59 protein-coding genes and 1 pseudogene (2 of these 60 running past the window's edge) are annotated in these 55,282 nt (G+C 66.6%); 38 read left to right on the plus strand and 22 right to left on the minus strand.

The features are described 5' to 3' along the window. The 3 genes from HZY97_RS08800 to HZY97_RS08810 all read left to right on the plus strand — a co-directional run. A protein-coding gene (locus tag HZY97_RS08800; RefSeq protein WP_180142643.1) for a quinone-dependent dihydroorotate dehydrogenase crosses the window boundary here: on the plus strand, positions 1-741 show its 3' portion. It extends 234 nt beyond the left edge of the window; 741 of the gene's 975 nt are visible here — the last part of the coding sequence; its start codon lies off the left edge, out of view; it ends in the stop codon at positions 739-741. Between the two features lie 85 nt (positions 742-826). Then, a complete protein-coding gene (gene ggt, locus HZY97_RS08805; protein WP_180142645.1) occupies positions 827-2,542 on the plus strand; it encodes a gamma-glutamyltransferase in 1,716 nt (571 codons plus the stop codon). 40 nt (positions 2,543-2,582) lie between these two features. Beyond that, positions 2,583-4,364, plus strand: coding sequence for a long-chain fatty acid--CoA ligase (locus tag HZY97_RS08810; RefSeq protein WP_180142647.1), 1,782 nt, complete (start codon positions 2,583-2,585; stop codon positions 4,362-4,364). 172 nt (positions 4,365-4,536) lie between these two features. Here HZY97_RS08810 and HZY97_RS21120 read toward each other — a convergent pair whose 3' ends face one another. Beyond that, entirely contained in the window at positions 4,537-5,679 is a 1,143-nt protein-coding gene (locus tag HZY97_RS21120; RefSeq protein ID WP_373684333.1) for a M16 family metallopeptidase, read from the minus strand. Between the two features lie 522 nt (positions 5,680-6,201). Further along, positions 6,202-7,488 (minus strand): annotated as a pseudogene (locus HZY97_RS21125) (M16 family metallopeptidase); the annotation flags it as partial. A 215-nt stretch (positions 7,489-7,703) separates the two neighbouring features. Between HZY97_RS21125 and HZY97_RS08820 the strand changes: the two are divergent. From HZY97_RS08820 to HZY97_RS08870, 11 genes are all read left to right on the plus strand, one after another. Continuing rightward, positions 7,704-8,489, plus strand: coding sequence for an aspartyl/asparaginyl beta-hydroxylase domain-containing protein (locus HZY97_RS08820; RefSeq protein ID WP_180142651.1), 786 nt, complete (start codon positions 7,704-7,706; stop codon positions 8,487-8,489). A gap of 49 nt (positions 8,490-8,538) precedes the next feature. Beyond that, the gene (locus HZY97_RS08825; protein WP_257214964.1) at positions 8,539-8,805 is read left to right on the plus strand and encodes a hypothetical protein; all 267 of its coding nucleotides are present in this window, start codon (positions 8,539-8,541) and stop codon (positions 8,803-8,805) included. A gap of 73 nt (positions 8,806-8,878) precedes the next feature. Beyond that, entirely contained in the window at positions 8,879-9,451 is a 573-nt protein-coding gene (locus HZY97_RS08830; protein ID WP_180143174.1) for a NifU family protein, read from the plus strand. A 29-nt stretch (positions 9,452-9,480) separates the two neighbouring features. Continuing rightward, positions 9,481-10,074, plus strand: a complete 594-nt coding sequence (locus tag HZY97_RS08835) for a malonic semialdehyde reductase (RefSeq protein ID WP_180142653.1) — start codon at positions 9,481-9,483, stop codon at positions 10,072-10,074. 1 nt (position 10,075) lies between these two features. Then, a complete protein-coding gene (gene tsaB / locus HZY97_RS08840) occupies positions 10,076-10,705 on the plus strand; it encodes a tRNA (adenosine(37)-N6)-threonylcarbamoyltransferase complex dimerization subunit type 1 TsaB (protein ID WP_257214988.1) in 630 nt (209 codons plus the stop codon). Next, a complete protein-coding gene (locus tag HZY97_RS08845) occupies positions 10,702-11,178 on the plus strand; it encodes a GNAT family N-acetyltransferase (protein WP_180142656.1) in 477 nt (158 codons plus the stop codon). The genes tsaB and HZY97_RS08845 overlap by 4 nt, the downstream gene beginning before the upstream one ends. Positions 11,179-11,287: 109 nt before the next feature. Then, positions 11,288-11,701, plus strand: a complete 414-nt coding sequence (locus HZY97_RS08850; protein WP_180142658.1) for a MucR family transcriptional regulator — start codon at positions 11,288-11,290, stop codon at positions 11,699-11,701. A 104-nt stretch (positions 11,702-11,805) separates the two neighbouring features. Further along, a complete protein-coding gene (locus tag HZY97_RS08855; RefSeq protein ID WP_180142660.1) occupies positions 11,806-12,228 on the plus strand; it encodes a Fur family transcriptional regulator in 423 nt (140 codons plus the stop codon). Between the two features lie 103 nt (positions 12,229-12,331). Then, on the plus strand, positions 12,332-13,117 hold the full coding sequence (locus HZY97_RS08860; protein WP_180143175.1) for a 1-acyl-sn-glycerol-3-phosphate acyltransferase: 786 nt from the start codon (positions 12,332-12,334) through the stop codon (positions 13,115-13,117). Between the two features lie 125 nt (positions 13,118-13,242). Continuing rightward, positions 13,243-14,577 carry a tRNA (N6-isopentenyl adenosine(37)-C2)-methylthiotransferase MiaB gene (gene miaB / locus HZY97_RS08865; protein ID WP_180142662.1) on the plus strand — a complete coding sequence of 445 codons (1,335 nt, stop codon included), beginning with the start codon at positions 13,243-13,245 and terminating at the stop codon, positions 14,575-14,577. Between the two features lie 155 nt (positions 14,578-14,732). Next, complete coding sequence (locus HZY97_RS08870) at positions 14,733-15,596, plus strand: GGDEF domain-containing protein (RefSeq protein WP_180142664.1); 864 nt, start codon at positions 14,733-14,735, stop codon at positions 15,594-15,596. Position 15,597: 1 nt separating this feature from the next. Here the strand turns inward: HZY97_RS08870 and HZY97_RS08875 are convergent, their stop codons facing one another. Beyond that, positions 15,598-16,266, minus strand: coding sequence for a DUF6624 domain-containing protein (locus HZY97_RS08875; protein ID WP_180142666.1), 669 nt, complete (start codon positions 16,264-16,266; stop codon positions 15,598-15,600). A 224-nt stretch (positions 16,267-16,490) separates the two neighbouring features. On the opposite strand from HZY97_RS08875, the gene HZY97_RS08880 reads away from it, so the two are divergent. The 5 genes from HZY97_RS08880 (at position 16,491) to HZY97_RS08900 (ending at position 23,142) form a co-directional block, all read left to right on the plus strand. Then, positions 16,491-17,492, plus strand: a complete 1,002-nt coding sequence (locus tag HZY97_RS08880; protein ID WP_180142669.1) for a PhoH family protein — start codon at positions 16,491-16,493, stop codon at positions 17,490-17,492. After that, entirely contained in the window at positions 17,485-17,994 is a 510-nt protein-coding gene (gene ybeY, locus HZY97_RS08885; RefSeq protein ID WP_180142671.1) for an rRNA maturation RNase YbeY, read from the plus strand. Before HZY97_RS08880 ends, ybeY begins: the two co-directional genes overlap by 8 nt. A 9-nt stretch (positions 17,995-18,003) precedes the next feature. Continuing rightward, complete coding sequence (locus HZY97_RS08890; protein ID WP_180142673.1) at positions 18,004-18,915, plus strand: hemolysin family protein; 912 nt, start codon at positions 18,004-18,006, stop codon at positions 18,913-18,915. A 519-nt stretch (positions 18,916-19,434) separates the two neighbouring features. After that, positions 19,435-21,627 (plus strand): catalase/peroxidase HPI, encoded by a 2,193-nt coding sequence (katG, locus tag HZY97_RS08895; RefSeq protein ID WP_180142675.1) that lies wholly within the window; start codon positions 19,435-19,437, stop codon positions 21,625-21,627. A gap of 81 nt (positions 21,628-21,708) precedes the next feature. After that, positions 21,709-23,142, plus strand: a complete 1,434-nt coding sequence (locus HZY97_RS08900) for a sorbosone dehydrogenase family protein (RefSeq protein ID WP_180142677.1) — start codon at positions 21,709-21,711, stop codon at positions 23,140-23,142. 33 nt (positions 23,143-23,175) lie between these two features. Here the strand turns inward: HZY97_RS08900 and HZY97_RS08905 are convergent, their stop codons facing one another. Next, positions 23,176-24,153: an agmatine deiminase family protein gene (locus HZY97_RS08905; RefSeq protein ID WP_180142679.1), complete on the minus strand. Its 978-nt coding sequence runs from the start codon at positions 24,151-24,153 to the stop codon at positions 23,176-23,178. 19 nt (positions 24,154-24,172) lie between these two features. Continuing rightward, entirely contained in the window at positions 24,173-25,792 is a 1,620-nt protein-coding gene (locus HZY97_RS08910; RefSeq protein WP_180142681.1) for a M28 family metallopeptidase, read from the minus strand. A gap of 100 nt (positions 25,793-25,892) precedes the next feature. Between HZY97_RS08910 and HZY97_RS08915 the strand changes: the two genes are divergently transcribed. Further along, positions 25,893-27,212, plus strand: coding sequence for a hypothetical protein (locus HZY97_RS08915; protein ID WP_218942974.1), 1,320 nt, complete (start codon positions 25,893-25,895; stop codon positions 27,210-27,212). A 98-nt stretch (positions 27,213-27,310) separates the two neighbouring features. On the opposite strand, the gene HZY97_RS08920 is transcribed toward HZY97_RS08915, so the two are convergent. Then, positions 27,311-28,027, minus strand: a complete 717-nt coding sequence (locus HZY97_RS08920; protein WP_180142683.1) for a hypothetical protein — start codon at positions 28,025-28,027, stop codon at positions 27,311-27,313. Positions 28,028-28,520: 493 nt separating this feature from the next. Here HZY97_RS08920 and HZY97_RS08925 point away from each other — a divergent pair, with 493 nt between their 5' ends. Beyond that, positions 28,521-30,506: a S9 family peptidase gene (locus HZY97_RS08925; RefSeq protein ID WP_180142685.1), complete on the plus strand. Its 1,986-nt coding sequence runs from the start codon at positions 28,521-28,523 to the stop codon at positions 30,504-30,506. A gap of 133 nt (positions 30,507-30,639) precedes the next feature. Here HZY97_RS08925 and rpsD read toward each other — a convergent pair whose 3' ends face one another. Next, positions 30,640-31,254: a 30S ribosomal protein S4 gene (gene rpsD / locus HZY97_RS08930; RefSeq protein ID WP_180142687.1), complete on the minus strand. Its 615-nt coding sequence runs from the start codon at positions 31,252-31,254 to the stop codon at positions 30,640-30,642. 177 nt (positions 31,255-31,431) lie between these two features. Here rpsD and HZY97_RS08935 point away from each other — a divergent pair, with 177 nt between their 5' ends. Next, on the plus strand, positions 31,432-31,734 hold the full coding sequence (locus HZY97_RS08935) for a chorismate mutase (protein ID WP_180142689.1): 303 nt from the start codon (positions 31,432-31,434) through the stop codon (positions 31,732-31,734). A gap of 37 nt (positions 31,735-31,771) precedes the next feature. Here the strand turns inward: HZY97_RS08935 and HZY97_RS08940 are convergent, their stop codons facing one another. The 6 genes from HZY97_RS08940 to rpiB form a co-directional block, all read right to left on the minus strand. Then, complete coding sequence (locus HZY97_RS08940) at positions 31,772-32,053, minus strand: hypothetical protein (protein ID WP_180142691.1); 282 nt, start codon at positions 32,051-32,053, stop codon at positions 31,772-31,774. Positions 32,054-32,091: 38 nt separating this feature from the next. Then, positions 32,092-32,361: a hypothetical protein gene (locus HZY97_RS08945; protein ID WP_180142693.1), complete on the minus strand. Its 270-nt coding sequence runs from the start codon at positions 32,359-32,361 to the stop codon at positions 32,092-32,094. A 225-nt stretch (positions 32,362-32,586) separates the two neighbouring features. Beyond that, a complete protein-coding gene (locus tag HZY97_RS08950) occupies positions 32,587-33,312 on the minus strand; it encodes an RNA methyltransferase (RefSeq protein WP_180142695.1) in 726 nt (241 codons plus the stop codon). Continuing rightward, a complete protein-coding gene (nrdR, locus tag HZY97_RS08955; RefSeq protein WP_180142697.1) occupies positions 33,309-33,782 on the minus strand; it encodes a transcriptional regulator NrdR in 474 nt (157 codons plus the stop codon). Before nrdR ends, HZY97_RS08950 begins: the two co-directional genes overlap by 4 nt. Positions 33,783-33,785: 3 nt before the next feature. After that, positions 33,786-35,096, minus strand: coding sequence for a serine hydroxymethyltransferase (glyA, locus tag HZY97_RS08960; RefSeq protein WP_180142699.1), 1,311 nt, complete (start codon positions 35,094-35,096; stop codon positions 33,786-33,788). Then, positions 35,093-35,545, minus strand: coding sequence for a ribose 5-phosphate isomerase B (gene rpiB / locus HZY97_RS08965; RefSeq protein ID WP_180142701.1), 453 nt, complete (start codon positions 35,543-35,545; stop codon positions 35,093-35,095). The genes glyA and rpiB overlap by 4 nt, the downstream gene beginning before the upstream one ends. A 58-nt stretch (positions 35,546-35,603) precedes the next feature. On the opposite strand from rpiB, the gene HZY97_RS08970 reads away from it, so the two are divergent. After that, positions 35,604-35,855 (plus strand): hypothetical protein, encoded by a 252-nt coding sequence (locus tag HZY97_RS08970; RefSeq protein WP_180142703.1) that lies wholly within the window; start codon positions 35,604-35,606, stop codon positions 35,853-35,855. Beyond that, positions 35,855-36,325 (plus strand): hypothetical protein, encoded by a 471-nt coding sequence (locus HZY97_RS08975; protein WP_180142706.1) that lies wholly within the window; start codon positions 35,855-35,857, stop codon positions 36,323-36,325. Before HZY97_RS08970 ends, HZY97_RS08975 begins: the two co-directional genes overlap by 1 nt. 132 nt (positions 36,326-36,457) lie before the next feature. On the opposite strand, the gene HZY97_RS08980 is transcribed toward HZY97_RS08975, so the two are convergent. Then, on the minus strand, positions 36,458-37,282 hold the full coding sequence (locus HZY97_RS08980; RefSeq protein ID WP_180142708.1) for a LytTR family transcriptional regulator DNA-binding domain-containing protein: 825 nt from the start codon (positions 37,280-37,282) through the stop codon (positions 36,458-36,460). Between the two features lie 152 nt (positions 37,283-37,434). Here HZY97_RS08980 and HZY97_RS08985 point away from each other — a divergent pair, with 152 nt between their 5' ends. The 5 genes from HZY97_RS08985 to HZY97_RS09005 all read left to right on the plus strand — a co-directional run bounded on the left by HZY97_RS08985 (position 37,435) and on the right by HZY97_RS09005 (position 41,055). Continuing rightward, a complete protein-coding gene (locus HZY97_RS08985) occupies positions 37,435-37,989 on the plus strand; it encodes a DUF1579 domain-containing protein (protein WP_180142710.1) in 555 nt (184 codons plus the stop codon). A 148-nt stretch (positions 37,990-38,137) separates the two neighbouring features. After that, positions 38,138-39,382 (plus strand): DUF3419 family protein, encoded by a 1,245-nt coding sequence (locus HZY97_RS08990; RefSeq protein ID WP_180142712.1) that lies wholly within the window; start codon positions 38,138-38,140, stop codon positions 39,380-39,382. Next, on the plus strand, positions 39,379-40,035 hold the full coding sequence (locus tag HZY97_RS08995; protein WP_180142714.1) for a class I SAM-dependent methyltransferase: 657 nt from the start codon (positions 39,379-39,381) through the stop codon (positions 40,033-40,035). The genes HZY97_RS08990 and HZY97_RS08995 overlap by 4 nt, the downstream gene beginning before the upstream one ends. Before the next feature lie 2 nt (positions 40,036-40,037). Continuing rightward, the gene (locus HZY97_RS21070) at positions 40,038-40,451 is read left to right on the plus strand and encodes a response regulator transcription factor (protein WP_306670050.1); all 414 of its coding nucleotides are present in this window, start codon (positions 40,038-40,040) and stop codon (positions 40,449-40,451) included. 88 nt (positions 40,452-40,539) lie between these two features. After that, entirely contained in the window at positions 40,540-41,055 is a 516-nt protein-coding gene (locus HZY97_RS09005; RefSeq protein WP_180142716.1) for a DUF4199 domain-containing protein, read from the plus strand. Here the strand turns inward: HZY97_RS09005 and HZY97_RS09010 are convergent. Genes HZY97_RS09010 through hemA form a run of 3 tightly spaced genes read right to left on the minus strand, consistent with a single transcriptional unit; the run spans position 41,052 to position 43,250 of the window. Next, the gene (locus tag HZY97_RS09010; RefSeq protein WP_257214965.1) at positions 41,052-41,708 is read right to left on the minus strand and encodes a hypothetical protein; all 657 of its coding nucleotides are present in this window, start codon (positions 41,706-41,708) and stop codon (positions 41,052-41,054) included. The two genes, HZY97_RS09005 and HZY97_RS09010, sit on opposite strands and share 4 nt — an antisense overlap. Continuing rightward, entirely contained in the window at positions 41,675-42,004 is a 330-nt protein-coding gene (locus tag HZY97_RS09015; RefSeq protein ID WP_180142718.1) for a hypothetical protein, read from the minus strand. The genes HZY97_RS09010 and HZY97_RS09015 overlap by 34 nt, the downstream gene beginning before the upstream one ends. Positions 42,005-42,008: 4 nt before the next feature. After that, a complete protein-coding gene (hemA, locus tag HZY97_RS09020; protein ID WP_180142720.1) occupies positions 42,009-43,250 on the minus strand; it encodes a 5-aminolevulinate synthase in 1,242 nt (413 codons plus the stop codon). Between the two features lie 228 nt (positions 43,251-43,478). On the opposite strand from hemA, the gene HZY97_RS09025 reads away from it, so the two are divergent. Beyond that, positions 43,479-43,649, plus strand: coding sequence for a hypothetical protein (locus tag HZY97_RS09025; RefSeq protein WP_180142722.1), 171 nt, complete (start codon positions 43,479-43,481; stop codon positions 43,647-43,649). A 149-nt stretch (positions 43,650-43,798) separates the two neighbouring features. Here HZY97_RS09025 and murI read toward each other — a convergent pair whose 3' ends face one another. Next, on the minus strand, positions 43,799-44,596 hold the full coding sequence (gene murI, locus HZY97_RS09030; RefSeq protein ID WP_180142724.1) for a glutamate racemase: 798 nt from the start codon (positions 44,594-44,596) through the stop codon (positions 43,799-43,801). Between the two features lie 71 nt (positions 44,597-44,667). After that, complete coding sequence (locus HZY97_RS09035; RefSeq protein WP_180142725.1) at positions 44,668-45,399, minus strand: sigma factor-like helix-turn-helix DNA-binding protein; 732 nt, start codon at positions 45,397-45,399, stop codon at positions 44,668-44,670. Between the two features lie 105 nt (positions 45,400-45,504). Here HZY97_RS09035 and plsY point away from each other — a divergent pair, with 105 nt between their 5' ends. From plsY to yghU, 4 genes are all read left to right on the plus strand, one after another. After that, the gene (plsY, locus tag HZY97_RS09040; RefSeq protein ID WP_180142727.1) at positions 45,505-46,137 is read left to right on the plus strand and encodes a glycerol-3-phosphate 1-O-acyltransferase PlsY; all 633 of its coding nucleotides are present in this window, start codon (positions 45,505-45,507) and stop codon (positions 46,135-46,137) included. Continuing rightward, positions 46,130-47,215: a DNA-processing protein DprA gene (dprA, locus tag HZY97_RS09045; RefSeq protein ID WP_180142729.1), complete on the plus strand. Its 1,086-nt coding sequence runs from the start codon at positions 46,130-46,132 to the stop codon at positions 47,213-47,215. Before plsY ends, dprA begins: the two co-directional genes overlap by 8 nt. Beyond that, entirely contained in the window at positions 47,212-47,430 is a 219-nt protein-coding gene (locus tag HZY97_RS09050; RefSeq protein WP_180142731.1) for a hypothetical protein, read from the plus strand. Before dprA ends, HZY97_RS09050 begins: the two co-directional genes overlap by 4 nt. A 68-nt stretch (positions 47,431-47,498) precedes the next feature. After that, positions 47,499-48,392: a glutathione-dependent disulfide-bond oxidoreductase gene (yghU, locus tag HZY97_RS09055; RefSeq protein ID WP_180142733.1), complete on the plus strand. Its 894-nt coding sequence runs from the start codon at positions 47,499-47,501 to the stop codon at positions 48,390-48,392. Here yghU and HZY97_RS09060 read toward each other — a convergent pair. Continuing rightward, positions 48,389-49,897 (minus strand): DUF4403 family protein, encoded by a 1,509-nt coding sequence (locus HZY97_RS09060; protein ID WP_180142735.1) that lies wholly within the window; start codon positions 49,895-49,897, stop codon positions 48,389-48,391. The genes yghU and HZY97_RS09060 overlap by 4 nt on opposite strands. Positions 49,898-50,046: 149 nt before the next feature. On the opposite strand from HZY97_RS09060, the gene topA reads away from it, so the two are divergent. Beyond that, complete coding sequence (gene topA / locus HZY97_RS09065) at positions 50,047-52,614, plus strand: type I DNA topoisomerase (protein ID WP_180142737.1); 2,568 nt, start codon at positions 50,047-50,049, stop codon at positions 52,612-52,614. A gap of 104 nt (positions 52,615-52,718) precedes the next feature. Here topA and HZY97_RS09070 read toward each other — a convergent pair whose 3' ends face one another. Then, positions 52,719-53,015 carry a hypothetical protein gene (locus HZY97_RS09070; protein ID WP_180142739.1) on the minus strand — a complete coding sequence of 99 codons (297 nt, stop codon included), beginning with the start codon at positions 53,013-53,015 and terminating at the stop codon, positions 52,719-52,721. A gap of 106 nt (positions 53,016-53,121) precedes the next feature. Further along, complete coding sequence (gene panC / locus HZY97_RS09075) at positions 53,122-53,958, minus strand: pantoate--beta-alanine ligase (RefSeq protein WP_180142741.1); 837 nt, start codon at positions 53,956-53,958, stop codon at positions 53,122-53,124. 79 nt (positions 53,959-54,037) lie between these two features. On the opposite strand from panC, the gene HZY97_RS09080 reads away from it, so the two are divergent. The 3 genes in view from HZY97_RS09080 to pgmG are tightly spaced (at most 52 nt apart) and all read left to right on the plus strand, a layout consistent with a single transcriptional unit that may run on beyond the window. Beyond that, on the plus strand, positions 54,038-54,832 hold the full coding sequence (locus HZY97_RS09080) for a division plane positioning ATPase MipZ (protein WP_180142743.1): 795 nt from the start codon (positions 54,038-54,040) through the stop codon (positions 54,830-54,832). Then, a complete protein-coding gene (locus HZY97_RS09085) occupies positions 54,832-55,092 on the plus strand; it encodes a DnaJ domain-containing protein (RefSeq protein ID WP_180142745.1) in 261 nt (86 codons plus the stop codon). The genes HZY97_RS09080 and HZY97_RS09085 overlap by 1 nt, the downstream gene beginning before the upstream one ends. A gap of 52 nt (positions 55,093-55,144) precedes the next feature. Next, positions 55,145-55,282, plus strand: the start of a protein-coding gene (gene pgmG / locus HZY97_RS09090) for a phosphoglucomutase/phosphomannomutase PgmG (RefSeq protein WP_180142747.1). It continues 1,251 nt past the right edge of the window; the window shows 138 of its 1,389 coding nt (coding positions 1-138); the start codon lies at positions 55,145-55,147; its stop codon lies off the right edge, out of view.

Here is a 55,282-nt window from a genome sequence, read left to right on the forward strand (position 1 = left end):
GTCGAGGTCGGCACGCTCACCCCGCGCCCGCAGCCGGGCAACCCCAAGCCACGGCTGTTCCGGCTGGTCGAGGACGAAGCGGTGATCAACCGCATGGGCTTCAACAATGGCGGGATCGACGCCGCGCTCGCGCGCATCGCCAGGCTGGGTCCGCAAAAGGGCATGCTCGGCATCAATGTCGGCGCCAACAAGGACAGCGACGACCGCGTGGCGGATTATGCGACCGGCGTGGCCAAGGCGGCAGCGCATGCCGATTACATCACGATCAACGTCAGCTCGCCCAACACGCCGGGCCTTCGCGATCTCCAGTCGCGCCCCGCGCTCAACGAGCTGCTCGCCGCCAGCCACGCCGCGCGCGGCAAGACGCCGATCTTCCTGAAGGTCGCCCCCGATCTCGACCGCGCCGGCCTCGAAGGCGCGATCCGGGCGGCGCTCGACAACAGGATCGACGCACTGATCGTCTCGAACACCACCATCTCGCGCCCGCCGCTCCGCTCCGCCCATGCCGGTGAGGCCGGCGGGCTTTCGGGCAAGCCACTCACCGAACTGGCGCGGAGCAAGCTGGTCGAGGCGGTCGAGATCGCCGCCGGCGCGCTGCCGCTGATCTCGGCAGGCGGGATCGACAGCCCGGACGAGGCAAGGCGCCGCGTCGATGCCGGCGCGACTTTGGTCCAGGTCTATTCTGCCCTGGTCTACAAGGGCCCCGGCCTGCCCCGCGCGATCGCGAAGGCGCTGGCCTGAGACTCCCCGCCCATGCGGCCGCGGCATGGCCTCGCCAAATCCGCCGCGCTTGTTGACCGGCGCGCCTGCCGCTACGGCTTGGCACATGAAGAAGCTGATCCTGCTGTTCGCGTTCCTGTTCACGCCGGTCACGGCATTCGCACAGGGGGTGGTGAGCGCCGCGGACCCGCGTGCCGCTGCTGCGGGCACCGAAATCCTGCGCGAAGGCGGCAGCGCCACCGATGCCGCGATCGCGACGATGCTCGCGCTCAACGTGGTCGAGCCGCAGAGCGCCGGCATCGGCGGCGGCGCCTTCTTCCTCCAGTACGACACCAAGACCAACAAGATCCGCACCGTCGATGGCCGCGAGGCCGCACCGATGGCCGCGACCGATCACTGGTTCTACGCCGACGGCCAGCCGCTCGACCACCGCGCCGCGGTGCCCGGCGGCCGCAGCGTCGGCGTGCCCGGCACGCTGCGCGCGATGGCGCTCGCGCATAGCCGTGGCGGCAAGCTGCCCTGGGCCAGGCTGTTCGCACCCGCGATCAAGCTCGCCCGCGACGGCTTCACCGTCTCGCCGCGCCTCGCCAATGCGCTGCGCAGCTATGCCCCGCATGTCGATGCCGGCGTGAAGGCGATCTATTATAGCGCCGACGGCACTCCGCTCGCCGCGGGCGCACACGTGACCAACCCGGCCCAGGCCGCCTTGCTCGAGCGCGTCGCCAGGTTCGGCCCCGACAGCTTCTATGTCGGCCCGCAGGCCGAGAAGCTCGTGCAGACCGTCAACAACGCCGCGCGCAACCCCTCGAAGATGACGACGGGCGACCTCGCCTCCTATGCCGCCAAGGACCGCCCGGTGCTGTGCGGCAAATATCGCGGCTACAAGATCTGCTCGATGGGCCCACCCTCCTCGGGCGGCGTCACCGTGCTGATGATCCTCGCGCAGCTCGAGCGCTTCGACATGGCCAAGCTCGGCAAGGACAATCCCGTCGCCTGGCACCTCTTCGCCGAGAGCTCGCGCCTCGCTTATGCCGATCGTGACCTTTATGTCGGCGATCCGGACTATGTGCAGGTGCCGATCGCGGGCCTGCTCGACCGCAACTATCTCGCCAGCCGCTCCGCGCTGATCCATCCCGACAGCTCGATGCCGAAGATCGAGGCCGGCCTGCCTCCCGGTGCGCCCAAGCGGGTCAAGTCGCAGAGCCAGGAAGTCCATGGCACCACCTCGCTCTCGGTGGTCGACACCGCCGGCAACATCGCCCAGGTCACCACCACGATCGAGAGTCCGTTCGGCTCGGGGCTGTCGGTGGACGGCACGATGCTCAACAACGAGCTCACCGATTTCGACATCGTGCCCGAAAATGGGGGCTATCTCGCCGCCAACCGTGTCGAGGGCGGCAAGCGCCCGCGCAGCTCGATGGCGCCGACGATCGTCTATGGTCCGGACGGCAAGGTCCGCCTCGCGATCGGCGCCGCCGGCGGCTCGACGATCATCGCCCAGGTCTCGAAGGCGATCGTCGGCGTGATCGACTGGAAGCTTTCGGCGCAGGACGCCATCGCGCTCGGCCTGCTCTACGCGCCCAGCCAGATGGCCGTGGCCGAGAAGGGCACGCAGCTCGATGCGATGATCCCGGCGCTGCAGGGACTGGGCGAAAAGGTCCAGTCCGCGCCGCTCGGTTTGAAGATGAACGCCGTCGAGCGGGTCAAGGGCGTCTGGACCGGCGGCGCCGATCCGCGCAGCGAAGGCGTGGTAATGGACCAACAGGGGCGTACGACCGTTATTCAGCGCGTGGGCGCGCAGCCGAACCGGCCGTCGGAATAAGCGGGACGCTCCAAAGGAGCGCCCGGAACTAGGAGTGGGAATGCGCAAGCTCGAACGTTTCGACAATCTCGTGCAGATGTTCTTCGTGCGCGCCAGGGAGAAGGGCGACGCGCCGTTCCTGTGGCACAAGGAAGGCGGCAAGTGGCAGCCGACCAGCTGGGCCGAGGCCGCGCGCCAGGTGGCGAGCCTGTCCGCCGCGCTCACCGCGCTCGGGCTGAAGCGCGGCGACCGGGTGATGCTCGTCTCCGAGAACCGCCCCGAATTCTGCATCAGCGACCTCGCGATCATGGCCGCGGGCTGCGTGACCGTGCCGACCTACACCACCAATACCGAGCGCGATCACCAGCACATCATCGAGAATTCGGGCGCCTGCGCGATCATCGTCTCGAACACCAAGCTGGCCAAGACTTTGCTCCCCGCCGCGATCCGCGCTTCCACCGCGCGGATGATCATCGGCATCGATGAAGTCCGCGTCGCCCAGCAGGGCAGCCTGGAATTCCATGACTGGAACGCGCTGATCGCCAAGCACGACACCGATCCGCGCGGCGTTTCCTGCACCTTCCGGCGCGAGGATCTGGCCTGCATCATCTATACGAGCGGCACCGGCGGCTCCCCGCGCGGCGTGATGCAGCATCACGGCGCGATCCTGTGCAATGTCGAGGGCTGCTGCACCGTCATCTCGGAGGATTTCGGCTGGGAGGACGAAGTGTTCCTCTCCTTCCTGCCGCTCAGCCACGCCTATGAGCATACCGGCGGGCAATATTTCCCGATCGGGCTCGGCGCGCAGATCTATTATTCCGAAGGGCTGGAGAAGCTCGCCTCGAACATCGAGGAAGTCCGCCCGACGCTGATGGTCGTCGTCCCCCGCCTGTTCGAAGTGCTGCGCACGCGCATCGTCAAGCAGGTCGAGAAACAGGGCAATTTCGCCAATTTCCTGCTCGACAAGGCGGTGGCGATCGGCGCCCGCAAGGCAGCGGGCAGTTCGGGCATCGGCGACCTGCCGATGAACCTGCTGCTCGGCGCGACGCTCAAGCCCAAGCTCTCGAAGAAGTTCGGCGGGCGGATCAAAGCGATGGTCTCGGGCGGCGCGCCGCTCAATCCCGAAGTCGGCATCTTCTTCCAAAGCCTCGGCATCACCTTCCTCCAGGGCTATGGCCAGACCGAAGCCGCGCCGGTGATCTCGTGCAACCGGCCCAAGGCGGGGCTCAAGATGGACACGGTCGGCCCGCCGCTCGAGGGCGTCGAGGTGCGCATCGCCGAGGATGGCGAGATACTGGTGCGCGGCGAGCTCGTCATGCACGGCTATTGGCGCAATGAAGAAGAGACCAAGCGCGTCCTCAAGGACGGCTGGCTGCACACCGGCGACATCGGCCTGATCGACGCCAAGGGCCGCATCCAGATCACCGACCGCAAGAAGGACATCATCGTCAACGACAAGGGCGACAATGTCGCGCCGCAAAAGGTCGAGGGGATGCTCACGCTGCAGCCCGAGGTCGTCCAGGCAATGATCGCCGGCGACAAGAAGCCCTATATGTCCGCGGTGCTCGTCCCCGATCCCGAATGGACCGCCGAATGGTGCGCGCACACCGCCACACCATGCAACTTCAAGGACCTGGCGCACGACCCCGATTACAAGGCGGCGCTCGCGCACGCAGTGGAGCGGGTGAACAAGGACCTGTCGGTGATCGAGCGCGTGCGCAAGTTCATCGTCGCCGACGAGCCCTTCACCATCGAGAACGAGCAGCTCACGCCGAGCCTCAAGATCCGCCGGCATGTGCTGAAGGCGGTCTATGGCGAGCGGCTGGACGCGTTGTACAAATAGGCAGCGCGACCTGACGTCGCACCTTTACCCGTCATCCCCGCGAAGGCGGGGATCCAGAGTCGCGAAGGACGTCGCACTGTTACTCTGGGTCCCCGCCTTCGCGGGGATGACGGTGAAAAGAAAAGGGCCGGGGATCGCTCCCCGGCCCTTTTGCTTTCTCAAAGCCCAGGCCTCACTTCTTCTCCGGCACCACCTGGAGCGACCAGTCCTTGTCCGGGCGCAGATACTTCATCGCCAGGCTCTGCACGTCGGTCGGCGTCACCAGCGAATAGTCCCTGGCCAGCGTCTCGACCGAGTCGATGCGTGCCTGATCATAGGTGCCGCCCTCGACGAGCCGCATCCAGAACATGTTGCCCGACGACATGCGCAGGATCTGCTGCTTGAGCGGGGTGATTGCGCGGTTGAGCTCGTCGGCGTCGATCGGCTTCGCCACCAGGTCGGCGGCGATGCCGCGCACCAGCGTGAAGAAGAAGTCGACCTTGTCGGGCGGGACCATGCCGAGCGCGAGGATCTTGCCCCCCGTCGGCAGGCCGAGCGGCCACTGGCTCGCGACCTGGGGCGAATAGCTCGCGCCGGCCTGGCTGCGCAGCTGGTCGAGCAGCCGGTCGCGGAACACCGCCGCCAGCACTTCCAGCTTGCGGCTCTCGGTGATCCCGCCATCGGCGGTGCCCCCGCCGGTCGGCCAGGCGACCACGGCCGCGGCCTGGTTGGGCTGGCCCTTGTGGGTGAGCGTCACCGGCTTGTCGACATGCGCGGGGAAGGTCACCGGCGCCAGCGGCGCCTTGCTTGCCGTCCGCGGCTTGAGCGCACCGAAGGTGGCGGCCACGGCCTTCACTGTCGCCTCGGCATCCATGTCGCCGAACACTTCGACTTCGATCGGCCCGGTCGCCAGCAGCGGCTCCCAGAACTTGCGGAAGCTCGCTGGCGTGGTTGCCTGGATCGTCGCCTGGCTCGGGATGCCCCAGCGCGGATCGCCATTGTGGAGCAGCCGCTCGAGATCGCGGTTGAGCACTGCGTCGGGCGAGGCCGAGAGCCCGGCATAGCCCGAAAGCGTCGCCACCTTGGCGCGCGTCACCGGATTGGGATCCCAGCCCGGCGCAGCCAGCTTGCCCGCGAGCAGCTTGAGCTGGTCGAGCAGATCGTCCTTGGTGGTCTGCGCCTTCAGCGTGAAGGCATCGTCGTCCACGTCGAAATCGGCGCCGATCTGGCGGCGACCGGTGAGCGCGTCGAGCTCCTCCTGGCCATATTTGCCGACGCCGCTCGCCATCAGCGCGCCTTCGCCGGCCCAGGCCGGCGTGAGTGCCTTGTTCGACATGCCCGAAAGGCCGTTGCCGAAGCGGACATTGACATAGACCTTGCCGGTTTCCGACGGGTCCTGGCGGAGCAGCAGCGTCACGCCATTGGCGAAGACCAGCTTCTCGATCCCGGTGCCCGGCAGCACGCCCTCGCGGGTCGCGACCTTCCCCGGCACGCCGAGCTTGGGCAGCGCGTCGAAGCTGACATTGCCGACCAGCTTGCGCTTGGCGTTGGCCGCGACATTGGCCTCGAGCGCGGAGGCCACCTTTGCGGTGATCGCCGGATCGGGGGTGTGGAGGTTGACCATCGCGCGCGTCGCGGTGCCCTGGAACACCGTCTTCGACGAGGCGAGCACCGTCGCGGGGGTGAACATCTTGCCGTCCACCGCGCCCTTGAAGATCGCGTAGGAGAATTCGGGCGTGGTCACCGTCTCGTTGATGTCGACGGCTTCGGCGAGGTCGTCGGCGAGCTTGGCCCCAGCCTCGACCGGCGCGGTGTTGATCCGCTGCTTCATCGCCGCTTCGATCTCGGCGACTTCGCGGTCGATCTCGGCCTGGGTCGGCGGCGTCGCCTGCGCATCGGCGATTACTGCGCGCACGTCGCGCAGCGCGGCTTCCCAATCGTCGCCGACCGGGAGCACCTGTACGGTGGTGATGTTGGCCGAGCGCGCGATGTCGCTCAGGTCGGCGCCGGCGGCGATAAACGTGCCGCCCGTGCGCGCCCGGGTTTCCAGCCGGCGGTTGATGATGCGGATCGCAACCAGGTCGATCATCCGCTTCTGGTTGAAGATCACCGTGTCGCCATCGACCGTCCAGGGACGGACGATCGCCATGGTGGTGAGCACCGGCAGCGCCGGCTCGACGATGCTGGCCGACACCGGCTTGCCCTCAACGGGCTTGCCGAAATCGGGGCTCGGCACCGCGGGGCCGGTGCCCTTCCAGTCGGAGAAATGCTTGATGATCAGCTGCTCGAGCAGCGCCGGATCGACGTCGCCGACCGCGATGACGGTGGCGCGCTCGGGGCGGTACCAGCGGTCATGGAAGGCCTGCACCGTCGCGGGCGTGCCGCCGGTCAGCGTCTCGACCGTGCCGATCGGCTCGCGCGTGGCAACGAGCTGGCCGGCGAACATCAGGTCGAGCATCGCGTCCTGCAGCCGCACCTGCGGCCCGGGCTGCTCGCGCTGCTCGGCGAGCACCACCGGCCGTTCGGAATCGAGGATCTTCTGGGTGATCTCGGGGCCGGACATCATGCCCGCCAGGATCTTGAAGCTCTCGTCGAGCCCTGCCGGCGTCGCCGTCGGCAGGTCGAGCTTGTAGGTCGTCGCGGTGAAGGTCGTACTCGCGTTCGAGTCGGAACCGAAAGTCACGCCAAGGCGCTGCCAGATGCGCTTCGATTCGCCGTCGGGCACGTGGACCGAGCCGCGGAACGACAGGTGCTCGAGCAAATGCGCGAAGCCCCGCTCGCTGTCCTGCTCCATCAGCGAGCCGACATCCATGCGCACGCGTACCGAGACCTGGCCCGGCGGCACGCCGTTCTTGCGGACGGCGTAGCGCAGCCCATTGGGAAGCCGCCCGAATTTCCAGGCATCGTCATGGACGAGATCGCTCTTCTCGTAGAGCCACGGGTCCTTGGCGGTCTGCACGGGCCGGCCGGTGGTCTGCGTGTCGGTCACGCCCGGCGGATTGGTGTTGGTCTGCGCCTGGGCCGGCAGGACCGGCGAAACTAGGACGAAGGCGAGAAGGGCGAGCGGTGCGCGCTGGAAGGGGTGCATAGCGGTCCATCTAAGGGCGAAGCGCCGGGCATGCCAGCGCGAACCTTTCCGCCACATGTACGGCGGCCTGTCATGAAGCGGCCCTTGTGCGCCGCGCCGGGGCCATGTTTTCGACCAATCCCCCGGCTAGTCGAAGGGGGTGCGGGCACAGACTCGCCGTCGAACAGGTGGTGTAACAAGCAAGGTAGTTTGCAGTGAAGGTCGAGCCGAGCGCTGGGGGCAGCGCAATGTGGCGGGACGCGGGCGAAGTCCAACCCACGCAAGCCCGGGAAATGATTCCCGATCTGACGGTGATGTCGGGCGCGACGATGCCCGATGCGCCGCTGCGCGCCGAGCGTGACCGCCCTTTCCTGATCAAGCATGGCAAGCATCTGCGCGGGCTGTTCGACAGGTTCATCGCACGCTTCTCTCTCGTCTCCACCGATCCCGTGCTCGACGTGCGCGATTTCGCCTGGACGCAGGCGCTGCGCGCCAATTGGCAGGCGATTCGCGCCGAGGCGATCGCCGCCGCCTTCGACCAGCATCCCGCGCCGTCGCTCTCGATGATCTCCCCCGATCACCGCGCGATCGCGCCGATGCACAAATGGCGCAGCTTCTTCCTCTATGGCTATGGCTATCTGGTGCAGGAGAATCTTGATCGCTGCCCGGTGACCACCGCGCTGGTCGAGGCGATCCCGGGGCTCAACAGCGCCTTCTTCTCGATCCTCGCGCCCGGCACGCATATCCCGGCGCACCGCGGCGTCACCAAGGGGCTGATCACCTGCCATCTCGGCCTGATCGTCCCGCGCAACGGCGATGCCCGGATGCGGATCGACGACCGTGTCGTCCGCTGGGCCGAGGGCGAGACTCTGGTGTTCGACGATACCTATGATCACGAAGTGTGGAACGACACGAGCGGCACCCGCGTGGTGCTGCTCATCCAGTTCCGCCGGCCGCTGCGCCAGCCGGGCCGCTGGTTCGTCGACAAGTTCCTCGCCTGGATCCGCCGTTCGGCCTTCGTCCAGGACGCGCGCACCAACCTGATCCGCTGGAACAGGGTGGTCAATTCGACCAATTGAAGTGCCCCGGCCCCGCGCCCACATGCGCCCGCGAAAAGGAGTTGCCGACATGGCTACCGAACACGCCAAGGCCTGGGCCGAATTTCGCCGGATGCTCGTCTGGATCGCGCTTGCCGGCGTGCTGATGGTCGCGGGCGCGCTCTGGTATCTCTCGCTCTACGATGCGCTTTATCCCTCGGCGATCGCAGCGACGGTGGGCGGCGTGTTCATCTCGACCCTGCTCGGCTGCGGCCTGTTCGCCGCCGCCTTCTTCAGCGACAAGAGCGGCCACGACCAGAGCGTGACTGACGCGACCACGCACGAAGACAAGCCATAAGCCGCAACCGGGGAAACCCTTCGTTTCCCCGTTCCAGCTTGATCCGTGACCGCCGAGCGCCCAAATGGCCACCATGCTGATCGAGACCGAAGCCACGCCCAATCCGGCGACGCTCAAATTCCTCCCGGGCCGCCCGGTGATGGAAGTGGGCACGCGCGACTTTGCGAGCCCGGAGGAGGCCGAAGCCTCGCCGCTCGCCGAGGCGCTGTTCACTCTGGGTGACGTGACCGGCGTCTTCTTCGGCCGCGACTTCATCTCGGTGACGATCGCGCCGGGATCGGACTGGCGCGACGCCAAGCCCGACGTGCTCGGCATCCTGCTTGACCATTTCGCTGCGAACATGCCGCTGTTCCGCACGGCCTCGGCCGGCTTCAGCGTCCCCGCCGAGAGCGCCGACTTCGGCGACAACCCCGAAGACGCCGAGATCATCGAGCAGATCAAGGACCTGATCGAGACGCGCGTGCGCCCCGCCGTCGCCAATGACGGCGGCGACATCGTCTATCGCGGCTTCGACCAGGGCAAGGTCTACCTCCAGATGCAGGGCGCCTGCGCCGGCTGCCCCAGCTCGACCGCGACGCTCAAGAACGGCATCGAGCAGTTGCTCAAGCATTACGTTCCCGAAGTCACCGAAGTCCGGGCCGTCTGAGCCCAATCGCCTACGAAAGGACTGTTATAATGGCCCAACCGCTCGATGACGCGGCGCTGGATACGCTGTTCCGTACCGCGCGCTCCTATAACGGCTATACCGACGCCCCGGTGACCCAGGCGGACATCCACGCCATCTACGAGCTGCTGAAGTGGGGCCCGACCTCGGCCAACAACCAGGCGGCGCGCTTCGTGTGGCTGACCAGCGACGAGTCCAAGGAAAAGCTCGCCGGGCTCGCCAGCAGCACCAATGCCGACAAGATCCGCAAGGCGCCCGCCACTGTGATCATCGGCATGGACCTGGCGTTCAACGAGCAGCTCCCCTGGCTCTTCCCACACGCACCGACCGCCAAGGACTGGTTCCCGTCGGAAGAGATCCGCTACACGCACGCCTTCCGCAACTCGTCGCTCCAGGGCGCCTATCTGCTGCTCGCCGCCCGCGCGCTCGGTTTCGACACCGGCCCGATGTCGGGTTTCGACAACGCCAAGGTTGACGAAGCGTTCTTTGCGGACCAGCCCAATGTGAAGTCCAACTTCATCGCAACGCTGGGACATGGCGACCCCTCCACCATCTTCGACCGGCTCCCGCGCCCTGAATTCGAGCAGTTCAATCGCGTCCTCTGATCTGACTCTCGTCATCGAGACAGCGACCGCCGCCTGTTCGGTGGCGCTGCTCGATGGAGCGACCGTGCTTGCCGCCGCCCATGAAGTCGTGGGCCGCGGCCATGCCGAGCGGCTGGTGCCGATGATCGCGTCGCTGCCCGGCGAAGGCCGCGCGGCGCGCATCCTTGTCGATGTCGGCCCCGGCAGCTTCACCGGCGTGCGTGTCGGCCTCGCCGCGGCAGTAGGCCTGTCGATCGGCTGGGGCGTGGAAGTCGCGGGCTATTCGTCGCTCGCGCTGCTCGCCGCATCGGGCTTCGCCGCCGATCCGGGTATCGCCCAGCTTGCCGTGATACTCGAAGGCGGGCACGGTGAGGTGTTCATGCAGGCATTTCACTCCCAGCCGCTCACGCAGGACGGGCCGTTCCGCTCGCTCGTCCCCGCCGCCGCGCTCGAAGCGCTGGCCGGCCGACCCGCGTTCGGCAGCGGCGTGCGGCATCTCGCCGCGCTGTCCGAGAGCCTCGATCTGCGCGAGACCCTGCCCAGCGCCGCCGACGCCCGGCTGCTCCCGCCGGACTTCACCACCCTCCCCGCCCGCCCGATCTATGGCCGCGCGCCCGATGCCAAGACGCTCGCCGAGCGGGGCCTGGCATGAGCGGCACCGTCAATCTGGTCGAGCTGCGCGAAGGCGGATCGCAGGACCTCGCCAGCGTCAGCACGATCATGATGGACGCGTTCGACGCGCGCTATGGCGAGGCCTGGACCAGTGCGCAGTGCCTGGGGATGCTTTCGCTGCCCGGCGTGTGGCTGGTGATGGCCAGCATCGACGGGCGTGACGCCGGCTTCGCGCTCTCGCGCATCATCGCCGACGAGGCCGAACTCCTCCTTCTCGCCACCCGCCCCGCCGCGCGCCGCCGCGGCGTTGCCGGAGCGCTGCTGCGCGCCGTAATCGAAGAAGCGCGCGGGCGTGGAGTCACGCGAGTTCATCTGGAGGTACGCTCAGGAAACGATGCCGTATGGCTCTACCGTCGCGAAGGCTTCGAAAAGGTCGGCGAGCGGCGGGAATATTATCGTGGACGTAGCGGCCAGTTGTTCGATGCCCATACCTATGCCCGGGACCTCGACTGAGACTTGCGGACATCTGCAAGATTGATCTTGCGTTTGCCCCGAAATGGTCCGATAGCTTCTTTGCAAGAGGGAAGTTATAGTCTCGCTACATCGGGTCGAAAGGAAAAAAATGGAAACGCGCACTGAGATTGATGAAACGCTTGTTACATTGACGGCGGATATTGTTGCAGCACATGTCAGCAACAACAGCGTAGCGGTCTCGGACCTTCCGATTCTCATCCAGAACGTGCACGGCGCCCTCACCGGTCTTGGTCGCGCTGTCGCGGAACCTGAGGTCAAGCAGGAGCCTGCCGTTTCCATTCGCGCATCGGTGAAGCCCGATTTCATCGTGTGCCTGGAAGACGGCAAGAAGCTCAAGATGCTCAAGCGCCACCTGATGACGCACTATCAGATGACCCCCGAGCAGTACCGCGCCAAGTGGAACCTGCCGGCCGACTATCCGATGGTCGCCCCCAACTATGCCGAGCAGCGCCGCACCCTGGCGAAGAAGATCGGCCTGGGCACCAAGCGCCGCAAGCGCTGAGCTGCAACATCCTGAAATAGGAAAGGCCGGCCCGGAGCGATCCGGGCCGGCCTTTTCGTTTCCGGCATCTTCCAACTTGGCCGCGTTGACGTTACATCCCGCGCATGGGCCGTAAGATCGATCTCGAAGCGCTGTGCCACGAAAAGGGCCTGCGCATTACCGAACAGCGCAAGGTTATTGCGCGCGTGCTTTCCGATGCCGAGGATCATCCCGACGTCGAGAAAGTCTATGAGCGCGCCTCGGCAATCGATCCGGGCATCTCGATCGCCACGGTCTATCGCACCGTGCGCCTGTTCGAAGAGGCCGGCATCCTCGACCGTCATGATTTCGGCGACGGCCGCGCCCGCTACGAGCCTGCGCCCGAGGCGCATCACGATCACCTGATCAACGTCGAGACCGGCGAAGTGATCGAGTTCGTCGATCCCGAGCTCGAGCAGCTGCAAAAGCAGATCGCCGAGCGGCTGGGCTTCCGTCTGGTCGATCACCGGATGGAGCTCTACGGGGTCACGCTCGACCGCAAGAGCTGAGGTGCCGGGCGCCGGAGAGAGCCGGGCCGAGCGCGCCGCGCGCCGCCGCGAAGAGGCGACGCAGGGCCTCGACACCGCGCTGAGCTTCCGCGGCAAGTGCCGCATGGCCGGGCGGGTCGCGATGCTGGTGCTGGCGCTGCTGTTCTTCGTGCCGCTCCATTATCTCTTCCGCCTGTTCCGCCTGCCCTCGCCGTGGCCGCGCCATTTCCTCGGCACGGCGGCGCGCATCTGCGGCGCGCGCGTCCACCGCGTCGGCACGCATCTCAAGCGCGACGTCTTCTACATCTCCAACCATCTCAGCTGGATCGACATCCTTGCGCTCGGCGGCGCCAGCGGCACTGCCTTCATCGCCAAGGCCGAGATCCAGAGCACCCCGGTGGTCGGCTGGCTCGCCGGACTCAACCGCACCGTCTATGTGAAGCGCGAGAACCGGCTGGGCGTCGCCGAGCAGATCAACGAGCTGCGCGACGCGCTGGCCGAGACCTGGGCGATCACTGTCTTCCCCGAAGGCACGACCACCGACGGCAAGTCGCTGCTCCCCTTCAAGACGCCGATGCTGCGCGTGCTCGAGCCGCCGCCCCCCGGCGTGATGGTCCAGCCGGTGATGCTCAACTATGGCGCCGCCGCGGATGACATCAGCTGGATCGGCCAGGAGCGCGGGCTCAACAACGCCAAGCGCATCCTCAGCCGCAAGGGCAGCTTCCGCCTCGACGTCCATTTCCTTGAGCCCTTCCACCCCCGCGACTTCCCGGGCCGCAAGGTGATCGCCGCGGAAAGCCGGCGGCGGATCGAGGAAGCATTGGTGAAAGTGCTCGACCAGCCGCTGCGCCCCTTCCGCTTCGCCGAGGAAGCGATCGGCTACAAGCCGAAGCCTGCGCCAGCCGAATAACCATCACCGTCACCCTGAACTTGTTTCAGGGTCCAACCCTCCGCGGGCGATGCGCTCGCCTGTTGTGCCCTGGATGCTGAAACAAGTTCAGCATGACGAAGGATTTGGCTATAGCCCCGCCGATCATGAACGCCCCAAAGAATCCCAAGACCTTCCACGTCAAGTCGTTCGGCTGCCAGATGAACGTCTATGACGGCGAGCGCATGGCCGAGCTGATGGCCGCGCAGGGCATGACCGCCGCTGCCGAAGGCGAGGCCGCCGATCTCGTCGTCCTCAACACCTGCCACATCCGCGAAAAGGCGACCGAGAAAGTCTATTCGGACATTGGCCGCCTGCGGAAGGACGCCCGCGCCAACGATCGCGCCGAGCCGATGATCGCCGTCGCCGGCTGCGTCGCGCAGGCCGAGGGCGCCGAGATCGTCCGCCGCGCCAAGGTCGATGTCGTGGTCGGCCCGCAGGCCTATCACAACCTCCCCGATCTGGTCGCCAAGGCGGCGGCAGGCACTTCGACGCTCGACACCGACATGCCGGCGCTGAGCAAGTTCGGCGCGCTGCCGAAGCGCCGCAAGGTCGCGCCGACGGCCTTCCTCACCGTGCAGGAAGGCTGCGACAAGTTCTGCACCTATTGCGTCGTGCCCTATACCCGCGGCGCCGAGATCAGCCGGCCGTTCGCCGAGCTGGTCGACGAGGCGAAGAGCCTGGTCGATGCCGGCGCGCGCGAGATCACCTTGCTCGGCCAGAACGTCAACGCCTGGGACGACGAGGCCGGCACCGGGCTGCATGGCCTGATCATCGCGCTCGACAAGATCACGGGACTTGAGCGCATCCGCTACACCACCAGCCACCCCAACGACATGCGCGAAGGCCTGATCCGCGCGCATGCCGAGGTCGGGAAACTGATGCCCTTCCTGCACCTACCCGTACAGGCCGGCAGCGACCGCATCCTCAAGGCGATGAACCGCAGCCACAGCCGCGATTCCTACCTCAGGATCCTCGACCGCGTCCGCGCCGTGCGGCCCGACATCGCGCTGTCGGGCGACTTCATCGTCGGCTTCCCCGGCGAGAGCGACGCCGAGTTCGAGGAGACTTTGAGCCTGGTCGACGCGGTCGGCTATGCCCAGTGCTTCAGCTTCAAATATTCGCCCCGCCCCGGCACGCCCGCAGCGGAGATGAGCGACCAGTTCGTTGCGCCAGAAGTGATGGACGAGCGCCTCCAGCGCCTCCAGGCCGCGCTCAACCGCGACCAGCTCGCCTTCAATCAGGCGACGATCGGCAAGACCTGCGCGGTGCTGATCGAGCGTCAGGGCAAGCTCCCCGGCCAGATGCTCGGCAAGTCGCCCTGGCTCCAGTCGGTCTATCTGAACACCGACGCGAAGATCGGCGACATGGTCGACGTCGCAATCACCGGCGGCTTCGGCAATTCGCTCACCGGCGTGGAGCGCGTAGCAGCAGCCGCCTAGCTCCGGACGGCGGTCCGTTCGCCGCCTCCGGCCATCATTCCGACGTGTTAACGATTCCCGGCAAGTCTCGGGTAAGTTTCGTAAACCTAGCTGTCCCTTGTTCCAGCCCCGACCATCCGGCCGGGTGACAACGAGAACAAAGGGCCCGCAGCATTATGCGATTTTACCTCGCGACCCGTTTCCTTTTCCCCCGCCATTTCCACCTGCGCATCTTCGCCATCTGCTTCGCCGCGGTGCATCTGCCGCTGATCGCCTTCCTCGCCAGCCAGGCAGCGCTCGGCGAGTGGCAATGGCAGGTGTTTGTGCCGCTGCTCGGCGCCACGCTGGCCGGCACAGTCTTCGCGATCTATGCGCTCGGCGCGCTGCTCGCCCCGATCCGCCAGGCCTCGTCGATGCTGCGCCAGGTGCAGGACGGCAAGCCGATCACTGACATTCCCGCGGGCGGCCGCGACCTTGCCGGCGAGCTGCTCGACAGCGTCGGTCTCGCCGCGCTCGCCACCAACACGCGGATCAGCCAGCTGCGCGACGCCGCCGAGCGCGACCTGCTCACCGGCATGCGCAACCGCCGCGGCTTCCTCGATGCCGCCGCGCATCTGCGCACCGGCACCCGCGCTACCCTGGCCCTGGTCGACATCGATCACTTCAAGCGCGTCAACGATGTGTTCGGCCATGACGAAGGCGATCTGGTGCTCCAGGAATTCGCCCACCGCCTGACCGACACGATGCGCCGCTCGGACCTGGTCGCGCGCTGGGGCGGCGAGGAATTCGCGATCCTGATCCCCGGCATCGGCCCGCGCGAGGCGCAGGCGATGATGGAGCGGCTGCGCACCGCGCTCCACGCCGATCCGATCGGCCCCGATCCCGAAGAGCCCGTCACCTTCTCCTGCGGCCTCGCCTTCCTGCGCGGCCCCGACCAGATCGCGGTGGCGATGCAGCGGGCGGACAAGGCGCTCTATGCCGCCAAGCGCGGCGGGCGCGACCGGATCACGCTCGACGCCGAGTTCGCGTTGTCGGCCTGAGCTACATCGCGCAGGGCTTGCCGATCTCGAGGTCGCCCTTGGTTTCGGCCAGCGTCTTCGCCCAGCCGATCCTGGCACGGCGCTCGTCGACATGCTCGGGATCGGCGATCGGCAGGATCGTCAGCTTGCCGGCGATGCAGCCGGCCTGGCTGCCAAAGACCTGCGGCCCGCCCTGATGGACGACCACACGGTCGGTGGTCAGCGCGAAGTCCATCGCGTCGACATCGCCCTTGCCGAGCCGCTCGCCCATCGCCCCCATTATCCGGGTGCGGAAGGCATCGTCCGGGCTGTGCTGGACGATCAGCCAGGCGCCATGCGTCACCTGCCGTCCGTCGCGGCGATTGCGGAACCAGCCGTCCGCCGGCAGCAGCGCCTTGAGCGCTTCGGTGTTGGCCGCGTCGATCGCCGACATCCGCGGGCCGATCTTCAGGCTCAGCGCAATCTGCTGCGCGGGGCTGAGCGCCGGATCGCCGGCGCGCCACATATGCTGGCGGGTGATCTCGTCGAGCGCCACCAGCCGGGCGACCTTCTGCGCCAATGTCGGATGGTCGGGCTGCGGCGCGCGCTCGACTTCCGCGACGGCAGCCTCCCATTCGGCCGCGTACCGCGCCACCACATCGTCCTGGACCGGGCCGGCGATCGCCAGCGCCATCGGGAGCAGCATCAGCATGTGGCCTCTATCGCACAGTGCCCGACTTCCTTGAAGCCAGGCCAATTTGTCCCTGTCAAAGTTGGAAATCCTCTGTCACTCTTCCCACATCACATGCGCCAGGGAACCGCCCGCATCGTCTTCGCTTTGACACGCAGCGCCGTTAGGCGCGGTGAGCAAGCAAGCGCCGCGCACACGCGTAGCACAGTCAACAGAGTCAATTTTTTCCAGCGCGAAGGAGCCGCATGAGCCGCAAGCCTGTCCCCGCCCAGCCCGGTGAACGTTCCCGCGCCGAGGTGAATTTCGACAAGCCCCAGCTCCTGCCCCAGCTTTTCGGCGAGTTTGACAGTAACATCCTCGCACTCGAAGAGCGGCTCGGCGTGTACATCCACGCCCGCGGCCAGCGCGTGCAGATCGAGGGCTCGGCCGAGGCCGTCGCCCATGCCCGCGAAGTGCTCCAGGAGCTCCACGCCCGCGTCATCCGCGGCGAAGTGATCGATACCGGTCTGATCGACGCCGTGATCGCGATGTCGAGCGAACCGATGTTCACCGGCATCGTCAAGGCGGACCAGGGCGACGCCCCGGCGCAGATCATGATCCGCACGCGCAAGAAGACGATCGTGCCGCGCTCGGTCGCACAGGCCGCCTATATGCGCGCGCTGGTCGGCAGCGACATGATCTTCGCGCTCGGGCCGGCGGGCACCGGCAAGACCTACCTCGCCGTCGCCCAGGCGGTGGCGCAGCTGATCACCGGCAGCGTCCAGCGCCTGATCCTGTCGCGCCCCGCGGTCGAGGCGGGCGAGAAGCTCGGCTTCCTGCCCGGCGACATGAAGGAGAAGGTCGATCCCTATCTCCGCCCGATCTACGACGCGCTCTACGACTGCCTTCCCGCTGAGCAGGTCGAGCGCCGCATCGCCAGCGGCGAGATCGAGATCGCCCCGATCGCCTTCATGCGCGGCCGCACGCTCGCCGACGCCTTCGTCATCCTCGACGAAGCGCAGAACACCACGCCGGCGCAGATGAAGATGTTCCTCACCCGCTTCGGCCAGAACAGCCGGATGGTGATCTGCGGCGATCCCAACCAGGTCGATCTGCCCGGCGGCCCGCCCGCCTCGGGCCTCAACGACGCGACCCGCCGGCTCGAGGGTGTCGAGGGCATCGCCTTCTCGCGCTTCTCCACCGCCGACGTGGTCCGCCACCCGATCGTCGGCCGGATCGTCGATGCCTATGAGGGGCCGAATGCTTGACGTAGCCGCGATCGTCGAGAGCCCCTGGCCCGACGCCGACTGGGAAAGCCTCACCAGCCGCGCCGCCGAAGTCGCGATCCGGCAGACGCCATATCTGGAATGGCTCGATCATCCCGCGACGATCGAAGTCGCGGTGCGCTTCACCTCGGATGCCGAGGTCCATGTCCTCAATCGCCAGTATCGCGACAAGGACAAGCCGACCAACGTGCTCTCCTTCCCGATGATCCAGCCCGATCTGATGGAAGCGGTGACCGAGAATAGCGACGATGGCGAAGTGCTGCTCGGCGACATTGTCCTGGCGCACGGCATCTGCGCAGCCGAGGCGCTCGAGCGGCAGATCTCGGTCGAAGATCATGCCACGCACCTGATTGTCCACGGCCTGCTGCATTTGCTAGGCTATGACCATATGAACGACGCCGAAGCCGATGCGATGGAGGAGATGGAGCGCGCCGCGCTCGCCGGCCTCGGGCTTCACGACCCCTATCTGATACGCGAGGACTGAACACCGAACATGCCCGAGGGCCCTAGTAGCACCAGCAATGGCGACAACCACGAAGGTGGCGGGATATGGCGGGGCATCCGCACCCTGCTGTTCGGTGACGACCAGGAAGAGACGCTGCGCGATCGCCTCGAAGACGCGATCGACGAGCATGAGGAAGAGGGCGGCAAGGCCCCGGCAGGCGACCTCGCCCCGATCGAGCGCCAGATGCTGCGCAACCTCCTCCATTTCGGTGAGCGCGATGCCGGCGATGTCGGCGTGCCGCGCGCGGACATCATCGCGGTCGACGAGAAGACCAGCTTCGCCGACCTGGTGAAGCTGTTCGAGGAGGCCGGCCATAGCCGCCTGCCCGTCTACCGCGACGAGCTCGATACGATCATCGGCATGGTTCACATCAAGGACGTGTTCAACATCCTGGCCAGCGGCGCACCGCACCCGGAGAGCCTGTCCGGCCTGATCCGCCAGCCGCTCTACGTTCCCCAGTCGATGGGCGCGCTCGACCTGCTTGCCCAGATGCGCCTGCGCCGCACCCATCTCGCCATCGTGCTCGACGAATATTCGGGGACCGAGGGGCTGATCACGATCGAGGATCTGATCGAGGAGATCGTCGGCGAGATCGAGGACGAGCATGACGACGCGCCGACCGCGCTGTTGGTGCCGATCGAAGGCGGCGGCTGGGACGCCGATGCCCGCGCCGAGCTCGAGGACGTCGCCGAGACGGTCGACCCGCGGCTCGGCGAAGTCGATGGCGATGTCGACACGCTGGGCGGCCTCGCCTTCGTGCTCGCCGGCCATGTGCCCGAGGCCGGCGAGTGCCTCGAGCATGACAGCGGCTGGAAGCTCGAGATCGTCGAGGCCGATCCCAAGCGCGTCACCAGGCTGCGTCTGCACCCGCCCGCGGAGAAGGCGCTGGCGGAGGAATAGGCGACCATCGGGCTAATAGAACTTGACAAAACAAACCAAATAGGTTACACGGCTCGCCATCCCTCGTACCAGGCCAGTATGCAGGATGCGAAGGCCGGCTTGCGCGTTGCATCGCCGGAGGACCGGTGCGGAGTCGTTCGGCGTAAGTCGAAGCTTCGCCTGATAATTTGCCGTAGAGCCCCTCGCCTGAAAAATACCCCTGATTACTTCTCCACGGCTGAAATACAGGGGGAGGCACGCCGCGGCCAAAAGTCTCGACGCGACACAGAACACGAGTACCCAAAAACAAACGTCGTCGAGCCCGAGCGCCTGAGAAGAGAACGCGCCGGTCCTTTCCTTTGTCCATCCCCCGGGTGCTCCGGCACGCCGGGCTGTCGGCGCATCCGGCGCCCGGAACGCAGATGACAACGGCGTGTCGTAAAAATCACCCGGTCGATCAGTGACCGTCAACTAATCCATTTCTTCGATTGCGTCCGGAGTGGCATCCATGGGGCACACATCCAGCAAGGAGATCGGGAGATGGACGCGAAGACAGGATCGATCGATGGCGGCGGCTGTCCGATGCATGGCGCCGGCGATGGCCGTGCGCTGCTCGGCCGCACCAACAAGGACTGGTGGCCCGAGATGCTGGCGACCGAGATCCTCAATCCCAATGGCGCGTCCAACCCGATGGGCGCGGATTTCGACTATGCCGAGGCGTTCAAGAAGCTCGATTACGCCGCGCTCAAGGCCGACCTGACCGCGCTGATGACCGACAGCCAGCCCTGGTGGCCGGCCGATTACGGGCATTACGGTCCCTTCTTCATCCGCATGGCCTGGCACGCGGCGGGGACCTATCGCACCGCCGATGGCCGCGGCGGCGCCAATAGCGGGCAGCAGCGCTTCGCTCCGCTCGACTCCTGGCCCGATAACGGCAACCTCGACAAGGCGCGCCGCCTGCTTTGGCCGATCAAGCAGAAATACGGCAAGCACATCAGCTGGGCCGATTTGTTCATCCTCACCGGCAATGTCGCGATCGAGAGCATGGGCGGGCCGGTGTTCGGCTTCGGCGGCGGCCGCGCCGACGTGTTCGAGCCCGAGCGCGACATCTATTGGGGCTCGGAAGACAAATGGGTGAACCAGGGCGTCCAGACCCGCATCGCCCCCGAGCATGGCATGCACGAGATCGAAGGCCCGCTCGCCGCGATCCAGATGGGCCTGATCTACGTCAATCCCGAAGGTCCGCAGGGCAATCCGCATGACGACGCCGGCATGGCGCGCGACATGAAGGAGACCTTCGCGCGCATGGCGATGAACGACGAGGAGACCGTCGCGCTCACTGCCGGCGGCCACACGTTCGGCAAGGCGCATGGCAATGGCGACGCCTCGCTGCTGGGCAACGCGCCCGCCGGCGGCGATCTCGTCGCCCAGGGCTTTGGCTGGGTCAGCGGCCATGAGAGCGGCGGCATCGGCGAGCACACCGTCACCAGCGGGATCGAAGGCGCCTGGACCAACACGCCGCGCGAATGGACCGAGAATTTCTTCCGCCTGCTGCTCGACTATGACTATGAGCTGGTGAAGTCGCCCGCAGGCGCCAACCAGTGGCAGCCGATCAACCAGAAAGAAGAGGACATGGCGCCGGCGGCCTGGGATCCGAACATCAAGGTCCCGACGATGATGACCACCGCCGACATGGCGCTCAAGCGCGACCCGGCCTATCGCGCGATCAGCGAGAAGTTCCGGACCGACCACGAAGCATTCAAGGACGCCTTCGCCCGCGCCTGGTTCAAGCTCACCCACCGCGACATGGGGCCGAAGGTCCGGTATCTCGGACCCGAAGTCCCCGCCGAGGACCTGATCTGGCAGGATCCGATCCCGGCAGGCACCAAGCCCTCCGACGCCGATGTCGCGGCGGTGAAGGCCAAGATCGCCGGCAGCGGCCTTACCGTCAGCCAGCTGATCAAGGCCGCCTGGGCCTCGGCCAGCACCTTCCGCAAGTCGGACTATCGCGGCGGCGCCAATGGCGCGCGCGTCGCGCTGGCCCCGCAGAAGGACTGGGACGTCAATGAGCCCGCGACGCTGGCCAAGGTGATCGACACGCTCAACGGGTTGCGCGGCTCGATGTCGCTGGCCGATGCGATCGTGCTCGGCGGCGTGGTCGGCCTTGAAAAGGCGATCAAGGATGCCGGTTCGAGCGTCGCGGTGCCCTTCACCGGCGGCCGCGGCGATGCGACGGCGGCGCAGACCGATGCCGACAGTTTCGCGGTGATGGAGCCCGAGGCCGACGCCTTCCGCAACTATGTCGGCAAGAAGAAGCTGGCGGTGAAGGTCGAGGAGATGATGCTCGACCGTGCCTCCTTGCTCGGCCTGTCGGTGCCCGAGATGACCGTGCTCATCGGCGGCCTTCGCGTGCTCGGCGCCAATCACGGCGAGCGCGGCCATGGCCATTTCACCAAGCGCCCGGGCCAGCTGACCAACGACTTCTTCGTCAACCTCTACGACATGACCAATGTCTGGAAGGCCGGCAGCGACGACGACTATGTCGCGACCGACCGCAAGGAAGGCCATGAGAAGTGGCACGCGACCCGCGCCGATCTGATCTTCGGATCGAATGCCGAACTGCGTGCGGTGGGCGAAGTCTATGCCGAGAACGGGCATGAGGAGAAGTTCGTCAAGGACTTCGTCGCCGCCTGGACCAAGGTGATGAACGCCGACCGCTTCGACCTGAAGTGAGCATCCAGTTCCTCCCCGAGCTTGTCTCGGGGAGGAATTAAGATGATTGGCTTCCCCCGTCCCCGCCCCTATCCTCGGCGAATGCTCAAGCGTATTCTCATCGCCCTTGCGATCGTCGTCGTGGCGGTTGCCGCCTTCCTCTTCTGGGCCACGCGCCCCGATATTGCGAAGCTCTCCGAACAGGCCGTCACCGGCGTGGTCCCGCAACTGGGCGAAGCGCGCAGCCAGGATTTCCCAACCGTCAGCATCGCCAAGCCGGTGGGCTGGGCCAATGGCGCCAAGCCGATTGCCGCCGCCGGGCTCAACGTCGCGCCCTTTGCCGGCAAGCTCGATCATCCGCGCTGGATGTACCGCCTGCCCAATGGCGATGTGCTCGTCGCCGAGACCAATTCGCCCCCGCGTGAAGGCGGTGGGATCACCGGCTGGATCATGGGGATCATGATGAACCGCGCAGGCGCCGGCGTGCCCTCGGCCAACCGCATCACGCTGCTGCGCGACACCAATGGTGACGGCGTCGCCGACCAGCGCTCGGCGCTGCTCGAGGGGCTCAATTCGCCGAGCGGCATGGCGCTGGTCGGCGACTGGCTCTACGTCGCCAACACCGACGCGCTGGTCCGCTTCCCCTACAAGGCGGGCGACACCAGGATCACGGCCAAGCCCGAGAAGATCCTCGACCTCGCCGGCGGCGGCAATCACTGGGCGCGCAACATCCTGGCCTCGCCCGACGGCAAGCGCATCTATGTCGCGGTCGGCTCCTCGTCGAACCTCGCCGAGAACGGGCTCGACAAGGAAGGCGCCATCTACACCGCCGAGACGCCGTTCGACGTGGCCAAGAACCTCGATGCCGCCAAGCGCACCCGCGCCGCGATCCTCGAAGTGGTCCCCGAGACCAAGTCGTCGCGTGTCTTCGCCTGGGGCCTGCGCAATCCCAACGGCATGGCCTTCGAGCCGCATACCGGCGCGCTGTGGACCGTGGTCAACGAGCGCGACATGCTCGGCTCGGACATGCCGCCCGACTATCTGACCCAGGTCGATTTCGGCACCTTCTATGGCTGGCCGTGGAATTACTGGGGCGGCTATGTCGACAAGCGCGTGACGCCCGAGCGCCCCGACCTGCGCGAGTATAGCAAGCGCCCGGACTTCGCCCTCGGCCCGCACACCGCGCCGCTCGGCCTCGCCTTCGCCGCCGACGCCAAGCTGGGCGGCCAGTTCGCCAATGGCGCTTTCGTCGCGCTGCACGGCTCGTGGAACCGCGAGCCGCCATCGGGCTACAAGCTGGTCTTCGTGCCGTTCGGCGACAATGGCTTCCCGCTAAAGGGCAAGAAGCCGGTCGACCTGCTTACCGGCTTCCTGAACAAGGACGGCAAGACCGTGAACGGGCGCCCCGTCGGCCTGATCACCGATGCCGGCGGCGCGCTGCTGGTCGCCGACGATGTCGGCAACATGATCTGGCGCGTGAGTGCGACGGGGGCAGCTACGCCCGCGGCCCCGGCTGCGGCTCCGGCCAAGAAGTAAGGAGGAGCCCCGGCCTCGGCCGGGGCCTCCCGATTACGCCCCCGGAATCTGCTGGCTGATGCAGTGGAAGCTGCCGCCGCCGGTCAGGATATGGTCGGCGCGCTGGCCGATGATCGCGCGGCCCGGGAAGAGCTTGGCCAGCGCGTCGATCGCCGCCTGGTCATTCTCCTGCCCATAGAGCGGCACCACCACCGCGGCATTGCCGATATAGAAGTTCATGTAGCTCGCCGGGATGATCTCCTCATCGTCGTTGAGCACGCGGCCGGGCGAGGGAAAGCGCACCACCTCGACGCCGAACGCCTCGGCGCGGCGGGCGGCATCCTGGTAGATGCGCCAATTGGGGTCGTTCTCCGCGGCCTCGGGGATCAGCAGCCGGTTCTCGCCGACGAAGCGGGCAAGGTTGTCGACATGGCCGTCAGTATGGTCGTTGAGCAACCCGTCGCCCAGCCACAGCACCTGGCTGTAGCCCAGGTCCTTGTGGAGCAGTTCCTCGACATCGGCCTTGGTCAGCTGCGGGTTGCGGTTGCGGTTGAGCAGGCATTGCTCGGTGGTGACGACCAGGCCGGTGCCGTCGCCGTCAATGGCGCCGCCTTCAAGGACCCAGCCATGTTCCTCGGTCTTGAAGCGCGCGCGCTCGGCGAGGCGTAGGCCGATATCGTCGTCGCCTTCGAGATCATATTTCCCGCCCCAGCCATTGAAGCGGAAGTCATGCGCGGTGCGGTCGCCGCCGATGATCGCGGCGGTGTCGCGCAGCCAGATGTCGCCGAACGGCTCGACCACGATCTTCGCGGCGTTGCCGACCAGCAGCTTGGCGGCGGCGGCGGCTTCGTCATCGGCGGCGACCAGGATCACTTTCTCGCCGCGGCCCTCAGCGTGCACCGCCTTGGCAAAGGCGGCGACTTCGATGCGCGCGGAGGGAAGGTCTTCGAGCCAGAGTTCGGGATGGCTGGGGAAGCCGATCCAGACGGCGTCGTGATGCGCCCATTCGGGCTTGGGGGGCGGAATCGTCATTCCGCCCCCATAATCCCGTTCACTGCCCCGCGCGAGACTTGTCGCGAACCGCGCGGAATTCTGCGGTCGGATACCAGTTGGGCCAGGCAGCGCCGTCGGCGAGCTGGCGGCCGAGCGCGTAATAGACGTTCAGGTCCGAGGCCGCGCCGCTCCAGTCCCAGGAGGGGTCATACTGGTCCTGCGGCTTGTGATAGCGGTTCTGGGTATAGTCCTTGGCGGCTTTCTCGCCGGCTTCCTTGCCGCCATTGACCAGGTCGTCGCCGCTCTCGCCATAGAGCATCGGCACGCCGAGCTTGGCGAAGCTGAAATGGTCGGAGCGGTAATAGCCGCCTGCCTCGGGCCGCGCCTCGGGGACGATCACCCGGCCCTCGGCGGCGACGATCGGCTTGACCAAGTCCTCGAGCTCGGACTTGCCGGCGCCGACCAGCACGAAATCCTTCGTCTTTCCAATGACATTCAGCGAATCCATGTTCACCCCGCCCACCGTCCTGGCGAGCGGATAGACCGGATTCTCGGCATAATATTTGGAGCCGAGCAGCCCCGATTCCTCAGCTGTGACCGCGAGGAAGACGATGCTGCGCTTGGCGGGGCCCGCCTTGGCATGGGCTTCGGCCAGCGCAACGAGGCCGCCGATGCCCGAGGCATTGTCGACCGCGCCGTTGCAGATGTCGTCGCCATTGACGGCGTCGCAGCGGCCGAGATGGTCCCAATGCGCCGAGTAGAGCACCACCTCATCGGGCTTCGCGGTGCCGGGCAGGATACCGACGACGTTCTTCGAGGCCTGGCGCCTCACCGAATTATCCCAGCTTACAGAGGCCTTTACGCCGAGCGGCACCGCCTTGAAGCCCTTCTGTCGGGCCGCGGCGGAGAGCGCGTCGAAATCCTTGCCGGCCGAGGCGAAGAGCGCCTTGGCCTTGTCGAGCTGCATCCAGCCGATCGCCTGGCTCTGGTCCATATGGTCGCCCGGCGTGTCCTGCTCGAGCTGCGGGCCGGTCCAGGAGGACTGGACCACGCCCCAGGGATAGGCGGCCGGGAAGGTGTCGTGGACGATGATTGCCGCCGCCGCGCCCTGCCGCGCGGCTTCCTCGAACTTGTAGGTCCAGCGGCCATAATAGGTCATCGCCCGCCCCTCGAATAAGCCTTTGGCTTCAGGGGTTTGGTAGTCGGGGTCGTTGACCAGGATGACGACCGTCTTACCTTTCACGTCCCGACCGGCATAGTCGTTCCAGCCGCGCTCGGGGGCGTTGATGCCGTAGCCGACAAAGACCACATCGCTGTCCTTGATCGCGACCTTGGGGACCACGCGGTAGGTCGCGATCACCATGTCCTTGCGATAGTCGAGCGACACCGGGGCCTTGCCGCCCGTGAAGACCAGCGGCGCCACATTGTTCGCGGTGATCTCGACCAAGGGCACGTCTTGGGTCCACTTGCCGTGGTTGCCCGGCTTTAACCCAGCCTTTTCAAAGCGCTGGATGATATAGGCGAGCGTCTTCTCCTCCGCCGGCGTGGTCGGCGCGCGGCCTTCATAGCTGTCCTGCGAGATCTCCCGGGTGACCTCCTTCATCGTCTCGACCGGGATGGTCTGGGCATTGGCGGCGGTGCCGGCGAGCAGCAGCGCGGCAGTCAGCAGATGGCGCATGGAGATCCCCTTACGGAACAATCGTGCGCGGATGTTGGCGATAGTTGCACCCAATCGCAATGCAGGGCAGGCTGGTAGCGATAACATAGGAGGGGGATCGATGCGCTTCTGGACGCTCTGGGCACCGTTGTTGGCGCTTTCCCTCCCCGCCGCCGCGCAGCAGCAGGATTACACCGCCGCCAATGCCGACCGCCAGGCGATGCTCGACCGGCTGGGAATCACGCAAATCCGCCCCGGTGCTGACGGGTTCGACCCCAGGGCGCCCAATGCAGTGAACTATGACGAGAGCAAAACCGGCACCTATGAACTTCCGGGACTGATGCGTCTGAACAACGGCCGCGCGGTCCGGAACAGCAAGGATTGGGACCGCCGCCGCAAGGAAATCGTCGAAGCGTTCGACCGCGAGATTTACGGCCGCGCGCCGCTAAGCGCCCCAAAAATAACGTGGAATCTCGTTCGCGAGGAAAAGACGACCGAAGCCGGGCTTCCCGTCGTCAAGCGCTGGATGGAGGGCGTTGCGGACAACAAGGCCGCCCCGCAAGCTTCCGCGACCATAATGCTCAGATACACGCTGCCCGCAGCCGAGCGCCGCGTGCCGGTGATGCTCAGCTTCGGCTTTCCCGAGGGCTTCAAATTCCCCGGCCCGCCGCGCCCCGCCGACCCGGGCCCACCCTATACCGAGCAGCTGCTCAGGCATGGCTGGGGCTATGCCGTGGTGGTGGCGAATTCGATCCAGGCGGACAATGGCGGCGAGTTGAAGACCGGGGTGATCGGCATCTCGCTGCAGGGACGCCAACGCACCCCCGAGGATTGGGGCGTGCTGCGCGCTTGGGCCTGGGGCGCGAGCCGGGCGCGCGAGGCAATCGCTTCGGACACCAAAGTTGACGCACGCCGGATCGGCATCGAGGGCCTGTCGCGCTACGGCAAGGCGGCGCTGGTGACCATGGCCTATGACCGCCAGTTCGCGATCGGCTTTATCGGCTCGTCGGGCGCAGGCGGCGCGGCGCTGTATCGCCGCAACTTCGGCGAGCGGATGGGCAACCTCGCCGCCGGGGGCGAATATCACTGGTTCGCGGGCAATTTCCTGAAATATGCCGGCCCGAAGACCGAGTTCGACTTGGCGGTAGACGCGCATATGCTGATCGCGCTTTCGGCACCGCGGCCGCTGTTCATCGGCGCGGGCACGGTCGACACCGGCGACGGCTGGGTCGATCCCAAGGGCAGCTTCTTGGCGGCGGTGGCCGCCTCGCCGGCCTGGGCGATCACCGGGGCCAAGGGCCTGAGCGCAACCGACTTCCCGCCCGAACTGACTCCAGTGACCGGTGGCGACCTCGCTTTCCGCCAGCATCGCGGCGGGCACAATAACCGCGACAACTGGCCGAGCTTCATCGACTTCGCAACGCGCGAACTACCGAACTGAAATCATCCCCGCGCGGGCGGGCCCGGGACCGAGAGCGGGGCCGCCGAAGCGCCGCGCCCGCCTGCGCAGGGATGACCAGGTGCGGCAGGGGGTGGGATCTATCCCCCCACCGCGCGCAGGATCTCGGCGGCGCGATCGGCGATGCGCGAGGCGGTTTCGAGCTGGTCGAACATGGCGTGCTGCAACTCTGTCAATGCCGGGATCAGTGCATCGCGCCGCGCCTCGGCAGCGCGGATCTGCGGCAGATAGCGCCGCTCGAGCTTCTTGAGCTGGACCATGTCTACCGCGGCTTCGACATGGACGATCAGATCGCTGTCGCCGTCGAAGCAGGTCGCCGAGGGGATCGCGCGCTCGGCATCGCGGTAGCGCTGGCGCAGACCGTGCACCTCCGCCTCGGCGGCGATGAAGCGATCGAGGGCGTCGGCATGGACGATCGGCTCGAACACCTGCGGCATGTTGGGCGGCCAATCGAGCGGATAATCCTGCACCGGATCGACCGCGAAGGCAGTGCTGCCCACGCCCCAGCCGGTGACCGGATGCGGCGAGATATCGGTGAGCAGCCCCGAAGGCCCTTCCCACACCGCATGGTGCCAGCCGAACAACGCCACGCCGGGGATCTCGACCAGCATCCAGCCGAACACGCATTTCCCGCCCTGCGCGCGTACCTGATCGCGCACATTCCAGTAGCAGCGCCCGTTACGGCTGCCGGCCAGCGGGTAACGCGGCACGGCGACGGCGCGCACCGCGGCCAGCCTGTCGAGCAGCAACGGCAATGACGGATGATCGAGCGCCGTATCTCGATGAAGCAGTCCCAATGTTCAGTCCCCCCGGACTTTCAAGCGAGTAAATTACGCGAACACGGACTCTGCGGGGCGGAATACAGGCCCCTTCGCCCGGCAAACCACCCGGCGAATGACGACAATGAACCAGTGCGACCCGGGGGTTTTGTTTGCAGAAATGTTACGGAAACACGCAGGCTTTGCCAAATGCGCGAGCGCCAATATGGGTCAGGAACGGCGCGAATTGCGCGGTTTTCCGCCAATTCGGGTAGAATGGCGCGGAATCGGCGCGGTTTGCGCATCCAGGCATCCGAGAGCCGTGCCGCGCGCCGGTGAAGCTTTCGCAATCGCGTTGCCGCCCGGCGCCGGCGGTACGGCGGGCGGCTGCCGACAGGCACGCGAACATTCCGGCCCTAACGACTGGAAACATTGGAGAAACGCCGTGACGGATCGGGCCGACTCCGCGCCATCCGGTGATTGCCAAATGCCCGCTTCCGGCTAAGCTCGGCCACAAAATTGGGGGGATCCAATGCACAAACCGTTCCGCGCGGCGCTGCTCGCCGCGTCCATCATGCCCGTCTACGCCCACGCCCAGAGCGAGGACGCGCGCAAGTTCGGCGCGCGCGAGATCGTGCGCGACGTCAGCATCTCGCCCGACGGCAAGCGCATCGCGATGGTCGTCGCCTCGGGCACGCGCGGCACCGGGCTGGTCGTCTCGACGCCCGACGGCAAGCTGAAGCCGATCCTGAACTATACCGGCGCGGACGAGATCGAGCTGACCGGCTGCAGCTGGTCGACCGGCGAGAGGCTGGTCTGCACTCTGTTCGCCATCCTCAGCCGGGACGGCACGCTGACCGGACGGAGCCGGCTGTTCGCCATCAATGCCGACGGATCGAACGTGCGCGAGCTGAGCCCGCCCCAGACCTATGGCCAGCTCTACGAGCAGTCCTATGGCGGCGGCATCCTCGACTGGCTGCCCGACGAGCAGGGCAGCGCCGTGCTGATGCTGCGCCAATATGTGCCCGAGCAGGGCACCGGCACGCTGGTGGCGCAGAATCGCGAGGGGATAGGCGTGGAGCGCATCGACACGGTCACGCTCAAGCGCCGCAACGTCGAGGTGGCCAAGGCGACCGCTGCCGACTTCATCACCGACGGACACGGCCTGACGCGCGTGATGGCGACGCGCCCGCTGCTCGGCACCGGCTATTTCGGCAACGACGTGGCCTATAAATATCGCCGCGCCGGCGGCAAGGACTGGGAGCCGCTCAGCACGGTCACCTATAGCGGGTACCAGTTCAACGGCTTCCTGCCCTATGCCGTCGATCGCGACCTCAATGTCGTCTATGGCTTCGACAATGCCGATGGCCGCCAGGCACTCTTCAAGATCGCGCTCGACGGCAGCCTGAAGCGCGAGCTGGTGCTGGCGCGGCCCGATGTCGATGTCGACGGGCTGGTGCGCATCGGCCGGCAGCAGCGCGTGGTGGGCGTCAGCTATTCGACCGACCGGCGCGAGGTCAGCTATTTCGATCCGCAGATCAAGGCGCTGACCGCCTCGCTGGCCAAGGCGCTCAAGGGCATGCCGATCCTCGCGGTGACCGACGCCAGCGGTGACGAGAAGAAGCTGGTGATCTTCGCCGGCAACGACATCGATCCCGGCCATTATTACCTGCTCGACCGCGACACCAAGCAGATGGCCGAGATCTCGACGGTACGGCCCGAACTGGCCGGCGCCGCGCTGGCGAGCGTGAAGGCGATCAAATACAAGGCGGCCGACGGCACCGAAGTGCCCGCCTATCTGACCCTGCCGCCGGGCAGCGACGGCAAGAACCTGCCCGCGATCGTGATGCCGCATGGCGGCCCCTCCGCGCGCGACGAATGGGGCTTTGACTGGCTCTCGCAATTCTTCGCGGCACGCGGCTATGCCGTGATCCAGCCCAATTATCGCGGCTCCTCGGGCTATGGCGAGAAATGGTTCAAGGGCAATGGCTTCCGCTCGTGGAAGGCCGCGATGGGCGACGTCAACGATGCCGGCCGCTGGCTGATCGCACAGGGCATCACCAGCCCGGACAAGCTGGCGATCGTCGGCTGGTCCTATGGCGGCTATGCGGCGCTGCAATCGAGCATGCTCGACCCAGATCTGTTCAAGGCGATCGTGGCGATCGCGCCGGTGACCGATCTCGAGAAGCTGGCCGACGACATGAAGACCGGATCGAGCGACGGGCAGGTGCGCGACATCGTCGGCAATGGCGCGCTCCAGCAGGAGGCCTCGCCGGCCAAGCATGCCGAGCAGATCAAGGCGCCGGTGCTGCTGTTCCACGGCGACAAGGATCTGAACGTCGCAATCGCGCAATCGGAGCTGATGGCATCGCGGCTGCGCGGCGCGGGCAAGGGCGTGGAGTTCGTCGAGTATAAGGGGCTCGACCACCAGCTCGACGACAGCGAGGTACGCGCGCAGATGCTCGACCGGATCGACCGGTTCCTGCGGAGCAACATGAAGCTGCCGGCGAAGCCGTAAGGGGGAGCTGGCCGCGCGGCTCCCCGGTCACCCCGGCACGAGGCCGGGGTGACAATATGGCGGCGCCGGTCGCCCAACGAAAAAGGGCGGCCCCGAAGGACCGCCCTCTTTTCTCGTTCCCGAAGGAAGCCGATTAGCGCGAGTAGAACTCGACGACCAGGTTCGGCTCCATCTTCACCGGGTACGGAACCTCGTCGAGGGTCGGCACGCGGGTGAAGGTGATCTTCGAGGCGCCGTCCGGCGACACGTAATCGGGGATGTCGCGCTCGGCGAGGCTCTGCGCTTCCATGACCAGCGCCATTTCCTGCGCCTTGGTGGAGAGCGACACGGTCTGGCCGGGCTTGATGCGGCGCGAACCGATGTTGCACTTCTCGCCGTCGACGCGGATGTGGCCGTGGTTGACCAGCTGGCGGGCCGCGAAGATCGTCGGCGCGAACTTGGCGCGGTAGACGATCATGTCGAGGCGCATCTCGAGCAGGCCGATGAGGTTCTGCGACGTATCGCCCTTCATCTTCGAAGCGTCCTCATAGGCGCGCTTGAACTGCTTCTCGGTGACGTCGCCGTAATAGCCCTTGAGCTTCTGCTTGGCGCGCAGCTGGATGCCGAAGTCCGACATCTTGCCCTTGCGGCGCTGGCCATGCTGGCCGGGGCCGTATTCGCGCTTGTTCACCGGGGACTTAGGACGGCCCCAGATGTTCTCGCCCATGCGGCGGTCAAGCTTGTACTTTGCGCTGGAACGCTTCGACATTTGTAATCCTTGCAATCGCTAACAACGTTTTTCCCGGTATCCGCCTGCTGGTCTCGCTAGGAGGGCAGGGCCACCGCTTCACCGGGGTGCGGGGCCATTGCGAAGGCGCGCGGTTAGCGGCGCATCGCGCAGGAGTCAAGCTGGACAGCCCCTGCCCGCCCCTGCCAAGGAGCGCCGATGCAAGATACGATCGATCCCCAAGCCTGCACCACGATGCTCGAAGTCCGCGCCGGCGTGGACGCAGTGGATGCGGCGCTGGTCGCGCTGCTCGAACGGCGCTTCGGCTATATGGACGCCGCCGCCCGCATCAAGCCCGAGCGCGGCCATGTCCGCGACGAGGCGCGCAAGGCGCAGGTGATCGCCAATGCCCGCGCCCATGCCCGGGCGGCCGGGATTCCCGACGCGCCGGTGGGCGAGATCTGGGAGCTGCTGGTCGAAGCCTCGATCGCCTATGAGCTCGAGGCGTTCGACCAGCGCTGAGCCGGCCCCGGACGGGGGCGGCCGTGCCTCGCTGAACCTACGGTTCCTTGCCGAAGCTGCGGTTGCCGCCCATCAGTCGCTGCCCCATCGCGCGGTCCGCGCGATCCGAGGTGTACTGGTTGAGCTCCGCCCATTCCGCGCGGGTGAGGCAGTATCTCGTGCGCAGCACGATCGAGCCGGTCTGCTCGACCATGCGGCAGATCTTCTTCTCTACCGGCGGCTTGGCATCGGCCGCGGCGGGTTCGGGAGTCGGTGTCGCCTGCTGCGCGATTGCGGGAGCGGCGAAAGCAACACACGCGAGCAAAATAGCGAACTTCATCCCTATCCCCTTTATCGATACCGGCTAGGCTCCGCCGATCAGTTGCCGCCCATGCTGCCGGTGCCGCCGCGCGGACGATTGCCGAGCGTGCGCTCGGTCTGCTCTGCATTGGCGGCGCTGATCTGGCGCCACTCGTCGCGGGTGTGGCACTCGCGCTTGCCCATGATCGAACCGGTGGTGTCGATCATCTTGCAGATCTTCTTTTCCGGCTTCGCATCGGCCGTGGCCGGCGCGGGAGTCGGGGTCGCCTGCTGAGCAATTGCAGGAGCGGCGAAAGCAACACACGCGAACAAAACAGCGAACTTCATCAAACTCTCCACTGCGGGGGCGGGAGGCGGCCCTGTCGCGTGCCGGCCCAGGCCGGAGAGACAAGACGCACCGAAGGTCCGAACATTGTGCCGGCGCCGGTTGCCATGCCCCTGGCGACCGAATCCCGCACGAAACGCATCGGAACCCCCTCCCGCTACGATAGATTCGTGCAATCTAACGTTTTTTTGCACCTGCGAAAAGCAGAAGCATATTTCCGAACTGTATCAGCCGGCGCGGTGGCGCTTCCTGCCGTCGAGCGCGGAGAGCACGCCGCGGAACGTGCGCAGCTCATAGGTCGACCAGCCCGGCTTGGTGAGCAAAGTGCGCAGCGCGCGCCGGGTCGTGGGGACGCGATCGGGCGGGAAATAATAGCCCGAATCGGCGAGCATCGCGTCGAGCTGGTTGATCATCCCCTCAAGCTCGTCCTGCGGCGCGGGGGGATGGATCTCTTCCTGGGTGGGCTGGGCAAGCGCCTCGCCCTTCGACCATTCATAGGCGACTAGGATCACCGCCTGGGCGAGGTTGAGCGAGCCGAATTCGGGATTGATCGGCACGGTGATGATCGTGCGGGCGAGCGCGACATCGTCGGTCTCGAGCCCCGAGCGCTCGGGACCGAACAGGATCGCCGAGCGGCCCGCATCGGTGTGGATCGTCCGCGCGGCCTGCTCGGGAGTGACCACCGGCTTGGTGATGCCGCGCTTGCGCACCGTGGTGGCATAGACATGGGCACAATCAGCGACGGCATCGGCGACGGTCTCATAGACCTGCGCCTTCTCCAGCACGATGTCGGCTCCGCTCGCGGCGGGGCCGGCGCTGGGATTGGGCCAGCCGTCGCGCGGGGCGACGAGGCGCAGCTCGAGCAGCCCGAAATTGAGCATCGCGCGCGCGGCCTTGCCGATATTCTCGCCGAGCTGGGGGCGGACCAGTACGATGACGGGCGGCTGGCTCATTGCTTGCCGTTTTCCTGGCCCATCTCGGTGACGTTGCCGGCGAATTCCTCGAAGTCCTTGGCCTCGCGGAAGTCCTTATAGACCGAGGCGAAGCGGATATAGGCGACCGAATCCAAGCCCTTGAGGCCCTGCATCACCAGCTCGCCGATCTTCTGCGAGGGGATTTCGGTGTCGCCCAAAGTCTCCAACTGGCGCTGGATGCCCGAGACGAGCTTCTCGACCTGCACCGCGGTGATCGGGCGCTTGCGGGTGGCGACCGAGACCGAGCGGACCAGCTTGTCGCGGTCGAACGGCTCGCGCTTGTCCTCGCTCTTGAGCACGGTCAGCTCGCGCAACTGGATACGCTCGAACGTGGTGAAGCGCGCGGCACAGGCCTCGCACTGGCGCCGCCGGCGGATCGCCGCCCCGTCTTCGGTGGGGCGGCTGTCCTTTACCTGGCTGTCTTCATGTCCGCAAAAGGGGCAGCGCAATCCTTACAGCTCCGGATAGATGGGGAAACGCTCGCACAGCGCGCGGACGCGCTCGCGGACATTGGCCTCGACCTGGGCGTCGCCCTGCTCGCCATTCTTCTTCAGCCCGTCGAGCACGTCGGCGACCATGTTGCCGATCTCGCGGAACTCGGCGGGGCCGAAGCCGCGGGTGGTGCCCGCCGGCGAGCCGACGCGGATGCCGCTGGTCTTGACCGGGGGCAGCGGATCGTTGGGGATGCCGTTCTTGTTGCAGGTGATCGCCGCGCGCTCGAGCGCCTCGTCGGCGTCCTTGCCGGTGACGCCCAGCGGGGTGAGGTCGATCAGCGCCAAGTGCGTGTCGGTGCCGCCCGAGACGACCGCAGCGCCGCGCTCCTTGAGCGTGGCCGCGAGGATCTTGGCGTTCTCGACGATCGCGGCGGCATAGCCCTTGAACTCGGGCTGGAGCGCTTCGCCGAACGCCACCGCCTTGGCGGCGATGACGTGCATCAGCGGGCCGCCCTGCAGGCCGGGGAACACCGCCGAGTTGATCTTCTTGGCGATCGCCTCGTCATTGGTGAACACAGCACCACCGCGCGGACCGCGCAGCGTCTTGTGCGTGGTGGTGGTGACGACATGCGCGTGCCCGAACGGCGTCGGGTGCGCGCCGCCGGCGACGAGGCCGGCGAAGTGCGCCATGTCGACCATGAAGATCGCGCCGACTTCATCGGCGATCGCGCGGAACTTCGCGAAGTCGATCTGGCGCGGATAGGCCGAGCCGCCGGCGATGATCAGCTTGGGCTGGCTCTCCTTGGCCTTGGCGAGCACTTCGTCGAAGTCGATCAAATGCGTCACCGGGTCGACGCCGTACTGGACCGCGTTGAACCACTTGCCCGACATCGCGGCGCGCGCGCCGTGGGTGAGGTGGCCGCCCGAATCGAGGCTGAGACCCATGATCGTGTCGCCGGGCTTGACCATCGCGAGCATCACCGCGCCATTGGCCTGCGCGCCCGAGTGCGGCTGGACGTTGGCGAACTCGCAGCCGAACAGCTGCTTGGCGCGGTCGATCGCCAGCTGCTCGACTTCGTCCGAGGGATGGCAGCCCTGGTAATAGCGCTTGCCGGGATAGCCCTCGGCGTACTTGTTGGTGAAGACCGAGCCCTGCGCTTCGAGCACCGCCTTGGAGACGATGTTCTCGCTGGCGATCAGCTCGATCTGATACTGCTCGCGGGTCAGCTCATGCCGGACGCCGGCGAACACCGCCGGATCGGCCTCGGCAAGGCTGCGGGTGAAATAGCCGTCGGGCTGGGCGCCGAGGGTCACGGGGTTGGTGCTCATTCAGGGGCCCTTTCCGGATGGCTGAGCTTGTCGACCCGACGCTGGTGGCGGTCGCCGAGAAACTCGGTTGCGAGAAAACTGGTGATGCACGCCTTGGCCATCTCGATCCCGACCAGGCGGGCGCCGAGCGCGACGACGTTCGCGTCGTTATGCTGGCGGGCGAGGCTGGCCGAGAGCGGCTCGGAGACGAGCGCGCAGCGGGCATGCGGGTTGCGGTTGACCGCGATCGAGATGCCGATGCCCGAGCCGCAGAGCGCAACGCCCTTGTCGGCCTGGCCGGTCTCGATCGCCTTGGCGAGGCGATAGCCATAATCGGGATAATCGACGCTCTCGGGGCCGTTCGTCCCCAAATCGAGCACTTCATGCCCTTCGTTACGCAACCATTCGGCGAGTTCTGCCTTCATTGCGTAGGCGGCATGGTCCGAGGCGATAGCGATGCGGTGCGACATGCGCGCTCCCCTACGCCGCAAGGAACCGGCTGGCTAGACCGACTATTCGGAGAGAGACATGCGCAAGACGATTTTCGCCCTGATCCCGGCCCTGGCACTGGGTGTCGCCGCCTGCTCGCCGAGCGCGGAGAGCAATCTGAACAACTCCCTGGAGCGCACCGGCGACTCGCTGGAGAACAGCGTCAACGACATGGGCAACACGCTGGGCAACGCCGCCGATGATGCCGGTGCCGCGATCGACAATACCGCGGACGATGTCGGCAACCGCGCCGAGCATGTCGGCAATGCGATCGACGAGGCGACTCGCTGATGCGCGCGCTGCTCCTCCTCGCGCCGCTCGTGCTGGCGGGCTGCAACGCCGCCGACAAGACCGCCGATGCGACCGCCAACGCGACCGAGACCGCCGGCAATGCCGCAGTGGCGGTCGGCGGGTCGATCGCCAACGCCGTGAAGGAAGGCGCTGCCGACCTGAAGAAGGAAGCCACCGGCAAGGCCGTGGACCGCGACGACTGGGTCGGGCGCTGGAAGGGTGTCGAGGGGACGAACCTCGTCATCGCCAAGGGCGACGAGCCGGGCATGTACAAGCTCGATATGCAGTACACCCTGGACGACAAGGGCAGCTTCGCGGGCAAGGGCACGAGCGAGGGCATTTCGTTCACCCGGCCCGATGGCGACCAGATTCTGCACCCGAGCGACGGCGATGCGACGGGGCTGAAGTGGCTTGCGGGCAAGAAGGACTGCCTGACGGTGAAGTCGGGTGAGGGGTATTGCCGGGATTAGGTTGCCCTCTCCGAACACCCCAAACTGTCACCCCGGCCTTGTGCCGGGGTCCACCGGGAGGCGAACATTGGGCAAGAGGTTCGAGGGCATAGCTGCGGCACAGTGGACCCCGGCACAAGGCCGGGGTGACGACTATGGCTTGGTCCGCAGCCAGCCCCGCGCCCTTGCTTCTGCGGCATAGGTCGCGCTGACCGGGACGCTCTCCCCGCCCGCGAGCAGCAGCCGCCATTTCCGCCCCTCGCGCGCTGCCCCCTCGACCGCAGCGGCCGCAACCCAGGCGCCGCGATGCACCTGCGCGCCGTCGAGACCGGCGACTTCCTCCATTGCGTCGCCGAAGCGGTAATGGATCAGTTCGCTGCGCCCGTCGCGGCGGTGGACGCGGCAATAATGGTCCTCCGCCTCGATCGCCGCGAGGTCGCAGGCGGCGATCCGCGCCTTGGCCAGCAGGCCGGTTTCGGCGCGCACCGGACGCATGCGGCGAAGCAACAGCCAGGCGACCATCGAGCAGACCGCGAAGATCACCGCGCTGATCGCCGCCGCCCTGCCCCAGACATCGTGCGGCATCGCCTCCATCTCGACGCCGACCGCCTGGCCGCACAGCCAGATCTCGAACGGCAGCGGCAGGTTGAGCGGGATCGAGCCGAGCAGCGCGACGCGCGGCCAGTCGCTCTCCTTGCGTACGCCCCAGGCGAACAGCGCCTGCCATTTGAGCGCGTTCCACCCCATCAGCGTCAGCCAGAAGGCGATGCGGGGGCCGAGCGACAGCGCGCCGGTGTTGAACCCGCCGGTGACGATCATCAGCGCGGCGGCGGCGGCGCAGGCGACCCAGAGCAACGGAAAGCCGGGGACCGGTTTTTTGGGGGCTGCGCGTTTCGCGAAGGCCAGGACGCGCTTCGCGAAACCGCGCTTGTCGGCAAGGCGGGCGATGGGGCCAGTGCGGAGCGACCGGGCGGGCATCCAGTGAAGCTGCCACGCGCCGGGCACGACCACAACGGGAGGCCCACATGTTCTTCAAGTCCGTCATCCCGGCGAAAGCCGGGACCCAAAGCTCCAAGCGCGCCGGCAGAGAAACCCTGGGTCCCGGCCTTCGCCGGGGAATAGTCTGGGGGATGGCCTTCACGCTTCTCGCGCTCACCCTGCCCGCCACTGCTTATGCCCAGGCCGCCGATACCGCCGCGCTCGCGGCGCAGGGCGAGGCGATGCACAAGCTCGACTGGATGCACGGCAAATGGCGCGGCGAGGCGCGGATGCAGACGCCGAAGGGCGAACTGGTCGTCACGCATACCGAGCGGGTCGGCACGCTGCTCGACGGGACCATCACGCTGATCGAGGGCAAGTCGTTCGGCGCCGACGGCAAGGTGCCGTTCAATGCCTTTGCGGCGGTGTCCTATGATGCGCACGCCAAAACCTATGCGATGGCAAGCTATGCCGGCGGCAGGTCGGGCAGCTTCCCGCTGGCGGTGACCGACAGGGGCTATGCCTGGGAAGTGCCGGCCGGGCCCAGCGCCAAGGTGCAATATAAAGCGAGTTTCGACGGCACGATCTGGATCGAGACCGGCGATTTCGTCGCGGAGGGCCAGCCGCCGCGCCCCTTCTTCAAGATGACGCTCAAGCGCGTCGGCGACACCGACTGGCCGGGCGCCGGAAGCATGACACGGGATTGATTTTATTGGGCTCCTGACTCTAGGGCTGGCCCCGGGGGACCCCGTTGCGGGGGTCGGGGTTAGACCCTAGAGTGACGCCGGTTCGTCACATTGGGGTAATAGGGCGTGGCGGATCGCCACCGGCCCGCCGGGCGTCCAGGAGCAAGTGATGGGTTCGATTACCAAGACGCCGAAGAATGTCGCCGTGCGCGGCGCGGTGCACCGCCACGAGCATCTGAGCAAGGAGGGCCTGCTCGAGCGCGCCTTTACCTTCGCTTTCCGCGGCCTGGTCTATCCGCAGATCTGGGAAGATCCGGTGATCGACATGGAAGCGCTGCAACTGCAGAGCGACCATCATCTCGTGACGATCGCGTCGGGCGGCTGCAACGTCTTCTCCTATCTGACCGCGAACCCCGCGAAGATCACTGCCGTCGATCTCAATCCGGCGCATATCGCACTCAACAATCTCAAGAAGCAGGCGGCGCTGCGGCTGCCCGATTATGCCGCCTTCCACCGCTTCTTCGGTCAGGCCAACAAGGCGGAGAATGTCGAGGCCTATCGCGAGTTCATCGCCCCGCATCTCGACGCGACCTATCGCGACTATTGGGAGCGCCGCGGGCTGAACGGCACGCGCCGCATCGATGCGTTCAAGCATGGCTTCTATAAATACGGCTTGCTCGGCCGGCTGATCGGCTTCGTCCACTGGCTGGGCAATCGCTACGGCATCGATCCGCGCGAGATCCTCAAGGCGAAGACCATCGAGGAGCAGCGCGAGATCTTCGAGACGCGCTTCGCGCCGTTCTTCGACAAGAAGTTCCTGCGCTGGCTGGTCGACCAGCCCGCCGCTTTGTTCGGCTTCGGCATCCCGCCGGCGCAGTATGACCTGCTCAAGGTCGACGACCAGGCAGGGATCACCGGCGCGCTGCGCAGCCGGCTGCGCAAGCTGGCCTGCGACTTTGACCTGAAGGACAATTACTACGCCTGGCAGGCCTTTGGCCGCGGCTATGGCGAGGGTCCGGATGCGCCGCTGCCGCCCTATCTCGAGGCGAAGAATTTCGAGAACGTGCGCGCGCGCGCCGAGCGCGTCGAGATCCGCCACACCAACTACGCCGATTATCTGGAGTCGATGCCGGCCCAGTCGCTTGACCGCTACATCCTGCTCGACGCGCAGGACTGGATGACCGACGAGCAGCTCACCCGGATCTGGGGCGAGATCACCCGCACCGCCAAGCCCGGCGCGCGCGTGCTATATCGCACCGCGGCGATCCCTGACGTGGTGAAGGGCCATATCCCCGACGAGCTCATGGATCAGTGGGAATATGAGGACCAGGCCAAGCTCGACGACTGGACGCGCCGCGACCGCTCCTCGGTCTATGGCGCGACGCACGTCTGGACGCTGAAGCCGCACGCATGAGCGCTGCGACCGGCGACCAGAAGGGGCTGATGGACGCGACCTATGCGCTCCATCGCCACTTCTACGACTTCACGCGGAAATTCTATCTGCTCGGTCGCGATGCGCTGATCCGCGGGCTGAACCCGCCCAAGGGCGGGACGGTGCTCGAGGTCGGCTGCGGCACGGCGCGCAATTTGATCGTTGCGGCGAAGCGCTTTCCCGAGGCGCGCTTCTTCGGCTTCGACATCAGCGAGGCGATGCTCGAGACGGCGCGCGCCTCGGTCGAGAAGAACGGGCTGAGCGGCAAGGTCACGCTGGCGCAGGCCGATGCGGGCAATTTCGACGTGAACCGGCTGTTCGGCGTTGAAAAGCTCGACCGGATCTTCATGAGCTACACGCTCTCGATGATACCGCCCTGGGTGGAGGCGATCGAGCTGGGGGCCAAGGCGCTGGCACCGGGCGGCAGCCTGCACATCGTCGATTTCGGGCAATATGAGCGGCTGCCGAAGTTCGCCAAGAAGTTGCACTTCAAGTCGCTCAACGACTTCCACGTCCACCCGCGCGCCGAACTGCCTGCAGTGCTCAAGCGCATCGCGGGCGAACAGGGACTGCGGCTCGATTTCCGCTCGACGCTCCGCGGCTATGTGTGGAGCGCGACGCTGACGCGGGACTGAGCTTGGGCAAGCGCATCCTGCTGTACGGCGCGCTGCTGGCGGCGGGGACATTGCTGCTCGAATGGCTCGATTACCAGCGGCTGGTGCGCAGCCATGTCGGCGAATTCTATACCTTCCTGATCGCGGCGGGATTCCTGGCGCTGGGCGTCTGGCTGGGCGCGAAGGTGCTGGCAGCGCCCAAAGCCCGGCCGTTCGACGGCAATCCGCAGGCGGTGGCGACGCTCGGTATCTCGGCGCGCGAGCTGGAGGTGCTGGGCGAGATCATGGCGGGGCGATCGAACCAGGAGATCGCCGACCGGCTGGGCGTGTCGCTCAACACGGTGAAGACGCATGTCGCGCGGCTGCTCGAGAAGCTGGGGGCAAAGCGGCGGACCGACGCGGTGGCGCGGGCGCGCGAACTGGGGATCATGCGCTAGTTTCGCGCAAATCATCCTTTCGGGCGATTGCCGGGCGGGCTTGTCCCTGGCGTGTTGCGAGCGCAACCTGAACCAAGGGGGACTGACTATGCTGCGCAATATCCTGATCTTCGGCGCGATCGGCGGGCTGATCGCCGGCGGCGCGATCTCCGTCGCCGTGCTGCTCCTGAAACAGCATTCGATGGCGTTCGGCTATCTGAGCATGCTGGTGGGGCTGAGCACGATCTTCGTCGCGATCAAGCGCCAGCGCGACGTGGCGCAGGGCGGCGTGATCGGCTTCATGACCGCGCTGGGCATGGGCGTGGCGATGAGCGTGGTCGCCGGCATCTTCTATGCGCTCGCCTGGGAAGTGGTGCTGCAGATGATCGGCGGCCCCGGCGCCTTTATCGACGGCTTCGCCAACGCGATGCTCAAGGGGCTGAGCGGCGACGCGCTGGCCAAGATGACGGCGGAGGTCGAGTCGATGCGGGCGAGCTATCGCAACCCGCTGTTCCGGCTGCCGATGACGTTCATGGAGATCTTCCCGGTCGGCCTGTTCGTCGCGCTCGTCTCGGCCGGGCTGCTGTGCAATCGCCGCTTCCTGCCGGCGCGCGCGGCCGCCTAGCCGAGCGCCACGGCGCGGCCAGGATCGTACATCCGCACGATCCAGCTGATATAATAGGCCAGATAGAAGAGCGCGAAGAGGAGCTGATAGCGCTGGTTGCGCGTGCGGACCGCGACCAGCGCCAGCAATGTGACCAGCGCCAGGCGCACCATATATTCGGGGCCGAGCGCCGCGAGATAGGCGCGCCCCTTGATCGCGGTATCGGCCAGGTCGATCGCCATCGAGGCAATGAACAGCGCGAAGAACCAGCCGCGGCGCGACAGGAAATAGTCGCGGTAATCGGCATATTCCTCGAGCGCGTCGGGGAAGAGCAGATTGGCCATCAGCGCGAACAGATAGGCGTAGAGCAGCACGAACAGGAAGGTCTCGAACCGCCACTGGACGATCGCCGCGAGTCCGAACTCCCACCACCAGAAATGGGTGGCGGAGATCAGCACGATCAGCACCCAGAGCAAGTGGACCGGATAGACCTTCAGCTTGCCCGGATGCTGGATGAAGCGCGCCATGCCCGAGAGGAGGCGCGTGATCGCGATGCCCAGCACGATGCTGATGATCACGCGGATATGGAGGTAGAGTTCGTGGCCGGCCGCCGGATCGGGAGGCGCGGCCGGGGTCATGGTCAGGCCGGCAGCCGCGGTTCGGTCCGTTCCCAATACCAGGCCCAGATCAGCGCGAAGACGCTTAGCGCCAACCAGAGGATCCATGCCAGGATCGTGGCAAACTGGGCAAACAGCGCCGCCACGCAGGCCGAGCCAAGCAGGACGAAGAGATAGCTGCGCAGCGGGCGCGCCACGCGCTTTGCCAGGAACCACGCCGCGAACCCGGCAAGCGCCATGGCGCCAAGCCCGATCAGGGTCCGGATATCGAACTCACCGCGCAGGACCGGGATGATCACCCAGATCAAAAGGAGCAGATAGGCGACCCAGAGCTGCTCGCGGATCGCCCGCATCGGCTCAGGCCGCCCGGCGCAGTTCCAGCCGGCCCCAGATCTCGACCAGCGCATCGACCAGGTCGCGCATCATGCCCTCGTCATGCGCGGGGCCGGGGGTGAAGCGCAGCCGCTCGGTGCCGCGCGGCACGGTCGGATAGTTGATCGGCTGGACGTAGACGCCATACTCGGCGAGCAGGATGTCGCTGATCTTCTTGGCCTTGACCGGATCGCCGACCATCAGCGGCACGATGTGGGTGGTCGAGGCCATCACCGGGAGGCCGGCATCGGCCATCATCGCCTTGAGCTTCGCCGCCGCAGCCTGCTGGCCGTCGCGCTCTTCCGACGAGCCCTTCAAATGCCGCACGCTCGCCAGCGCGCCGGCGACGAGCACGGGCGACAGCGAAGTGGTGAAGATGAAGCCCGGCGCATAGCTGCGGATCACATCGATGATCATCTGATCGGCGGCGATATAGCCGCCCATCACGCCGAACGCCTTGCCGAGCGTGCCCTCGATGATCGTCAGCCGGTCGGCCAGGCCTTCACGGTCCGAGATGCCGCCGCCGCGCGGGCCGTACATGCCGACGGCATGGACCTCGTCGAGATAGGTCAGCGCGTTATACTTGTCGGCCAGGTCGCAAATCTCGGCGATCGGCGCGATATCCGCGTCCATTGAATAGACGCTCTCGAACGCGATCAGCTTGGGGACATTGGCGTCGTCCGCCGCGAGCAGCTCTTCCAGATGCGCGAGATCATTGTGGCGGAAGACGCGCTTCTCGCAGCCCGAATTGCGGATGCCCGCGATCATCGACGCGTGGTTGAGCTCGTCCGAATAGACGATGCAGCCCGGCAGCACCTTGGCGAGCGTTGAGAGCGTCGCTTCGTTCGAGACATAGCCCGAGGTGAAGAGCAGCGCATTCTCCTTGCCGTGGAGATCGGCGAGCTCATGCTCGAGATCGACATGGTAATGCGTGTTGCCGCCGATGTTGCGCGTGCCGCCCGAGCCGGCGCCGACATCGTGGAGGGCTTCCTCCATCGCCGCGATCACCTTGGGATGCTGACCCATCGCCAGATAGTCGTTCGAGCACCAGACGGTGATCGGCTTCGGGCCGTTATGGCCGGCGAAGCAGCGCGCATTGGGGAACATGCCCTTGTTGCGCAGGATGTCGATGAACACGCGGTAGCGGCCCTCGGCGTGCAGCCGGTCGATCGCGGAGGTGAAGACCCGACCGTAATCGACGGGCACAGGGCTGTCTGCACTGCTCATGCGGCGTTCCTATCGCCAAATTCCGGCGATTTCCAGTTGGACATAATGCCTAATCGCGCGGGCCGACACTGTCTTGACCGAAAACAAAAGCAAGGCGGCGCAAAATTGATGTGGGTTGTGCGCGAAGTGACTCAAATGTGGTATGAAAATGCCATCGCGAACGACTCGCTACCAAGCATGTTCGCGGCTGAGAGACCAGCGTGCTCCCGCTTGCGGACGGAGCGTCACATGAGCGCCAGGGACCAGGAATATTTTGCGAAGCGCGCGCGTCAGGAGCGCGAATATGCCGAGCGCAGCGACGACATGACCGCGCGCCGCGTGCATCAGGAAATGGCCGAGCGCTATTCGGCCCGGCTGCGCGATATCACCGTCGCGGTTTCGGCTTCGGCGCAGGCCTGAAGGGGCTAAACGGGACTTCGCGTACTGCTCCCGGCGAGGGCCGGGGGCCCGGGATCGGCGCAGCTGGCGAGGCGATCCACCCTCTCGAACGACATCGCAACTGGGCCCCGGCCTTCGCCGGGGAGCAGCTTTTATCCCGCTAGTCGGGTTTAAAGCGCCTCGATCTCGACCAATCCGTACCGCGCCAGCGCAGGTCCCAGCATGTCGGTGCGGGCGCTACGGGCAGTGAAAACCGCCCTGCCCGGCGCCGGCGATGCCGGCCATGATTGGCCCTCGGTGAGCGCGGCGACTCGCCGGGCGATGCCGGGGCCGCCATCGACGAAGCGCACCGGATGCGGTGCCGCCGCGGCAAGCTCGGCCGCTACCAGCGGGAAATGCGTGCAGGCGTTGACGATCAGGTCGATCCGGTCGCCGCCCGGCTGATCGAAAAGACCGGCAAGCACCGCGCGCATCCGCTCGGGGAGCGGCGGTACGCCTTCGAGCGAAGCCTCCGCAATCTCAACCAGCTCGGCCGAGCCATGGCGCAGCACGGTGCAATCGCCGGCGAAGCGCGCCGCGAGATCGTCGACATAGGGTTGGCGCACCGTCGCCTCGGTGCCGAGCACGCCGATCACGCGCGTCTGGCTGAGCAGGGCGGCGGGCTTGATCGCGGGAACGGTGCCGACGATCGGCACGTCGAGTGCGGCGCGGACGTGGTTCAGCGCAATCGTCGAGGCGGTATTGCAGGCGATGACGATCAGCCGCGGATCATAGCGCTCCGCCAGCCGCCCGAGCAAAGCCGGCACGCGCGCGGCGATCTCGGCTTCGCTGCGCGTGCCATAGGGAAAGCCGGCCGAATCGGCGACATAGACGAGCGGCGCATGCGGCAGCAGCGCGGCGGTGGGTGCGAGCACCGAGAGCCCTCCCATGCCGGAATCGAAGAACAATATGGGACGGCTGTCGGTCATCGTGCGCGGGGCATGGCTCCGCGCCGGAGGACCGTCAACCGCCCCGAGTTGGGAAACACCTCTTGCGAGGATCAGTTGGCCGGCTTGCGCGGCTTCCAGTTTGCCGGAATGCCGGTGACCGCGATCATGGAGCGTCCGCCGGCGATATATTCCTCGCGGCTGATCTTGCCGTCGCCATTCTTGTCGTTGCGCTCGAGATACATCGACTTTGCCACCTCGAGCGATACCGGCTTGTACGGCTCGCTGCCGACCTTGACGCGTGCCGACCTGATCGGAAGTTCGCCGATTTCGAGATAGCCGGACTTGTCGCGATCCATGATGTCGAAGTTCGAGCTCAGAAACTCCGCCGCCTGCTCCGGCGTGGCCGGCACCCGCGGCCCTTCATATCGCTTGCCCTGGTGTTGCGGCACGGGCGCATCCTGCAGCACCGGTGCCCCGCCGTGCAGCGTCAGCGCGAGCGCCGTCGCGATTGCGATGCTCATCATGATCCCTCCAATCCACCACCAGCGCCTGTCGCCGGTGCTGGAGAGGCGCTGGACGGGTTCGGGGCCGGCGGCGAGGTCCGGCGCATGGGGTACCAGCGACTGGGACTCGGCCTGGACGAGCAGCCGCGCGGCCTGGAGCGAGGAAGACACGCCCAGCTTGGTGCGCGCCATCTTGATCCGCTTCTCGACCGCGTGCGGCGAGACGCCGAGCTCCAGCGCCATTTCCTTGGCGGTCTGGGGCAACAGGCGGCGGCGCAGGCATTCCTTCTCGTTCTCGGTCAGCCGGGCGATCGCCGCCCGCATCCTTTCGTCCAGCACGCCCTACTCCCGCCCACAGGCGCGCAAACCTAGGCGAAAGTCGAGTTTCGCCCAAGTCGGAGCGATTGGTACCCCATCCACATTGCGCCCCTGCCGTCAGCCACTATGTTGGACCGCGACAAGGGGGAGCGTTTCTTGACGATCGATACAGCCATCGGCCCGGTAGGCGTTTTGCTGCTCGGCTATCTGCTGGGCTCGATCCCCTTCGGGCTGCTGCTTACGCGCTTCTTCGGCGCGGGCGACCTGCGCCAGATCGGCTCGGGCAATATCGGCGCGACCAATGTGCTGCGCACCGGCCGCAAGGGGCTGGCGGCGGCGACGTTGCTGCTCGATCTCGCCAAGGGCGCGGCGGCGGTGCTGATCGCCGGCGCGCTGCTCCCGGGCGGCGGCGTGCTGGGTGGCCTGGCCGCATTCATCGGCCATTGCTACCCGGTGTGGCTCCGCTTCAAGGGCGGCAAGGGCGTAGCGACCATGATGGGCGTGGTGCTGGCGCTGCACTGGCCCTCGGGCATCGTCTTCGCGCTCGTCTGGCTCGGGCTGCTCGCGGTGCTGCGCATCTCCTCGCTGGCCGGCATGAGCGCGGCGATCAGCGCGCCGGTGAGTGCGGCGTTCTTCGGGCGGATCGACATCGTGCTGATGCTGCTCGCGCTGGCGATGATCGTGCTGTGGAAGCATCGCGCCAATATCGACCGGCTGCTCAACGGCACCGAGCCGCGCGTCGGCAGCAAAAGTGGCTGACACGCGCGAGGCACGGCTAAGGCTGCTGCGCTCCGCCAATATCGGCCCCGTTACCTATGCCCAGCTGATCCAGCGTTTCGGCAGTGCCGAGGCGGCGCTAGACGCGCTGCCGATGCTCGCGGCGCGCGGTGGCGGACGGGCGCCGGTGATCGCCGATTTGGGGCTGGTGCGGCGCGAGATCGCCGCGGTCGAGCGACTTGGCGCGCGCTATCTGTTCCTTGGGGATGACGACTATCCCGGGCTGCTGGCCGAGCTGGACAGCGCGCCACCGGCACTGATCCTGCGCGGACGGCTGGAATTGCTCGACCGACCGGTGGTCGCGATCGTCGGCGCGCGCAATGCCTCGGCCGCGGCATGCCGCTTCGCCCGCCAGATCGCGCTGGGGCTTGGCGAGGCGGGTGTGACGGTGGTCTCCGGGCTGGCGCGCGGGATCGATACCGCAGCGCATATCGGATCGATCGGTAGCGGCACGGTGGGCGTGATCGCCAGCGGGATCGACATCGCCTTTCCGCCCGAAAATGCCGAATTGCAGGAGCGCGTGGCGCGCGAGGGCCTGCTGATCGCCGAGCAGCCGCCGGGCACCGAGCCGCTGGCGCGCTTCTTCCCGTCGCGCAACCGGATCATCGCCGGGCTCGCGCTCGGCACGGTGGTGGTCGAGGCGGCGCCGCGATCGGGCTCGCTGATCACCGCGCGGCTCGCCAATGAGGCGGGGCGCGAGGTCATGGCGGTGCCCGGCTCGCCGCTCGATCCGCGGGCGCAGGGGTGCAATTTGCTTATCCGCGAGGGCGCGACTTTGGTGCAGGGCGTGGACGATGTGCTCGAGATGATCCGCCCGATCGACGCGCGGGCGGTGCGCTCGCCGGTGGCCGGCTGGCAGGGGCCACCGCCCGAAGATGCCAGCGATGGCGATCGACGCGCAGTGACGGGATTGCTCGGACCGGTGGCGGTGAGCGTCGACGAACTGATCCGCCAGTCGGGGCTGGCGCCGGCAGTGGTGCAGACGGTGCTGCTCGAGCTGGAACTGGCCGGGCGGCTGGAGCGCCATGCCGGCGGGCGGGTGAGTTTGACCTCCGGATGATCTATCTCGCCTTTCTGTTTCTGCTCCTGTTCACGGGCTTTTTCGTTCGCGAAACGATCGTGTCGCTGCGCCGAGGATCGGTCCGCAACCGGGGGCGCAGCTACGGGCGGGAGGATCGGCCGGTCAGCTTCTGGTTTGGGATTGCCAGCTGGATCCTGAACGCATCCGCGGGCGCGGTGGCCACCGTGCTGCTCGCGCTGTCGAAACTCGGCTAGCGCGCCCTAGCAAGTTACGGGACCGTTCCTACATCGCGGCCACAAACCCCTCCCCAAGGAGCCCGAACATGGCCGACGCACCCGATCCCGCGAACAACCAGCCCGCCGGCTATGTGCCCCCCAAGGTGTGGCAGTGGGAGGCGGGCAATGGCGGCCAGTTCGCCAATATCAACCGGCCGGTCTCGGGCGCGACGCATGATGCGCCGCTGCCGGTGGGCGAGCATCCGATCCAGCTCTATTCGCTCGGCACGCCCAACGGGCAGAAGGTGACGATCCTGCTCGAGGAGCTGCTCGCCGCCGGTCACAAGGGCGCCGAATATGACGCCTGGAAGATCAACATCGGCGAGGGCGCGCAGTTCGGCAGCGGGTTCGTGAGCATCAACCCCAACTCGAAGATCCCGGCGATGGTCGACCATTCGGTCGAGCCCAATATTTCCGTGTTCGAGAGCGGCGCGATCCTGGTCTATCTCGCCGAGAAGTTCGGCGCGTTCCTGCCGAGCGATCCGGCGAAGCGCGCGCAGACGATGAGCTGGCTGATGTGGCAGATGGGTTCGGCGCCGTTCCTGGGCGGCGGCTTCGGCCATTTCTTCGCCTATGCGCCGTTCAAGATCGAATATGCGATCAACCGCTATGCGATGGAAGTGAAGCGCCAGCTCCATGTGCTCGACACGCATCTGGCGACGAACAAGTTCATGGTCGGCGACGACTATACGATCGCCGACATCGCGATCTGGCCCTGGTATGGCGGCGTGGCGCGCGGCGATGCCTATGCCGGCGCGGCCGAGTTCCTCAACATCGGCGAATATGAACATTTCAACCGCTGGGCCGCCGAAGTCGGCGAGCGCGAGGCGGTGCAGCGCGGGCGGCTGGTCAACAAGGGCTCGGGCCCCGAGGACCAGCGCGTCCCCGAGCGCCACTCGGCGGCGGACATCGACGCGGTGCGGGCGAAGATGCTCGCCTAGCGGCCGATATATTCCACCCGCGCCGTGCCGGAGGCCCAGACGGGCAGGTAAAGCCCCTGCCCGGCTGCCTTTAGCTGGCCGGTACGGACGCCGGTGATGTCGGCGCGGATCACGAAGTCGCCGGCGCGCTTCTGGACGATGGCGCGCTGGACCTTGCCGAGCAGCTTGTCGAAATCCTTGGTGAAGTTCTGGGTGAGCTCCTCGGCCAGCACCTCGGAGATTGCCGGGGCCTGGACCAGCCGGACGAGCAGGTCGCCGCCGATCCTGTCGGTATCGCCCGATACGCTCAGCTGCTCGAAATGGACGCGCTGCGAGCCGGGCGCATTGACCGGCACGGCGGTGAGCCAGACCAGGCCATGCGTCTCGGCAGCGCCGTTCTGCGGTTTTGCGGCGATCGTCAGTCCCACGGCGATCCGGCCGCCGGTGGCGCCATAGCCGGTGATCTTCTCGAAGCGCGCAGTGACCGGGCCGATGCCGGGGATGTCGAAGGGCCGCTTCGCCCGCTTGGTGAGCGCCTTCTGGAGCACGGGCTCGAGCTGGGCATAGTCGGCGATCACCGGCAGGAAGAAGCTCAGCTTCGAGCCGGCGGCGTCATGCCCGAGCGGCGGCAGCGGAGTCGGCGCGGGATCGGCGGGGCGCGGGCCGACAAAGGTCTCGGTGAGCGCCGACAGGCCGAGACTGAGGCGCAGGCGATTGCCCGACAGGCGATAGCCGCCATAGCTCAGCTTCTGCGGGGTGATCCGCATCCAGACCGGCGGGTTCTCCTCGTTGAGCTGGAGCGAAGTGAAGCTCTGCCGCCAGGCGCCGGCCACCTGGGCGCGGATGTTGAGCTTGGCGATTTCCTGCGGCAGCTTGCGCTCGAGGTCACGCACCACCGGCGCGAGCTTCTCATCCGCCTTGTCGGTGAAGGTGATCCGCTTGCCGAGAAAATCGATGCCGGGCGCGGTCGTCCAGCTATAGGCGAGGCGCACCGTAGCGCGGGCCTGCCAATTCTCGGTCATCGTCAGGCGGATGCGGGCACGGACCATCGCCGAACCCGTCGCCGTCTCCCCCTTCAGGAACCCGCCGACATGACGCGCCGCGATATTGGCGCGGATCGGTACATCCGCGACGATCTCGTCGCCCTCGCCGCGTAGCCGAATGGCGGAACGCGTGACGGTGCCGACGACGGTGCAGCCGAGATCGGGGCTGACCTTGATCTTGGCCTTGAACAGCTTGACCCGCTGGGCGGGCACGCATTTGTCGACCTGCTGGTTGATCGACCAGAGCGTGCGCGGCACCGCCTGCTCGATCGCACGGGCTAGCACCGAGACCTGGACGTCGAGCGGCACGTCGATCGCGGAAAGCTCATGCGGCACCTCGACCGTGTCGGTCGCGTGGGGCGGCGGCTCGACCTTGCCGGTCCGCAGGAACAGCAAAAGCATCGCCGCCAGGCCCGCCGCGAGCACCACCAGCAGCACGCCGATGATCCAAAGCCGGCGGTGGCGAAAGGCGCTGCGGGTCATGGGCTGGGCGTCGGGCAATCTTTCTGCTCCCCCTGGACGTGCGCCGATGATACCCGCGAACTCTTACCAAGTTCCAGATCAACCGGCTTGACGGCCCCTGTCGTCGCTCCCCACCTTACACGCGTACACGTGAGGATCGCTTACCCCCCATGCAGCTCGTCATCGTAGAATCGCCGGCAAAGGCGAAGACCATCGAGAAATATCTCGGCAAGGACTATCGCGTCCTGGCCTCCTACGGCCATGTCCGCGACCTGCCGGCGAAGGACGGCTCCGTCGATCCCGATGACGGGTTCGCGATGGATTGGGAAACCTATGCCGACAAGTCGAAGCAGCTAAAGGCGATCACCGACGAGGCGAAGAAGGCCGACCGACTGATCCTCGCAACCGACCCTGACCGCGAGGGCGAGGCGATCAGCTGGCACGTGCAGGAAGTGCTGCGGCTCAAGAAGGCGCTGCCCAAGGAAGTCGAGCGCGTCACCTTCAACGCGATCACCAAGCCGGCGATCCTGACCGCGATGGAGCATCCGCGCGAGCTGGATACCGACCTGATCGACGCCTATCGGGCGCGCCGGGCGCTCGACTATCTGGTCGGCTTCACGCTGTCGCCGGTGCTGTGGCGCAAGCTGCCGGGCGCCAAATCGGCCGGCCGCGTCCAGTCGGTCGCGCTGCGCATCATCGTCGATCGCGAGCGCGAGATCGAAAGCTTCAAGGCCCAGGAATATTGGTCGGTCACCGCCGACATGGAACAGGACGGCACGCCCTTCCAGGCGCGCATGGTCAAGTACAAGGGCGACAAGCTCGACCGCCTGTCGATCGGCGACGGCAAGACCGCCGAGGCAGCGAAGAAGGCCGTCGAGGAAGGCCGCTTCACCGTGGTCTCGGTCGAAACCAAGCCGGCGATGCGCAACCCCGCCGCGCCCTTCACCACCTCGACGCTGCAGCAGGAAGCCGCGCGCAAGCTGGGCTTCTCGGCCAGCCACACGATGCGGATCGCGCAGGGCCTCTATGAGGACGGCGCGATCACCTACATGCGTACCGACGGCGTCCAGATGGACCCGGGCGCGATCCAGGAGGCCCGCAAGGCTGTCGCGACGCGCTATGACGGCAGCTATGTGCCGGACAAGCCGCGCATCTACACCACCAAGGCGAAGAACGCCCAGGAAGCGCACGAGGCGATCCGCCCGACCGACTTCAGCAAGGACAAGGCGGGCTCGGGCGACCATGGCCGGCTCTACGAGCTGATCTGGAAGCGCGCGCTGGCCAGCCAGATGGCGAGCGCCCGGATGGAGCGCACCACGATCGACCTGGAGGATGCGACCAGCCAGCACGGGCTGCGCGCCACCGGCCAGGTGGTGATCTTCCCCGGCTATCTCGCGCTCTACGAAGAAGGCCGCGACGACGAGGGCGACGAGGATTCGCGCCGCCTGCCGCGGATGAGCGAAGGCGCGACGCCGGCGAAGAAGGCAGTCAACGCCGAACAGCACTTCACCCAGCCGCCGCCCCGCTTCAGCGAGGCATCGCTGGTCAAGCGGATGGAGGAGCTCGGCATCGGCCGCCCTTCGACCTATGCCTCGGTCATCCAGGTGCTCAAGGACCGCGCCTATGTCCGCCTCGAGAAGAACCGTTTCTTCGCCGAGGAGAGCGGGCGGCTGCTGACCGCGTTCCTCGAGCGCTTCTTCCAGAAATACGTCAATTACGACTTCACCGCCGAGCTGGAGGAGGAGTTGGACGACGTGTCGGGCGGGCGCGCCCAGTGGCAGGCCGTGCTCGAGGCGTTCTGGAAAGACTTCAAGCCGCGCACCGCCGATGTGATGGAGCAGAAGCCGTCGGACATCACCGCGGCGCTCGACGAGTTCCTGGCGCCCTATCTCTTCCCGGAAAAGGCGGACGGCAGCGATCCGCGGGCATGCCCTAATTGCGCGGGCGGGCGGCTGGCGCTGCGCGGCGGCAAGTTCGGCGCGTTCATCGCCTGCTCGAATTATCCCGAGTGCAAATATACCCGCCGCTTCGCCCAGCCGGGCGGCGAGGAAGGCGCGGATAGCGGCCCCGAGACGCTGGGCAACGATCCCGACACAGGCCTGCCGGTCGAGCGCAAGTCGGGCCGGTTCGGGCCCTACATCCAGCTTGGCGAAGGCAAGGAAGCGGCGCGCGCGTCGATCCCGAAGGACGTCGAGCTCGACCTGGAACTGGCGCTGAAGCTCCTGAAGCTGCCGCGGGTGATCGGCGATCACCCGGAGACGGGCAATCCGATCACGGCCTCGATCGGCCGCTATGGCCCGTATCTGGCGCATGACGGCAAATACGCGCGGCTGCAGGGCACGATGGAAGTGTTCGAGACGGGCATGAATGCCGCGGTGGTCAAGCTGGCCGAGGCGGCGGCGAACGCTGGCCGTCCGGCGCGGGGCGCCTCGCGCGAGCCGTTGAAGGTGCTCGGCAAGCATCCGCGTACCGAAGCCGAGATCAAGCTGATGGACGGCCGCTACGGCGCCTATGTCACCGACGGCGAGACCAATGCTACGCTGCCCAAGTCGATCGACAAGGACCAGCTGACGCTTGAGGAAGCCGCCCAGCTGATCGACGCACGCGCGGCGGCGGGTCCTGCGAAGGGCAAGGGGAAGAAGAAGGCGGCGGCGAAGAAGCCTGCGGCCAAGAAGGCGCCTGCCAAGAAGGCGGCGGCGAAGAAGCCGGCAGCGAAAAAGGCTGCTGCGGCGGAATAAGCTGTCCCCCGGCGAAAGCCGGGGCCCAGGGTCACAAGCGACCCGGCAGAGAAACCCTGGGCCCCGGCTTTCGCCGGGGATCCAGTGGTTGCTACGAGCCTAGGTTACGCCGCCCGCACCTCGAAGCCGCGGAGCCATGCACGTGCGGCCTTCTGCGCTTCGATGATCTCGCGCGCCGACATGTCCTCGGCGATTTCGGCGCGGCATTCCTGCGCGCGCTGGTCGCCCGTGACTGCGGCGATGTTGAACCACTTATGGGCCTCGATCAGATCGACGCCGATGCCGTCGGCACCGCTCGAATAGACCATACCCAGATCATAACACGCGTTGGCATCGCCGCGGGCCGCGTCACGCAGCCGGCTCTCGATTAGGAAACGCGCACTCTTCAGGCTGCTGCCCATGTCGCTCACCCCTGTTAACCACACCCTTTCGTGGTGGCTTGGGGTTTGACACCTGAATTCGAAACAAATGGTTAACAGCGTTAACTGTAAATATTCAGGTCCGTACTTACTCGGGTACGGCGATATTATCGATCAGCCGGGTGCCGCCGATCCGCGCAGCGGCGAGCAGGCGCATCGGCCGGCCGGCCTCCGGCGCACCGAGATTCTCGGCATCGGCGAGCGCGACATAATCGACCTCGAAGCCGGCGGCGGCGAGCGTCTCGCGTGCCTGGGCCAGCGCCGCCTCGGCATCGCCGCCCTCGGCGATCGTGCGGGCAACCGCACCGAGCGCACGCGGGAGCGCGACGGCCTTGGCGCGGTCTTCGGGCATCAGAAAGGCATTGCGCGACGAGAGCGCGAGGCCGTCGTCATCGCGCTGGGTGAGCACCGACTGGATCTCGACGGGAAGGTTGAGATCGGTGGTCATGCGGCGGATCACCGCGAGCTGCTGCCAGTCCTTCTCGCCGAAGAACGCCAGGTCGGGCTGGACCTGGTTGAACAGCTTGGAGACTACGGTGGCGACGCCGTCGAAATGGCCCGGGCGGTGCGCGCCCTCCAGCACTTCGCTGACGCCCGAGACCGAGACGTTAGTCGCGAAGCCTTCGGGATAGACCACTTCGACCGGGGGCATCCATAGAACGTCGACGCCCGCGCCGGTGAGCAGGCGCGAATCCGCGGCCTCCTTGCGGGGATATTTGGCAAGGTCCTCGTTCGCGCCGAACTGCTTCGGATTGACGAAGATCGAGACGACGACGCGGTCCGCGGAGCGCCTGGCCGCGTCGACCAGCGCCATATGCCCGTCATGCAGCGCCCCCATGGTGGGGACGAGAGCGATACGCTCGCCGGCCTGGCGCCAGGCGGAAATCGCCTCGCGAAGGGCTTCGAGCTGACGGACTGTTTGCACGCGTTAACACTTTCGATAAGACGGAAGCGCGGCCTTCTATGGGGGGGAGCCGGCGCGATCAAGTAAGGGATGTTGTAGGTTGAGCGAAGGGTCGAAGCGACTGCACGTTCTGGTTTTCGCGAACGAGAAGGGTGGGACGGGCAAGTCCACCACCGCCGTTCACACTGCGATCGCCCTTGCCTCGAAGGGTGCGCGCGTCGCCTGCTTCGATCTGGACCACCGCCAGCGGACGATGGGGCGCTATCTCGACAACCGCGCCGCGACCAGCAAGCGGATGGGGCGCGAGCTGCCGATGCCGGTCTATGACACGCATGACGGCGAGAGCATGTCCTATTTCTCCGAGGCGCTCGACAAGCTCGGCGAAGGCGCGGACTTCCTGGTGATCGACACGCCGGGCCGCGACGACAAGTTCGCGCGCATCGCAGTGACCAATGCCGACACGCTGGTCACGCCGATGAACGACAGCTTCGTCGACTTCGACCTGATCGGCCAGGTCGACCCCGATACCTTCAAGGTCGTCCGCCCGAGCTTCTATTCCGAGCTGATCTGGGAATCGCGCAAGCGCCGCGCCAAGGCGGACGGCGAGACGATCGACTGGGTGGTCCTGCGCAATCGCATGCAGCATATCGAGGCGCGCAACATGAAGCGCGTGTCCGAGGCGATCGACCAGCTTTCCAAGCGCGTCGGCTTCCGGGTGATCTCGGGGCTTTCGGAGCGCGTGATCTATCGCGAGCTGTTCCCGCAGGGGCTGACGATGCTCGACAGCCGCGAGTTCGGCGAGATGGGCCTGGCGCACGTCGCCGCGCGCCAAGAGCTGCGCGAGATGATGGCCGGGCTCGCCCTTCCCGAAGTCACCATGCCGCTGTTCGCCTGATGCTCTTCAAGCTGCTCATTGCCGCCGGCGTGCTCTACGCGCTCTACCAGCTCGTGCTGAAGCCGCGCTCCAAGGGACCGCGCATGCCCGAGGACGAGGCGCGCGCGATCCTGGGGATCACCGCCGAGGCGGACGAGGCGGACATCCGCGCGGCGCATCGCCGGCTGGTCAGCGCGGTGCATCCCGACAAGGGCGGATCGGCCGAGCTGACTCGCCGGATTAATGCGGCGCGCGACACCTTGTTACGCCTTCGCAATTGAACTTTCCGGCCCGCTCGGGGATTAGGCGGGCACCAGTTCCCCCGGAGGCTTTATGACGCACCGTTTCGACCCCACTTCACTGCGCGAGTATGACATTCGCGGGATCGTGGGAGAGGCTCTTGGCCCTGACGACGCGCGCGCGATCGGCCGCGGCTTCGCCACGCTGCTGCGCCGCGCCGGCGGCACCCGC

The sequence above is a fragment of the Sphingomonas sp. R-74633 genome (genome assembly GCF_013416555.1).
Lineage (GTDB): Bacteria > Pseudomonadota > Alphaproteobacteria > Sphingomonadales > Sphingomonadaceae > Sphingomonas.

Excerpts from the sequence above, each read along its gene's own strand:
- ggt (WP_180142645.1), top strand. The coding sequence starts at position 827 with ATGAAGAAGCTGATCCTGCTGTTCGCGTTCCTGTTCACGCCGGTCACG.
- HZY97_RS08810 (WP_180142647.1), top strand. The coding sequence starts at position 2,583 with ATGCGCAAGCTCGAACGTTTCGACAATCTCGTGCAGATGTTCTTCGTG.
- HZY97_RS21120 (WP_373684333.1), bottom strand. The coding sequence starts at position 5,679 with ATGTCGAACAAGGCACTCACGCCGGCCTGGGCCGGCGAAGGCGCGCTG.
- HZY97_RS08820 (WP_180142651.1), top strand. The coding sequence starts at position 7,704 with ATGATTCCCGATCTGACGGTGATGTCGGGCGCGACGATGCCCGATGCG.
- HZY97_RS08825 (WP_257214964.1), top strand. The coding sequence starts at position 8,539 with ATGGCTACCGAACACGCCAAGGCCTGGGCCGAATTTCGCCGGATGCTC.
- HZY97_RS08830 (WP_180143174.1), top strand. The coding sequence starts at position 8,879 with ATGCTGATCGAGACCGAAGCCACGCCCAATCCGGCGACGCTCAAATTC.
- HZY97_RS08835 (WP_180142653.1), top strand. The coding sequence starts at position 9,481 with ATGGCCCAACCGCTCGATGACGCGGCGCTGGATACGCTGTTCCGTACC.
- HZY97_RS08845 (WP_180142656.1), top strand. The coding sequence starts at position 10,702 with ATGAGCGGCACCGTCAATCTGGTCGAGCTGCGCGAAGGCGGATCGCAG.
- HZY97_RS08850 (WP_180142658.1), top strand. The coding sequence starts at position 11,288 with ATGGAAACGCGCACTGAGATTGATGAAACGCTTGTTACATTGACGGCG.
- HZY97_RS08855 (WP_180142660.1), top strand. The coding sequence starts at position 11,806 with ATGGGCCGTAAGATCGATCTCGAAGCGCTGTGCCACGAAAAGGGCCTG.
- HZY97_RS08860 (WP_180143175.1), top strand. The coding sequence starts at position 12,332 with ATGGCCGGGCGGGTCGCGATGCTGGTGCTGGCGCTGCTGTTCTTCGTG.
- miaB (WP_180142662.1), top strand. The coding sequence starts at position 13,243 with ATGAACGCCCCAAAGAATCCCAAGACCTTCCACGTCAAGTCGTTCGGC.
- HZY97_RS08870 (WP_180142664.1), top strand. The coding sequence starts at position 14,733 with ATGCGATTTTACCTCGCGACCCGTTTCCTTTTCCCCCGCCATTTCCAC.
- HZY97_RS08875 (WP_180142666.1), bottom strand. The coding sequence starts at position 16,266 with ATGCTGATGCTGCTCCCGATGGCGCTGGCGATCGCCGGCCCGGTCCAG.
- HZY97_RS08880 (WP_180142669.1), top strand. The coding sequence starts at position 16,491 with ATGAGCCGCAAGCCTGTCCCCGCCCAGCCCGGTGAACGTTCCCGCGCC.
- ybeY (WP_180142671.1), top strand. The coding sequence starts at position 17,485 with ATGCTTGACGTAGCCGCGATCGTCGAGAGCCCCTGGCCCGACGCCGAC.
- HZY97_RS08890 (WP_180142673.1), top strand. The coding sequence starts at position 18,004 with ATGCCCGAGGGCCCTAGTAGCACCAGCAATGGCGACAACCACGAAGGT.
- katG (WP_180142675.1), top strand. The coding sequence starts at position 19,435 with ATGGACGCGAAGACAGGATCGATCGATGGCGGCGGCTGTCCGATGCAT.
- HZY97_RS08900 (WP_180142677.1), top strand. The coding sequence starts at position 21,709 with ATGCTCAAGCGTATTCTCATCGCCCTTGCGATCGTCGTCGTGGCGGTT.
- HZY97_RS08905 (WP_180142679.1), bottom strand. The coding sequence starts at position 24,153 with ATGACGATTCCGCCCCCCAAGCCCGAATGGGCGCATCACGACGCCGTC.
- HZY97_RS08910 (WP_180142681.1), bottom strand. The coding sequence starts at position 25,792 with ATGCGCCATCTGCTGACTGCCGCGCTGCTGCTCGCCGGCACCGCCGCC.
- HZY97_RS08915 (WP_218942974.1), top strand. The coding sequence starts at position 25,893 with ATGCGCTTCTGGACGCTCTGGGCACCGTTGTTGGCGCTTTCCCTCCCC.
- HZY97_RS08925 (WP_180142685.1), top strand. The coding sequence starts at position 28,521 with ATGCACAAACCGTTCCGCGCGGCGCTGCTCGCCGCGTCCATCATGCCC.
- rpsD (WP_180142687.1), bottom strand. The coding sequence starts at position 31,254 with ATGTCGAAGCGTTCCAGCGCAAAGTACAAGCTTGACCGCCGCATGGGC.
- HZY97_RS08935 (WP_180142689.1), top strand. The coding sequence starts at position 31,432 with ATGCAAGATACGATCGATCCCCAAGCCTGCACCACGATGCTCGAAGTC.
- HZY97_RS08940 (WP_180142691.1), bottom strand. The coding sequence starts at position 32,053 with ATGAAGTTCGCTATTTTGCTCGCGTGTGTTGCTTTCGCCGCTCCCGCA.
- HZY97_RS08945 (WP_180142693.1), bottom strand. The coding sequence starts at position 32,361 with ATGAAGTTCGCTGTTTTGTTCGCGTGTGTTGCTTTCGCCGCTCCTGCA.
- HZY97_RS08950 (WP_180142695.1), bottom strand. The coding sequence starts at position 33,312 with ATGAGCCAGCCGCCCGTCATCGTACTGGTCCGCCCCCAGCTCGGCGAG.
- glyA (WP_180142699.1), bottom strand. The coding sequence starts at position 35,096 with ATGAGCACCAACCCCGTGACCCTCGGCGCCCAGCCCGACGGCTATTTC.
- rpiB (WP_180142701.1), bottom strand. The coding sequence starts at position 35,545 with ATGTCGCACCGCATCGCTATCGCCTCGGACCATGCCGCCTACGCAATG.
- HZY97_RS08970 (WP_180142703.1), top strand. The coding sequence starts at position 35,604 with ATGCGCAAGACGATTTTCGCCCTGATCCCGGCCCTGGCACTGGGTGTC.
- HZY97_RS08975 (WP_180142706.1), top strand. The coding sequence starts at position 35,855 with ATGCGCGCGCTGCTCCTCCTCGCGCCGCTCGTGCTGGCGGGCTGCAAC.
- HZY97_RS08980 (WP_180142708.1), bottom strand. The coding sequence starts at position 37,282 with ATGCCCGCCCGGTCGCTCCGCACTGGCCCCATCGCCCGCCTTGCCGAC.
- HZY97_RS08985 (WP_180142710.1), top strand. The coding sequence starts at position 37,435 with ATGGCCTTCACGCTTCTCGCGCTCACCCTGCCCGCCACTGCTTATGCC.
- HZY97_RS08990 (WP_180142712.1), top strand. The coding sequence starts at position 38,138 with ATGGGTTCGATTACCAAGACGCCGAAGAATGTCGCCGTGCGCGGCGCG.
- HZY97_RS08995 (WP_180142714.1), top strand. The coding sequence starts at position 39,379 with ATGAGCGCTGCGACCGGCGACCAGAAGGGGCTGATGGACGCGACCTAT.
- HZY97_RS09005 (WP_180142716.1), top strand. The coding sequence starts at position 40,540 with ATGCTGCGCAATATCCTGATCTTCGGCGCGATCGGCGGGCTGATCGCC.
- HZY97_RS09015 (WP_180142718.1), bottom strand. The coding sequence starts at position 42,004 with ATGCGGGCGATCCGCGAGCAGCTCTGGGTCGCCTATCTGCTCCTTTTG.
- hemA (WP_180142720.1), bottom strand. The coding sequence starts at position 43,250 with ATGAGCAGTGCAGACAGCCCTGTGCCCGTCGATTACGGTCGGGTCTTC.
- HZY97_RS09025 (WP_180142722.1), top strand. The coding sequence starts at position 43,479 with ATGAGCGCCAGGGACCAGGAATATTTTGCGAAGCGCGCGCGTCAGGAG.
- murI (WP_180142724.1), bottom strand. The coding sequence starts at position 44,596 with ATGACCGACAGCCGTCCCATATTGTTCTTCGATTCCGGCATGGGAGGG.
- plsY (WP_180142727.1), top strand. The coding sequence starts at position 45,505 with ATGTTGGACCGCGACAAGGGGGAGCGTTTCTTGACGATCGATACAGCC.
- HZY97_RS09050 (WP_180142731.1), top strand. The coding sequence starts at position 47,212 with ATGATCTATCTCGCCTTTCTGTTTCTGCTCCTGTTCACGGGCTTTTTC.
- yghU (WP_180142733.1), top strand. The coding sequence starts at position 47,499 with ATGGCCGACGCACCCGATCCCGCGAACAACCAGCCCGCCGGCTATGTG.
- HZY97_RS09060 (WP_180142735.1), bottom strand. The coding sequence starts at position 49,897 with ATGACCCGCAGCGCCTTTCGCCACCGCCGGCTTTGGATCATCGGCGTG.
- topA (WP_180142737.1), top strand. The coding sequence starts at position 50,047 with ATGCAGCTCGTCATCGTAGAATCGCCGGCAAAGGCGAAGACCATCGAG.
- HZY97_RS09070 (WP_180142739.1), bottom strand. The coding sequence starts at position 53,015 with ATGGGCAGCAGCCTGAAGAGTGCGCGTTTCCTAATCGAGAGCCGGCTG.
- HZY97_RS09085 (WP_180142745.1), top strand. The coding sequence starts at position 54,832 with ATGCTCTTCAAGCTGCTCATTGCCGCCGGCGTGCTCTACGCGCTCTAC.